The 57,671-nt window shown below is 36.8% G+C and carries 53 protein-coding genes, 3 pseudogenes and 2 other annotated features (1 of these 58 running past the window's edge); of the genes and pseudogenes, 9 read left to right on the top strand and 47 right to left on the bottom strand.

The window, feature by feature from the left end:
- The 14 genes from obgE to ACFCYJ_RS14920 form a co-directional block, all read right to left on the bottom strand.
- A protein-coding gene (obgE, locus tag ACFCYJ_RS14985) for a GTPase ObgE (protein WP_370041865.1) crosses the window boundary here: on the bottom strand, window positions 1-57 show its 5' portion. It extends 1,233 nt beyond the left edge of the window; the window shows 57 of its 1,290 coding nt (coding positions 1-57); it begins with the start codon at window positions 55-57; its stop codon lies beyond the left edge, outside the window.
- A gap of 5 nt (window positions 58-62) precedes the next feature.
- A complete protein-coding gene (locus ACFCYJ_RS14980) occupies window positions 63-590 on the bottom strand; it encodes a Spo0B domain-containing protein (RefSeq protein WP_376074731.1) in 528 nt (175 codons plus the stop codon).
- A 67-nt stretch (window positions 591-657) separates the two neighbouring features.
- Window positions 658-861 (bottom strand): hypothetical protein, encoded by a 204-nt coding sequence (locus tag ACFCYJ_RS14975; protein ID WP_376074730.1) that lies wholly within the window; start codon window positions 859-861, stop codon window positions 658-660.
- A gap of 114 nt (window positions 862-975) precedes the next feature.
- Window positions 976-1,275: a 50S ribosomal protein L27 gene (gene rpmA / locus ACFCYJ_RS14970; protein ID WP_079563575.1), complete on the bottom strand. Its 300-nt coding sequence runs from the start codon at window positions 1,273-1,275 to the stop codon at window positions 976-978.
- Window positions 1,272-1,628, bottom strand: a complete 357-nt coding sequence (locus tag ACFCYJ_RS14965; protein WP_376074729.1) for a ribosomal-processing cysteine protease Prp — start codon at window positions 1,626-1,628, stop codon at window positions 1,272-1,274. Before ACFCYJ_RS14965 ends, rpmA begins: the two co-directional genes overlap by 4 nt.
- Window positions 1,629-1,644: 16 nt before the next feature.
- Window positions 1,645-1,953 (bottom strand): 50S ribosomal protein L21, encoded by a 309-nt coding sequence (gene rplU / locus ACFCYJ_RS14960; RefSeq protein ID WP_370041859.1) that lies wholly within the window; start codon window positions 1,951-1,953, stop codon window positions 1,645-1,647.
- Between the two features lie 14 nt (window positions 1,954-1,967).
- Window positions 1,968-2,043: a sequence feature (ribosomal protein L21 leader region), on the bottom strand.
- A gap of 45 nt (window positions 2,044-2,088) precedes the next feature.
- Window positions 2,089-2,700: a zinc metalloprotease gene (locus ACFCYJ_RS14955; RefSeq protein WP_376074728.1), complete on the bottom strand. Its 612-nt coding sequence runs from the start codon at window positions 2,698-2,700 to the stop codon at window positions 2,089-2,091.
- Window positions 2,690-3,244, bottom strand: coding sequence for a peptidoglycan DD-metalloendopeptidase family protein (locus ACFCYJ_RS14950; RefSeq protein ID WP_376074727.1), 555 nt, complete (start codon window positions 3,242-3,244; stop codon window positions 2,690-2,692). The genes ACFCYJ_RS14955 and ACFCYJ_RS14950 overlap by 11 nt, the downstream gene beginning before the upstream one ends.
- A gap of 93 nt (window positions 3,245-3,337) precedes the next feature.
- Complete coding sequence (gene minD, locus ACFCYJ_RS14945; protein WP_376074726.1) at window positions 3,338-4,135, bottom strand: septum site-determining protein MinD; 798 nt, start codon at window positions 4,133-4,135, stop codon at window positions 3,338-3,340.
- A gap of 1 nt (window position 4,136) precedes the next feature.
- A complete protein-coding gene (gene minC / locus ACFCYJ_RS14940; RefSeq protein ID WP_376074725.1) occupies window positions 4,137-4,805 on the bottom strand; it encodes a septum site-determining protein MinC in 669 nt (222 codons plus the stop codon).
- Between the two features lie 27 nt (window positions 4,806-4,832).
- Entirely contained in the window at window positions 4,833-5,357 is a 525-nt protein-coding gene (gene mreD / locus ACFCYJ_RS14935) for a rod shape-determining protein MreD (protein ID WP_376074724.1), read from the bottom strand.
- Window positions 5,357-6,268, bottom strand: coding sequence for a rod shape-determining protein MreC (mreC, locus tag ACFCYJ_RS14930; RefSeq protein WP_376074723.1), 912 nt, complete (start codon window positions 6,266-6,268; stop codon window positions 5,357-5,359). The genes mreD and mreC overlap by 1 nt, the downstream gene beginning before the upstream one ends.
- Before the next feature lie 13 nt (window positions 6,269-6,281).
- A complete protein-coding gene (locus ACFCYJ_RS14925) occupies window positions 6,282-7,301 on the bottom strand; it encodes a rod shape-determining protein (protein WP_376074722.1) in 1,020 nt (339 codons plus the stop codon).
- 409 nt (window positions 7,302-7,710) lie between these two features.
- A complete protein-coding gene (locus tag ACFCYJ_RS14920) occupies window positions 7,711-8,001 on the bottom strand; it encodes a hypothetical protein (RefSeq protein ID WP_376074721.1) in 291 nt (96 codons plus the stop codon).
- Window positions 8,002-8,047: 46 nt separating this feature from the next.
- Between ACFCYJ_RS14920 and ACFCYJ_RS14915 the strand changes: the two genes are divergently transcribed.
- Window positions 8,048-8,404 carry a hypothetical protein gene (locus tag ACFCYJ_RS14915; protein ID WP_376074720.1) on the top strand — a complete coding sequence of 119 codons (357 nt, stop codon included), beginning with the start codon at window positions 8,048-8,050 and terminating at the stop codon, window positions 8,402-8,404.
- Here ACFCYJ_RS14915 and ACFCYJ_RS14910 read toward each other — a convergent pair.
- The 18 genes and pseudogenes from ACFCYJ_RS14910 to hemA form a co-directional block, all read right to left on the bottom strand.
- A pseudogene (locus ACFCYJ_RS14910) lies at window positions 8,339-8,485 on the bottom strand (JAB domain-containing protein); the annotation flags it as partial. The gene ACFCYJ_RS14915 and the pseudogene ACFCYJ_RS14910 overlap by 66 nt on opposite strands.
- Window positions 8,486-8,691: 206 nt before the next feature.
- On the bottom strand, window positions 8,692-9,150 hold the full coding sequence (locus tag ACFCYJ_RS14905; RefSeq protein WP_483869485.1) for a hypothetical protein: 459 nt from the start codon (window positions 9,148-9,150) through the stop codon (window positions 8,692-8,694).
- 986 nt (window positions 9,151-10,136) lie between these two features.
- Window positions 10,137-11,950: pseudogene (locus ACFCYJ_RS14900) on the bottom strand (reverse transcriptase/maturase family protein).
- A 556-nt stretch (window positions 11,951-12,506) separates the two neighbouring features.
- A pseudogene (radC, locus tag ACFCYJ_RS14895) lies at window positions 12,507-12,980 on the bottom strand (RadC family protein); the annotation flags it as partial.
- A 33-nt stretch (window positions 12,981-13,013) separates the two neighbouring features.
- The gene (locus tag ACFCYJ_RS14890) at window positions 13,014-13,607 is read right to left on the bottom strand and encodes a Maf family protein (RefSeq protein WP_376074719.1); all 594 of its coding nucleotides are present in this window, start codon (window positions 13,605-13,607) and stop codon (window positions 13,014-13,016) included.
- A gap of 99 nt (window positions 13,608-13,706) precedes the next feature.
- Window positions 13,707-14,351, bottom strand: coding sequence for a hypothetical protein (locus ACFCYJ_RS14885; RefSeq protein ID WP_376074718.1), 645 nt, complete (start codon window positions 14,349-14,351; stop codon window positions 13,707-13,709).
- A 582-nt stretch (window positions 14,352-14,933) separates the two neighbouring features.
- Window positions 14,934-16,187, bottom strand: a complete 1,254-nt coding sequence (locus tag ACFCYJ_RS14880) for a bifunctional folylpolyglutamate synthase/dihydrofolate synthase (protein WP_376074717.1) — start codon at window positions 16,185-16,187, stop codon at window positions 14,934-14,936.
- The gene (locus ACFCYJ_RS14875) at window positions 16,184-17,476 is read right to left on the bottom strand and encodes a bifunctional folylpolyglutamate synthase/dihydrofolate synthase (RefSeq protein WP_376074716.1); all 1,293 of its coding nucleotides are present in this window, start codon (window positions 17,474-17,476) and stop codon (window positions 16,184-16,186) included. Before ACFCYJ_RS14875 ends, ACFCYJ_RS14880 begins: the two co-directional genes overlap by 4 nt.
- A 104-nt stretch (window positions 17,477-17,580) precedes the next feature.
- Window positions 17,581-17,733 carry a hypothetical protein gene (locus tag ACFCYJ_RS14870; RefSeq protein ID WP_376074715.1) on the bottom strand — a complete coding sequence of 51 codons (153 nt, stop codon included), beginning with the start codon at window positions 17,731-17,733 and terminating at the stop codon, window positions 17,581-17,583.
- A gap of 1 nt (window position 17,734) precedes the next feature.
- On the bottom strand, window positions 17,735-20,380 hold the full coding sequence (locus tag ACFCYJ_RS14865) for a valine--tRNA ligase (protein WP_376074714.1): 2,646 nt from the start codon (window positions 20,378-20,380) through the stop codon (window positions 17,735-17,737).
- Window positions 20,381-20,507: 127 nt separating this feature from the next.
- Window positions 20,508-20,793: a binding site (T-box leader), on the bottom strand.
- A 269-nt stretch (window positions 20,794-21,062) separates the two neighbouring features.
- Window positions 21,063-21,869, bottom strand: a complete 807-nt coding sequence (locus ACFCYJ_RS14860; RefSeq protein ID WP_376074713.1) for a valyl-tRNA synthetase — start codon at window positions 21,867-21,869, stop codon at window positions 21,063-21,065.
- A gap of 293 nt (window positions 21,870-22,162) precedes the next feature.
- Entirely contained in the window at window positions 22,163-22,609 is a 447-nt protein-coding gene (locus ACFCYJ_RS14855) for an SRPBCC family protein (protein ID WP_376074712.1), read from the bottom strand.
- Between the two features lie 231 nt (window positions 22,610-22,840).
- Complete coding sequence (gene hemL, locus ACFCYJ_RS14850; protein WP_376074711.1) at window positions 22,841-24,133, bottom strand: glutamate-1-semialdehyde 2,1-aminomutase; 1,293 nt, start codon at window positions 24,131-24,133, stop codon at window positions 22,841-22,843.
- Window positions 24,134-25,114, bottom strand: coding sequence for a porphobilinogen synthase (hemB, locus tag ACFCYJ_RS14845; protein WP_376074710.1), 981 nt, complete (start codon window positions 25,112-25,114; stop codon window positions 24,134-24,136).
- Window positions 25,111-25,872, bottom strand: a complete 762-nt coding sequence (locus ACFCYJ_RS14840) for a uroporphyrinogen-III synthase (RefSeq protein ID WP_376074709.1) — start codon at window positions 25,870-25,872, stop codon at window positions 25,111-25,113. The genes hemB and ACFCYJ_RS14840 overlap by 4 nt, the downstream gene beginning before the upstream one ends.
- Window positions 25,862-26,794, bottom strand: a complete 933-nt coding sequence (hemC, locus tag ACFCYJ_RS14835; protein ID WP_376074708.1) for a hydroxymethylbilane synthase — start codon at window positions 26,792-26,794, stop codon at window positions 25,862-25,864. Before hemC ends, ACFCYJ_RS14840 begins: the two co-directional genes overlap by 11 nt.
- Before the next feature lie 18 nt (window positions 26,795-26,812).
- Complete coding sequence (locus ACFCYJ_RS14830) at window positions 26,813-27,640, bottom strand: cytochrome C assembly family protein (protein ID WP_370041722.1); 828 nt, start codon at window positions 27,638-27,640, stop codon at window positions 26,813-26,815.
- A 192-nt stretch (window positions 27,641-27,832) separates the two neighbouring features.
- A complete protein-coding gene (gene hemA, locus ACFCYJ_RS14825; RefSeq protein ID WP_376074707.1) occupies window positions 27,833-29,197 on the bottom strand; it encodes a glutamyl-tRNA reductase in 1,365 nt (454 codons plus the stop codon).
- 362 nt (window positions 29,198-29,559) lie between these two features.
- On the opposite strand from hemA, the gene ACFCYJ_RS14820 reads away from it, so the two are divergent.
- Window positions 29,560-29,802, top strand: a complete 243-nt coding sequence (locus ACFCYJ_RS14820; RefSeq protein WP_376074706.1) for a hypothetical protein — start codon at window positions 29,560-29,562, stop codon at window positions 29,800-29,802.
- Window positions 29,803-29,951: 149 nt separating this feature from the next.
- On the opposite strand, the gene ACFCYJ_RS14815 is transcribed toward ACFCYJ_RS14820, so the two are convergent.
- From ACFCYJ_RS14815 to ACFCYJ_RS14765, 11 genes are all read right to left on the bottom strand, one after another.
- A complete protein-coding gene (locus ACFCYJ_RS14815; RefSeq protein WP_376074705.1) occupies window positions 29,952-30,485 on the bottom strand; it encodes a hypothetical protein in 534 nt (177 codons plus the stop codon).
- A 120-nt stretch (window positions 30,486-30,605) separates the two neighbouring features.
- Window positions 30,606-31,364 (bottom strand): MBL fold metallo-hydrolase, encoded by a 759-nt coding sequence (locus ACFCYJ_RS14810; RefSeq protein ID WP_376074756.1) that lies wholly within the window; start codon window positions 31,362-31,364, stop codon window positions 30,606-30,608.
- A 313-nt stretch (window positions 31,365-31,677) separates the two neighbouring features.
- Entirely contained in the window at window positions 31,678-34,581 is a 2,904-nt protein-coding gene (locus tag ACFCYJ_RS14805; protein WP_376074704.1) for a vWA domain-containing protein, read from the bottom strand.
- A gap of 19 nt (window positions 34,582-34,600) precedes the next feature.
- On the bottom strand, window positions 34,601-36,052 hold the full coding sequence (locus tag ACFCYJ_RS14800) for an S-layer homology domain-containing protein (RefSeq protein WP_376074703.1): 1,452 nt from the start codon (window positions 36,050-36,052) through the stop codon (window positions 34,601-34,603).
- Between the two features lie 414 nt (window positions 36,053-36,466).
- Window positions 36,467-38,125 (bottom strand): hypothetical protein, encoded by a 1,659-nt coding sequence (locus tag ACFCYJ_RS14795; protein WP_376074702.1) that lies wholly within the window; start codon window positions 38,123-38,125, stop codon window positions 36,467-36,469.
- 163 nt (window positions 38,126-38,288) lie between these two features.
- The gene (locus tag ACFCYJ_RS14790) at window positions 38,289-38,462 is read right to left on the bottom strand and encodes a YjfB family protein (protein WP_080709112.1); all 174 of its coding nucleotides are present in this window, start codon (window positions 38,460-38,462) and stop codon (window positions 38,289-38,291) included.
- Between the two features lie 117 nt (window positions 38,463-38,579).
- Window positions 38,580-39,161 (bottom strand): ribosome biogenesis GTP-binding protein YihA/YsxC, encoded by a 582-nt coding sequence (gene yihA / locus ACFCYJ_RS14785; protein WP_249072773.1) that lies wholly within the window; start codon window positions 39,159-39,161, stop codon window positions 38,580-38,582.
- 4 nt (window positions 39,162-39,165) lie between these two features.
- Window positions 39,166-41,490, bottom strand: a complete 2,325-nt coding sequence (gene lon, locus ACFCYJ_RS14780; RefSeq protein WP_376074755.1) for an endopeptidase La — start codon at window positions 41,488-41,490, stop codon at window positions 39,166-39,168.
- A 230-nt stretch (window positions 41,491-41,720) separates the two neighbouring features.
- Window positions 41,721-42,992, bottom strand: coding sequence for an ATP-dependent protease ATP-binding subunit ClpX (clpX, locus tag ACFCYJ_RS14775; protein ID WP_376074701.1), 1,272 nt, complete (start codon window positions 42,990-42,992; stop codon window positions 41,721-41,723).
- A 798-nt stretch (window positions 42,993-43,790) separates the two neighbouring features.
- Window positions 43,791-45,080: a trigger factor gene (gene tig, locus ACFCYJ_RS14770; protein ID WP_376074700.1), complete on the bottom strand. Its 1,290-nt coding sequence runs from the start codon at window positions 45,078-45,080 to the stop codon at window positions 43,791-43,793.
- A gap of 111 nt (window positions 45,081-45,191) precedes the next feature.
- Window positions 45,192-46,181, bottom strand: coding sequence for a hypothetical protein (locus tag ACFCYJ_RS14765; RefSeq protein WP_376074699.1), 990 nt, complete (start codon window positions 46,179-46,181; stop codon window positions 45,192-45,194).
- A gap of 529 nt (window positions 46,182-46,710) precedes the next feature.
- On the opposite strand from ACFCYJ_RS14765, the gene ACFCYJ_RS14760 reads away from it, so the two are divergent.
- The 6 genes from ACFCYJ_RS14760 to qoxD all read left to right on the top strand — a co-directional run bounded on the left by ACFCYJ_RS14760 (window position 46,711) and on the right by qoxD (window position 52,954).
- Window positions 46,711-47,178: a hypothetical protein gene (locus ACFCYJ_RS14760; RefSeq protein WP_376074698.1), complete on the top strand. Its 468-nt coding sequence runs from the start codon at window positions 46,711-46,713 to the stop codon at window positions 47,176-47,178.
- A 322-nt stretch (window positions 47,179-47,500) separates the two neighbouring features.
- Window positions 47,501-48,343 carry a DUF2785 domain-containing protein gene (locus ACFCYJ_RS14755; RefSeq protein ID WP_376074697.1) on the top strand — a complete coding sequence of 281 codons (843 nt, stop codon included), beginning with the start codon at window positions 47,501-47,503 and terminating at the stop codon, window positions 48,341-48,343.
- A gap of 831 nt (window positions 48,344-49,174) precedes the next feature.
- Window positions 49,175-50,098, top strand: coding sequence for a cytochrome aa3 quinol oxidase subunit II (qoxA, locus tag ACFCYJ_RS14750; protein ID WP_376074696.1), 924 nt, complete (start codon window positions 49,175-49,177; stop codon window positions 50,096-50,098).
- Between the two features lie 27 nt (window positions 50,099-50,125).
- Window positions 50,126-52,069, top strand: coding sequence for a cytochrome aa3 quinol oxidase subunit I (gene qoxB / locus ACFCYJ_RS14745; protein WP_376074695.1), 1,944 nt, complete (start codon window positions 50,126-50,128; stop codon window positions 52,067-52,069).
- Between the two features lies 1 nt (window position 52,070).
- Entirely contained in the window at window positions 52,071-52,670 is a 600-nt protein-coding gene (qoxC, locus tag ACFCYJ_RS14740; RefSeq protein ID WP_370075462.1) for a cytochrome aa3 quinol oxidase subunit III, read from the top strand.
- Entirely contained in the window at window positions 52,670-52,954 is a 285-nt protein-coding gene (gene qoxD / locus ACFCYJ_RS14735) for a cytochrome aa3 quinol oxidase subunit IV (RefSeq protein ID WP_376074694.1), read from the top strand. The genes qoxC and qoxD overlap by 1 nt, the downstream gene beginning before the upstream one ends.
- A gap of 730 nt (window positions 52,955-53,684) precedes the next feature.
- On the opposite strand, the gene tsaA is transcribed toward qoxD, so the two are convergent.
- Entirely contained in the window at window positions 53,685-54,146 is a 462-nt protein-coding gene (gene tsaA / locus ACFCYJ_RS14730; protein ID WP_376074693.1) for a tRNA (N6-threonylcarbamoyladenosine(37)-N6)-methyltransferase TrmO, read from the bottom strand.
- A gap of 224 nt (window positions 54,147-54,370) precedes the next feature.
- Here tsaA and ACFCYJ_RS14725 point away from each other — a divergent pair, with 224 nt between their 5' ends.
- Window positions 54,371-55,375 (top strand): nucleoid-associated protein, encoded by a 1,005-nt coding sequence (locus ACFCYJ_RS14725; protein ID WP_376074692.1) that lies wholly within the window; start codon window positions 54,371-54,373, stop codon window positions 55,373-55,375.
- A gap of 264 nt (window positions 55,376-55,639) precedes the next feature.
- On the opposite strand, the gene ACFCYJ_RS14720 is transcribed toward ACFCYJ_RS14725, so the two are convergent.
- The 3 genes from ACFCYJ_RS14720 to ACFCYJ_RS14710 all read right to left on the bottom strand — a co-directional run bounded on the left by ACFCYJ_RS14720 (window position 55,640) and on the right by ACFCYJ_RS14710 (window position 56,991).
- Window positions 55,640-55,912 carry a DinB family protein gene (locus ACFCYJ_RS14720; RefSeq protein ID WP_376074691.1) on the bottom strand — a complete coding sequence of 91 codons (273 nt, stop codon included), beginning with the start codon at window positions 55,910-55,912 and terminating at the stop codon, window positions 55,640-55,642.
- Window positions 55,913-56,020: 108 nt separating this feature from the next.
- Window positions 56,021-56,563, bottom strand: a complete 543-nt coding sequence (locus tag ACFCYJ_RS14715; RefSeq protein WP_376074690.1) for a TlpA family protein disulfide reductase — start codon at window positions 56,561-56,563, stop codon at window positions 56,021-56,023.
- 50 nt (window positions 56,564-56,613) lie between these two features.
- Window positions 56,614-56,991, bottom strand: coding sequence for a hypothetical protein (locus ACFCYJ_RS14710; protein ID WP_376074689.1), 378 nt, complete (start codon window positions 56,989-56,991; stop codon window positions 56,614-56,616).
- Window positions 56,992-57,671: the final 680 nt, after the last annotated feature.

Genomic DNA, 57,671 nt, shown 5'->3' with positions numbered 1-57,671 from the left:
CATTCCATCCCCACCGTCGCCACCTTTTACATAAATCTTGACGTGATCGACAAACATTTAATTCACTCCCTGCTTGCACTCAATACATATATCCAAGACGCATTTGTCTCTTCCACTGTTTGAATGTCTAATTGTTTCAAACCTTTTTCGGTGAATGCATCAGCACTCCATAGCCCATTTAACGTGAATGTCACGGCAAATGTATGATCGTCAACACGTACATCGAGCACTAAGCTCTGCTCTGTAAATGGATCTAATGTATCATAAACATGCATAACTGTTTTGTTTAAGTAATCTACAACTTCCGAATCAACTGTATTTGTGACAGACATTTTTATGTCACCGCTAAGCTTCATTGGTAATGAAGGATAGCGCCAACCTGCTGTTTGCAGCCATTCGATTGTTTGCGGTAATTGTAGACGATTAAGGATAGAAAGTACTTGTAATTGTTCTGAATAATTTTGAATAAGCTTTTTTGATTCATCAATTCTACCTAAATCTAAATTCATGCGAATAATCTGAAGCTGATTCACATAATCATGATTTGCAAAACGTATTACTTCACTAATGGTTAGTGATTGATTGTTCATCCCATTCACTCCAATAAAGTTATCCTTACTAGTATAACAAGTTTTGCTGTATTTTTCCCTTAATTCTTCAATCAATTATGCCGAGGCATAATTGTAGCTGACGCTTTGCTTTCGCTACAGAAAACATGTGTTGCTGTCGCTTCGCTTTCGCACAGATAAAACCGTGTTGCTGTCGCTTCGCTTTCGCACAGATAAAACCGTGTTGCTGACGCTTTTCTTTCGCACAGATAAAACCGTGTTGCTGACGCTTTTCTTTCGCTACCAAAACCATTTGAACTGACGTTTCACTTACGTTACATAAAACATTGCTGAAAGAAATTGAAATTTAGCCAAAAAAAGGACTGCAATAAATGCAGTCCTCCGCTTTATGTTATCTTATAAAAGATTAAGCTTCTTGTGTTGCTGGGTATACAGATACTTGTTTGCGATCGCGACCTAAACGTTCGAATTTAACAACGCCGTCAACTTTAGCAAATAGTGTATCGTCACCACCACGACCTACGTTTGTACCTGGGTAAATTTTTGTACCGCGTTGACGGTAAAGAATTGAACCACCTGTTACGAATTGGCCATCAGCACGTTTAGCACCAAGTCGTTTAGACTCAGAGTCACGTCCGTTTTTAGTAGAACCTACACCTTTTTTAGATGCGAAAAATTGTAAGTCTAAAGTTAATAATAATTTCATCGTGTTCCACCTCCTACTTGGTTGTAGTTGATTTGGATATATTGTCCGTAATTTTGCACCATTGAATACACTTGGGCAGTCATTACTTGGACAATTAACTGTAGTTTTGCATCAATCTCAGGCTCTATATCTGATGGTAAATCTACCTTAAGATAGCCTCCACCTTCAGTAGCTTGTTCGATTTCTGGCTGTAATTGTAATAGTGCATAAATAGCATTCACCGTACCTATGGCAATGGTAGATGCTCCTGCACATACTAAATCTTTACCAGATTCATCGTATTCCGCATGTCCTGAAAATTCAAATGCTGACACATGTCTATTTTCATTGTGATAAATCGTAACTTGTATCATTCGCTACACCTCACAATTAAGCGTTGATAGTTTCAACAACTAATTTTGTGTAAGGTTGACGGTGACCTTGTTTACGACGGTAGTTCTTTTTAGCTTTCAATTTGAAAACAACGATTTTTTTCGCACGGCCTTCTTTCACAACTTTAGCTGTTACAGTAGCGCCTTCTACGAATGGAGCTCCAACTTTAACGTTTTCGCCACCTACGAATAAAACTTTATCGAAAGTTACAACCTCGTCAGCTTCTACACCTAATTTTTCAATATAGATTTCTTGACCAGCTTCTACTTTGATTTGTTTACCACCAGTTTCAATAATTGCGTACATTTTACTGCACCTCCTCTTAGACTCAGACTCGCCTGTTTATAAAGGTGATCATACGATACTTAAACCTTTCCAGTGCGGTTGTAGTAGCACAGGTGCTACAAACAATAACATTAAAATATTACCACACGATTTATTTTAAGTCAATCTATTCATTACATATTTCTCAAATGCTAAACGATATTTTCGATAATTCCATTCCTTTAACACTTGAAGCCATATAAATAAACATAAAATTGCTAAAAAAATAGATTGTGGGAGGTAACATAAAGTTATCATGAATAGTATAAAGGCAATTATAAGAGAAAACCAGTAGTAATATTCAAACGCACGAACATTTGGATTGAATAAAAATAAGCACGCTATAAATATTCTGCCACCGTCCAATGGAATAATCGGTAAAACATTGATTGCTAATAGCACAAGTTGCACATTAATAAGCTTAGTAGCAAGCAGTTCAGGCATAAAAAAAGCGAGGCCAATCCCTAGTATTGTAGCGATTGGTCCCCCTAAGGCAATCCAAAGGAGTGACGTTGCTGGCACAACCGCTGGATTTTCAAATTCTATTTCCCCTCCGTAAGGTGTAATAACGCATGATTTTACGTTAACGCCACAAAGCATCGCCATTAACAAATGACCTGCTTCATGCCATAATAACGAAGATAAAATAATAGCGTAATAAGCAATTTGACCGGTAAAAATCATTAAAAATACGAGAGGGATACATAGAAGATGCAGTTTAATTTTCATTGGACTCCGCTGCTTCAAGCCACTGTACAATCTGCTCTAAACTATATTGTGCCTTGTCTTTCTCAATCGAGATATAGAGTTGCCCCGTCTCTTTCATACCGATTAAATCGTTTGCCTGCACTGTTGTGTATGGAAGTTGTGCTAAACTATCCAGCATACCATAGGATACAGTTGTACCATCATCATAGCTTATCGTCATTGTTTTACCAGTATATTTTGTATGACCGGTGAAAACGACAAGACCATTCTTTCCAGCATATACCGGCAGGCCCATGTCATATTGCAATAAAAAGCCTTCCTTAAAAACTTGCGCATTGGCAAATGATAATAGTTCAGTTTGTCCAACATCACTCGATACTAAAATTGTTGTATCCTCTTTATTTAGCCAACTTTGTCCGAGCTCACTTAAATAGGTTAAATCCGCTGATGTTGTAACAAGTTTTCGCACCGGTGTTTCCAATACGCCTTGATCCTCTAAACGAATTACTAGCATAATTGCAGCCACAAGCAATATTGTGATCAACCATTTCCATTTTTTAAACAAGCCCTCATCCTTTTTTCACACTATATGAGCTTGCATGTCCATTCATGCACAAGAAAAAAACCTTCTCGTACAAATGCACGAAAAGGTTAATGTTTATCTTGAAAATAACGCTTTAAGTTTTGAAAATACACCTTTATGTTCATCTTCAATGGTCATAAGTGGTACAGATTCTCCAAGTATTCTCCGGGCAATATTACGGTAACCAAGAGATGCTTTATTAGCAGGATCCATTACTACTGGTTCACCTTTATTGGATGATGAAATAACCCCTTCGTTATCTACAATGATTCCTAATAAATCAATAGACAAATGTGTTGTAATTTCATTAACATCCAAAGTATCACCGCTTTTCATCATATGCTGGCGAATGCGGTTAATAATTAGTTTAGGTGCAGTAATTTCTTCCTGTTCGAGTAAGCCAATAATTCGGTCTGCATCACGCACAGCAGAGATTTCTGGCGTTGTTACTACAATGGCATGATCAGCACCAGCAACAGCATTGCGATAGCCTTGTTCAATGCCCGCTGGACAATCTATTAAAACATAATCATAGTCTCTTTTTAATTCTTCTACTAAGCTCTTCATCTGCTCAGGTTTAACTGCATTTTTATCTGTCGTTTGAGCAGCAGGTAATAAAAATAGTTTTTCATCTACACGTTTATCTTTTATTAGTGCTTGATGAATCTTACAGCGCCCTTCAACAACATCTACTAAATCATAGATAATTCGATTCTCCAGACCTAAAATCACGTCCAAATTACGCAATCCAATATCTGTATCTACTAAACATACTTTTTTACCTTGCAGCGCCAATGCAGTCCCAAGGTTAGCCGTTGTCGTCGTTTTTCCGACGCCACCTTTACCTGAAGTTATGACGATCGCTTCTCCCACACTAGCTTCCTCCCTTAGACACATTTAACAATGGTCGAATATTTTTTAACGCGTGAATTTGATCGTACGTAATGCGCCCATCATAGCCTATAAATGCACAAGCCATCTCTTCCTGATTAATCGTTTTCACATGTTCATCTGACATTGCCTGAACCTGATCAGCAATCATGATATGTGTAGCTTCAAAATAAGATGCCGCAATGATTGCTTCCTTATTACCATGAACACCAGCATGTGCAATTCCTTTAAGTTTGCCTAGGACATACACATTGCCAGCTGCTTCTACACGTCCGTTCGGATTGACATTCCCTACGATAATAATATCCCCAGGCGAGCGTAGAACTTGACCCGATCTGACCACACCTAAATATGTATCTTGTTGACTTTCAATCCTTTTCTGGTTGCTCTCATGGACAGTCAGTACTTCACTTTGCACCTTTGAAACGATTAGTTGCTCTGTTTCCTGAACAATTTTAATAAGCTCATTGATTTGTTCATCAGAACAGTATCGATAGCCCAAATATAATTGTACATCTACTTTACTATCGATACCGCTCTCTGAAACTTTCTTTTTAAGCTCTTCTACTAAATCGACATACGCACATTGATCGTCTAAATGAAGAACAAATCCATCCTTTGTCCCCTTCATATTAACTAACTGTTTTTTCATGAATGCCTCACCCCACGTTGCTCTTTGTTAAGAAACTTCACGTGCTCTCTGTAAGACACGCGCATTAATCAGATACTTGAAGGCCCAACCAAGAATCATTAAAAATAGTGCATTAGCAATGATCGTTGGCAGTAATCGTGAACGTAAGAAATCCGAAAATGGAATCGTTGTAAAGTCGATAAGATAGAAGAATTGATAGAGTATAAATTCTAAAATTGCTACTAAAACAACTGAAATCGTCGTTGTCACAACTAAGTGCTGATGAATAACTTTCACAATTGACCCTGCTAAAAAACAAATAAGCGGAAATAGTACTGAATATAATCCAATAATATCAATGTAAAACACATCATACAAGACACCAAAAAAAAGTCCATACATTACCGCTCGTTGACGGCTGTAATAGATGGATATAAATATTAAATATAAGATTAAAAATCTAGGAACTAAATAATAGATTTGCCCTTTCACTTCAATCGGTGAAAACATAGCAAACTCTGGTTCTAGTAAAAATAGTAAAACTGCCACAGAGGGGATGAGAAATCGAACCATTATTCCGCCTCCTCTTTACCCTTTTGTGGATGTGTTAAATCTCCGTTCGATGCATTACCATCAGATCCATCTATTACAGTAGAGGAACGTTTAGCAATAACAACATAGTCTAAAATTGAAAAATCAGCAGATGGTTTTACGTAAGCCATTTTTGTTAAGCCATGATCATCTGTACTTACTTCAGTTATTTCTCCGATTGGCACATTTTTTGGGAAAACACCGCCAAGCCCTGATGAAACTACTTGTTGGCCTTTTTTCACTGTTAAACTTGAATCGATTCGCTTCATAATGAGTTTATTACGCTCTTTATCATAGCCCTCGATTAAACCGTATGCTTGTTTATCTCCTTGAACCATCGCAGAAACACGATAGTTTGGATTATTTGTATATAAAAGCTCTACCTCAGAGGTGAAAGGCGTCACTAAAGTCACTTTACCGACTAATCCTTTCGCTGTCATAACTGCCATATTTTTTTCTACACCGTGTGAAGATCCTTTATCTAAAATAATTTTTTCTTCCCACTGGTCAGGATTTCTGGCAATAACTGTGGCATGAATCGGATCATATGCTTTTAAGCTTTCCGATTTGTCCATAAGCTCTTGAAACTTTTTAATATCAGATTTCAAGTCCGCTGCCTCAGCTTGTACAGCTACAAATTCATCTAAGCGTGCTTTTAAACGTTTATTTTCTTCGTACGTGTTTAAGAGGGAATCAATACTATCAAAAACACCAGTAATATAATTCGCCGGCTTCGCAACAATGGATTGTGCGACGCCGACAGTGTCTTTAATAATTTGCTCTGGTAAAGTTGCGTTCGTCCGTTCACGTAATGAGAAGCTAATCAATGCCACAAGAAAAACCATGCCCACGAGTAGCAAAATTAATTTCTTATTGAAAAAAAACTGTGGCATTGCCTAAACCTCCTTACCCTTTAACTTGTTGTTGACGAATTAAATCAATATGTTCTAGAGCCTTACCTGTACCAATAGCAACACAGTCCAGTGGATCTTCTGCGATAAATACTGGCATATTTGTTTCTTGGCTAATAACTTTGTCTAGATTCGTTAATAGCGCACCACCACCTGTTAGTACAATTCCGCGTTCCATTACGTCTGCAGATAATTCAGGAGGTGTTTGTTCAAGCGTTTTGCGAACACCATCAATAATAGATGCTACCGCTTCACGTAAAGATTCAGAAATTTCCTGTGAAGAAATTTCGATTGTTTTCGGTAAACCTGTTAAAAGGTCGCGTCCTCTAATGTCCATTTTTTCTTCTGGACCCTCAGCCAACGCTGTACCAATTTCCATTTTTACTGCTTCCGCAGTACGTTCACCAATTGTTAAATTATATGATTTACGAATATACGAAATGATGGATTGGTCCATTGCATCCCCGCCAACACGCACGGATTCACTTGTTACAATACCACCTAATGAAATAACTGCTACCTCTGTTGTACCACCACCGATATCAACGACCATTGACCCTGTTGGATCCCATACTGGTAAGTTCGAACCGATTGCTGCTGCAAATGGCTCTTCAATTGTAAATGCGTCTTTAGCACCTGCTTGGCGAGCAGCATCAATAACCGCACGTTGTTCAACCGATGTAATACCGTAAGGCACACAAATCATAACATTCGGCTTTTTCCAATTACCACCAGAATTTTTACAAGCTTCTTTTAAATAGTATTCTATCATTGCTGTAGTAATATCAAAATCAGCAATAACGCCATCTTTCATTGGACGAATTGCTACGATTGAGCCAGGTGTACGACCAATCATATTTTTCGCATCATTACCAACTGCAACGATGTCTCCAGTTTTTGTATTTTTTGCTACGACTGAAGGTTCGCGTAAAACGATTCCCTTCCCTTTAATAAACACTAATGTATTCGCTGTGCCAAGGTCAATCCCGACATCTTTACTTCCTAATCCAAACAAATTGTGTACTCCCTTTCTATTTAAGCCATACTTTCGTTGACATCAACTACGCCCAGGCGTGTTTACACCCGAAGCTCTATCTTCATTCACTCAGTGTTAGACACCTACTGAAAAAAACTACACCCTCAATTATCTCACACCTTTTGGAGTGAGAGTCTTTTTCTGAATAAAAATAAAATCATACCTTTCATTATAACGGAAAAACGCAAGAATTTGTAGTGCCACATACCTCTTCTCGCGGAAAAGATACTATTTTAATTCCCTCCTAAACAAAAACAGTACGTATAGATTAGCATATAATTTTTATTCTTGTAAGACAACGTGTAATAGGCTACCAATTTTTGTGAATATTATAGACATTTCTACGAATACAATAACGTTTTCTATAAAAAAAGGTTCGTTTTTATTTTTAGCTTTTCGCAAAAAAATACAAAATATTTATTTTTAAAATAATAAAGTGATTTGATTCTTCACTAAATTTTGGAAAAAAGAACACTGTAAGGCTTCCCGAAATGATTCGCAACTGCTTTACAATTCTAAATCGTATAGATACTTGGATCGTCACCAAAACGTGTGGTTGATTTCCGTTCCGACTGGGCGCTTTGTTGTTGCTGTCGCTTCGCTTTCGCGCAGAGCAGAGCTTTCTGGGGGGGCCGTCCGATGAGCCGCTTTTGTTGTTGCTGTCGCTACGCTTTCGCACAGAAAACATCCGCTTCGCTGCAGGGTCTCGGGCCAACAGATGTTTTTTGCGCGAAAGCGAAGCGGCAGCAAAAGGGTTTTATCTGCGCGAAAGCGAAGCGGCAGCGGCAACAGCACCGATGTTGGTCACGAAAGCGTTATCACAGGACGTGATGCTTTTAGCCTTCGTTCCTCTATTGCTAATCCCCAAGGAGTCGCCCAGTCTCCACTCCAATCAACCTATCTACATTATAGACGTTTTAACAAAATCATCCACAACAACTTTTGGTGATGAACCTGATACTTCAACAAACCCCAAAGATTTCCATCAAAAAAACTCTGCAAAATATATTGCAGAGTTAAAAGTATCCTTTTTCTTTCAAACTAATAAACTGATGATCACCGATGATGAGATGGTCTATTAAATCAATGCCAATAATATAACCAGCCTCTATAATCCTTCTCGTCACTTCAATATCCTCATCACTGGGTGTTGGTACGCCACTAGATAGCAATAGGTAAGGCTTTGAAGTAATCTCTACCTTTTCCCCTGCTCCACACCGTGCATGCAACTTTCATCGCACACGGCATTCCATCGTTTGCCTACTATTTCATTTACCTCAATCTACTAAATCTAATTTGCATCCCTATTTTATTGCTTCATTCCCAATTAACAACCTTAGTTTGTTTACTTTCTCAATTTGTTCCTTATTTAATTTGAGAAATTCAAGATATGTTTGGATAGTTTCTGTATTAGTGGTCGCCCCGCACATGCGGCTATCGCATTTTCTGCTGATTTTGTCGGTCTAAATCCAAAACTATATTTATAGAATTTAGCTTCACATATAGGTTCTAACACTTGCAAAATACATTGTTGTGCAATTCTATCCCACATTGATGGAATACCTAATGGTCTAGTTTTCCCATTAGGTTTTGGAATTTCCACACGTCTTACTTTTCGAGGTTTATAATGTGTAAATCTTTTCTTTACCATTTTAATGAACTCATGCATATCCAGCTTTTCAATATCGTTTATTGTTACTCCATCTACTCCAGCCGTGGCACTTCCATTGTTTCGTTTAATATTTCGATAGGCTAGTAGGATGTTATTGTCTGAAGTAATGATAGCCATAAGGTTATTAATTTTTTTGGTTATCCTTACTTTTTGCATAAAGTTCATCAAAGGTTTCAGTCATACCATAGTACTCTGCATGTCGTAACCTTGTGTTTTTCAGTCTAGGGATTTTCTTAAAGTTTTCGCTCAAGGTCTATCACGCTCAATCATGGCTCGTGACCTTTTTTAGTCTTACGAGAATCCTTGAAATGATTGAGTTGAAATAGTTTAGACGAAACGACTTGAGGCTATTGTTCCATTTCCATTACAGAAACTTCATTACTCCTGCCTCTACTCGCACTATCATAAAAGGAAGTTATAGATACATTCCTTTCCTTCCTAACACTTCATCGAGTGTGTACTCTTCATGTTGATAGCTTTCCACGTTCCCTTAACCCTATCAATACTTAACTTAGGTGCTAGCTCTTGCCTGGCGTCCTCTCCATCGCCTGTAACGATGCATGGAGCTTTCGAAACCACCATACTTACTCGCCCACGGAAACGCACTTGAATTTTCATCAAGTCTACTCATTTCTAAATAGTCACACTTACAGACATTTCGTTCGCTAGTTCGTCAGTGTTTTACCACATTCTCACCATATTAAGTTTTAACGACTCCCGACCTATCCGTTACACCAACTACCTCTAGTTAGCTTTCGGTTACCAATTAGATTGGCACTACGGTAACATTCAGCCGACTTCACCGAGCTTCACACCTTATTCTTATACACATTCGAATAACGCATGTCGGAGTATTAGAGTAGGCGTTTCAAGGCGTTACCCTATCATTCCACCTATCGAGTGAAGAGTTCACGACTCTCTTACTTGTCAACTTGACGTTCGGACAGCATGCGCAACCTTTTCAGTTACGAACGTGTCGCACGATGATTATGCGCACAAATAATAGAGGCCGCAGATCTTTTTACAGCCTCGCGAAAGTAGGGTGAGAACCCAGCGCCTTGATATATTTCTATATTAGGTTTCCAAGAACTCCCCTCCAAACCGTACGTACTCCTCTCAGAGTATACGGCTTTCCATTTACTTTAATCTAACTTGCCATTATGCAAATCGTGATGGCACGATATACATAATGCCATTGTTTTTCGTCTACGGGCTATCATTTTCTGTTCCCATTTTTTCTTACCTTGTAAATTCTTCAATTTATGAATATGATGCATTTCAAGAGATACACCTGATACACCACACCACTCACATTTTTCGGCAAGTAATCGGTCAATCAGACTTGTTCGCCCTGTATAAATTAGTGTATATTTTCAACTATATCAACTGTTGGCTGTTTAATCGCATCGTTCTTTTCCATTCGTTGCTCTGTAAAATAAGCAATTTTCAGACCTTCTTTTGTTTCATATCGAATGCCAAATTCCCCATTAATCTTATATTTAGTGATAATTTTGCTAACAGTACTCCTATATTTATTCGCATACGTTTTAATCATGCTGTATTTCATCGTTTGACGGAAAGACTGTAAAACATGTACATTACTTGCTAGGCGATAGTAATTGTAATAGCCTTCTATTTCTGCATTGTACGTACGAATAATTTCAAGGTCGTCATTATGCACTAAATACGGGCGATGAATAGGTTTCCAACCATTATTCGTTCCTATTATTAACGCGTTTAATTGTAAGAGCTTTTGAATATATTTTTCATGTGGAACGAAAAGCTTTGTTTGATAATTGAATTTACGCTTTTTAGTTCCGTTTGGCATTTTCATTCGTTGCCAATCTCTTACGACACGAATATCATACCCAAGAAAACGGGCATTCTTCTTGCTATGAGTAATCAATGTTTTCTCAGTACTTAATTCTAGCCTTAACCGTTCTTTTAAGAACATTGCCAAGTCTTGTTTAATTTGTTCAGCTTCCTTTTTACTACCGATGACGCCAAGTATAAAATCATCTGCATAACGAACATATTTTAGACGTCGGTAATTTGGGTCGAAAAGGTCTTTACTATCATGGCTTTGCAGTTCTTTATAAAGGAATTTTAATTCCTTTAAGCGTTCTTTCTTTTCCACTTCGGATAAGGTCGCCCAATCATGTTTATTCTTACTTTTGCGATGATTAATCTTTGAAGCAAGATTATGATATGTTAAATTGTGTATTCGTTTGTCACCTTTGTTATAGCTTTCAATATATTGCTCCACATAATTATCGAGTTCATTTAAATAAATATTCGATAACAAGGGGCTGATGACTCCTCCCTGTGGTGCACCACTATAAGTTTTATGAAACTCCCAATCTTCTACATAACCTGCTCGTAAAAATTTCCAGATTAAGTTGATGAATTTTTCATCATGAATCCGTCTTCTTAAAATGCTAATTAACACATGATGGTCTATATTATCGAAGAACCCTTTAATATCACCCTCAATAAACCATCTAGTTCCCGTAAAAGTATTACGGATTTCTTTTAATGCTGTATGACAGCTAAGATTTGGTCTAAATCCATGAGAGTGTACCGAAAACTGTGGCTCATTAATGCTTTCAAGTAATCGCCGAACAACTTCTTGGACTAGTTTATCCTCGAAAGTAGGGATGCCAAGTGGTCTTGTTTTCCCGTTCTTCTTTGGGATGTACGTCCGTCGTGCTAGATTTGGTTGATACGCTTGATTTTTTAATTTCTCAATGAGCTTTTCTATACGCTTTATGCTCATGCCATCAATTGTATTTTCATTGATTCCTTTTGTATTACTACCCTTGTTTTTATACAGTTTTACGTAAGCTTCAAAATAGAATTCTTTGTTGTACAAGTTACGATATAGTCGTTCAAATACATAGCTTTCATCTCTTGCTTTGGCAGTTAGACGATTTAATACTACTTTTGGAATTCTCATAGAGCCTCCGCTCCTTCCCAATTTGGTATTAACAGGGTAAACTGCTCCCCTTCGCCATGTACTAGGCTTTCCCTAGCTCGGACTACTACGAGAGCTCCGTTACCATATCAGATATTCAGTGTCTAAACACATAGCCCATAGGCATCCTGACTTAGGTAATCCCCATTTAGATTTATAAAGACTTATCGCATGTATAATGTCGGATATGACGTTTGCTCGTTACTTTTATATGAAAGTTGGGTGAAATGGTATCACATCATCATTCTCGAAATCTTTAAGAACAATGCACATTTCAAATAGCGTAAATCATGACCTCCCGCTAAAGGTCCGAGTAGTCCCCCTTGAGCTATCATTCAAGCAGTTTAGCCTTTATCCTTATTTATACAATTCATCTCGCCATTCAGTCGTACTTTGGTCATTAAGTAACTTCTGGCTTTTCCAACATGCTACACTCCCTGATTAGTTTCCCTTTCAGATAAGTTGGCTAATGATAGGGTACAGATAGTGATATTTCCCTACTGCTGTGCGAAAGCAGATTCCTTATAAACCCTTATGGGCGCACAATCTCCCTTGGATGGACGATCGAAGCATTTAGACTGCCTATAAAAATCGTCTGTCTATGAATAATTTGATTTTTCACATTCAAAAAAAGAACGACGAAATGTTCCTGGTTCAGTGAGGTCATATCAGGCATTAAATAGGCAGCGGCATCTTGAGGTGAACGAATCGTATATTTTTCATCGCTATGTTTCTGTGCGAGACGTCTACCGAGTTCAATTGCCGCTAATAACTGAATGGCTTTAACCTCACCAATCCCTCTAATAGCAACCATTTCTTCTATTGTTGCATGTTTCAAATGATGTAAACGCTCAAAAACACTTAGTACGCGATTGGCAAGTACAAGAACAGACTCTTCTTTAGTGCCTGTCCTTAGTAAAATAGCCAGTAGTTCCTGATTCGATAAACTCATAGCTCCTTGTCTACGCAGTCTTTCACGGGGGCGATCTTCTATATGAACATCTCGTATCATCGTCCTTGGTAAAACATCATTCGTCAAAAAGTCTCACTCCTTTGCAAATTGGATAATATTGAGTGCTACCAATTGCATAAACAACGCTGCAAGTGGTAAGCCGACAACATTGTTATAATCTCCTTCAATGCGTTTCACTAGAAGGGTTCCAGCAGTTTGAATGCCATAACCACCTGCTTTATCAAATGGATCTCCCGAATCTACGTATGCTTCGATGAGCTCCTGTGATAAATGATGAAAGACAACATTTGTCTCTTCAACAAATGTAGTTTCATTACCGTTAGGCTCAATAATGGCAACGGCTGTCATAACCGCATGACGCTTACCTGATAAGCGCAATAAGTGAGAAATTGCCTCCTCACGATTTTTTGGTTTATGGAGTAGCTCATCATCATAAACAACAATCGTATCCGCTCCAATAATCGTTGCATTTGGAGCTTTTTTTGCCACATCACGTGTTTTCAATAGAGCTACACCTTTTACATAATCTTGCATTGTAGTTGCCTGGACGCTTGTCTCTTCTACTTCACTAGTTATTATGTCGAATGGAAGGGATAGCATAGCAAGTAATTCCTTTCGTCGTGGTGAAGCAGAAGCAAGCACTAGCTTGTGAGTTGTTTTAAACATTGTCTGACCATTCCTCCTTATTAGTTATCATAACGGAGAATTTGGGATTTGAAAATTTTCTAAAAATCAAGATAATGCTTATTTCACTATCTTTTATGCTTAAAATTTCACTTGAAGACAAGCATTTTTCGATTTATAATGGGCCAAAACTTGCAAGCGAATGATGCTGATATCAGTTGATATAGACGAGGCCGCCGCTCCAATAGATTGCCAATCAGCAGGTAGCGTAGAATCTTTGGAATTATCCTTAAAATTTAATTTTGTTGCATTTTTGTCAGCTAGCACAGATGGAAGCTCTGCAATCGTCGCCTCCTTACAACTATCACCACTCAAAGTGAATGCTTTTTTAAATGTTGCAGGATCTTTTAAAAAGACAAGTTTACTTTCATCTGTTACCACACTTGTCCAAATGTGAAATTTTCCATCAACCTCGACAATGGCACTTTCTTTTAATGAAGGATGTTCAGATACAAATGCGCTTGCACTTTCATAATTTGAATAGACCCCTGCTTGACTTGCAAAAAACATGGGTCCATTCGTTGCTCCTCCCGCTGTCGGAACTGTTTCTCCGTTCGTATTATTATTACTTTTATTGGCTACCTCATTACTATCATTTTTTAAAGAAAATTGAGTGCTTGCTTGAAGAATACCTAAAAAAATGCCTACACCAAAAAGTCCAACTATTCCCCCAATAACCATCGCTCGAAATACTTGTTTTCTCATTACTTGACTGACAATTTTCATTCGACCATCACCTCTTTCTTTAACCTATCAAAGTAAATTTAGAAAAGACCAATTTGATATATAAGTATATGTATAAAAGGATGTGTAAATGCGAATTTACTACATTTTGATTGAATAGTTATTTGCGAAGTTTTACTGCAAAATTAACTATTTTTGCAATGAAAGTTTTACTATAAACAAAAAAGATCAAGCGTGTTTATTAACCATTTTTATCCACTTTAATTAATTAGAAGGCTCTGATTTCCGCTACGGGCTACTCGCTTTGTAGCTGCCGCTTTGCTTTCGCTACAGAAAACATTTGTTGCTGACGCTTCGCTTTCGCGCAGAGCAAGGCTTCCTGCGGGCGAGCGTCGAGTAGCCCTCGCTACAATCAGTTAAAATGGGCATACATTAGCAAAATATCAACAAAAAAATCCTTTTATCAGCCAATAAAAACCTATATTTCCCTAATCAACACGCCTGAAAAAAGATCAAAGAGCAATTTTACTCAAATAGTCCATCGTATAAATTATTTTTCACACTAAATAAAAAAAATCAGGACTCATTTTTATGAGTACCTGATCTTGTTCGTTCAACTAAATGCTAATTATTTTTTAATCTACTACGTACTTCCGTTAATAAATACAACGAACCCGATACAATAGTCCTCGATTTGTTTGCTGACTGTCGTTTTAAAAATTGCACATAATCTTCTAAAACCGCTTTATGAGAGGCGTTGGACAGCTCAAGCATGTTGTGAGCAGCCATCGCACGGGGGTTATCAAAATCAACAAAGTAAAAACAATCACTTACTTGCTCAAATTGTTGCAAAATCTCTTTTACAGCCTTATCTGCAAGAATTCCAATTACAAAAGTAATCTTCTCATCTGGGTACTCATGCTTAATCGTTTCTATTAACTTCTCAGCACTCGCTGGATTATGCGCACCGTCTAAAACAATATAAGGCATAATTTCTTCAAAACGTCCTAAAATGGTTGCGTTTTTTACAGCTTTTTGAATAGCTTCTTTACTAATTTGTAACGCTAATGCGGTCGCCACTTCGAAAAAAGCTGTAGTAGCAAGTGCCATATTATTCGCCTGATGCGCTCCCTTTATAGTGCGTGTAAGCTTTGTAACACGGAGGCCATTGTCATTATATACATATCTCTCTCCATCTTTCTCTTGTTCCACATAAAATTGATGATTTAGCTCAAGAACGGATGCATGTTTTTTGTTGGCTTCCTGGTAGACTATATTCTTTGCTTCTAACGGTAGATCGCCAATAATAACTGGATGATATGGCTTAATAATCCCTGCTTTATGGTAGGTGATACTTTCTATCGTATCTCCTAAAAAATTCGTATGCTCTAATGCGATACTAGGTATGATAGAGACAATTGGTGTGACCACATTCGTACTATCAAGTAAGCCCCCCATACCAGCTTCAATAAGGGCAATATCTACATTACTAGAAACAAAATGTAAAAATGTTGCAACTGTTAAAAGTTCAAAATCTGTTAGTTTCCCACTAAGTCCGGCTGCCTGCATTTGTTGGAATACATGATTCATTTCAGCTTCTGTAATAGCTTGACCTTCTACTTGAATTTGGTCATGCACGTCCAAAATACAAGGAGACATAAATTTACCAACACGTAAGCCATGTTCCTTGGCGATTGATTCTAGAAATGTAAGTGTCGAGCCTTTACCGTTAGTCCCTGCTAAATGCACAACTTGCAATTTGTTTTCTGGATTACCTACTAGTGCCAATGCTTCTTCAATCGCAGTTAGACCAGGTTTAATAACATCATCACTCTGAACATTCCATTTTTCCTTGTAGCTATTCAATTTAGGGATCATCGTTGTTCCCCCTGTAGCCATTGTCGAATTTCAGCTATAAAATACAAAGAGCCTGTAATGACGATAACATCCTCATTATTTCTTTGATGTAGCATCGTTTGAACCATTTCACACCAATGCGCATTATATATTTTGTTCGTATTTGTAGATAATGCAGCTAATTGATCAGCAGGCATAGCATTAGGGAGCTCAATTTGTGTAAATGCAATTGATGTAGCAATACTATCCATTAAAGCAATACTTTTCGCATGATCTTTATCCGATAGTGCTGCATATATAAATCGATAGTTTTGGTGTGGATAAACCGTTTTAAGTGTTTGAATTAGTGCAGTAGTACCTTCAGAATTATGTGCCCCATCTAATATAATATTGCCAGGTAATTGCTCAAAACGGCCTGCCCACTGAGCTTTTTCCAAAGCTTGACGGATTGATGTATCCGAAATATCAATGGCCCCATTCTCTCTTAACGTTAGGATCGCCGTAATCGCAAGGCTTGCATTATTTATTTGATGCGCGCCAGCCATTTTTAATGGGATAGCTTCCATCTCCACATTTGCTTTACGGTAATTAAAATGTTGCATATCAGTACCTTGTTCAATATTTTCAACCGTAAAATCCTTCCCTAAAACAAGGCATGGAGCATGGCGCTCATTTGCTACCTCACTGATAACCGAAAGTGCCTCCTCACTTTTAACACCCACTATAACAGGTACACTTTCTTTAATAATTCCCGCTTTCTCAAACGCTACTTTTGCTAATGTATCTCCTAAAAACGCAGTATGTTCTAATGAAATTGTTGTAATAATTGAAATTAGAGGCGTAACGACATTCGTAGCATCTAAACGCCCACCAAGACCCGTTTCAATTAGCGCAAAATCCACTTCTTCATCCGCAAAATATTGGTACATAATAAGTGTTACAACTTCAAAAAAGCTCGGAAAGTCACCTTCATAGTGTGTCTCAATAATATCAGCAACTTTGTTCATATAGTGTAAAAATTGTGCTTCAGAAATTTGAATCCCATTAATAGTCATACGTTCATTAACACGCTCTAAATGAGGTGAAGTAAAGGCGCCTACTTTGTAACCAGTAAGTTGTAACATTTCTCTTAGCGCATTCACTGTTGACCCCTTTCCATTTGAGCCTGCTAAATGGATAACACGTAGCCTGTCCTGTGGGTTATTAAGAAATGCTAATACCTCTCGCATCAATACGAGCGGTGCACGTTTATGATCAACTGCCTTTAACGTAAAAATAAAATCTGTACATTCTTTCATCGTTTTAAACAAAAGAAACACTCCCTCTTACTACAATATCTCTATTTTAGTACAAGTAGCGCCCAATACACATACTTTTCGTAAAAAACTCTTGTTTACTTACACTTATATGAAAGCTAAAAAAACACTTTAGAAAGTGCGAATCCGTGTGTTTTAAGTTTAATTTCATCCGCCAGAGGCTTTAGTATCTTACCACCTTCAGAGGTGAGGGTCTTCTTCTGAATGAAGATAAAAAACAGCAGATGACTATTGCCATCCGCTGTCTCCATCTTACATATTTTTCAGTTCTTCTAAACGTTTTAATACAACCGCATGTTTACTTTCATAATCTGCTAATTTTTCACGTTCTGCATTCACTAATGCTTCTGGCGCTTTGGACACGAATTTCTCATTCGATAACTTACCAGTTACAAGTTTGACTTCTTTTGCCCATTTCTCTAATTCTTTTTCAAGACGAGCAATTTCTTCTTCTAGATTAATTAGTCCAACAAGCGGTAGGAATAGCTCAGCTCCAGTAACTACTGCTGTCATTGACTGACCAGGAGCTTCTAAACTTTCTCCAATTGTTAGCGTTTCTGGATTACAGAATTTTTCTAAATATGCTTTATTGGCTTCAAGTACTGTAGCCGTTGCAGCATCCTTCGCTGAAATATATAGTGGCACTTTTTTGCTCATAGGTGTATTTACTTCCGCACGAATATTACGTACTGAACGTATAATATCCATTAGGAGCTTCATATTGTCCGCTTCTTCTGCAAAATGAAGATCCGTACGTACAGTTGGCCATGCTGCCACTGTGATTGATTCGCCTTCATGAGGTAAGTGCTGCCAGATTTCTTCTGTAATGAATGGCATGAATGGATGTAATAGACGCATAGTTTGATCTAAAACGTAAGCTAAAATAGAGCGAGTCGTTTTCTTAGCTGCTTCGTCATCACCATATAACGGTAATTTAGCCATTTCAATATACCAAGAACAGAAATCATCCCAAATGAAGTTATACAGCTCACGACCAACTTCACCAAACTCATAACGTTCTGCAAGAGATGTTACACGTTCAATTGTTTCATTTAAGCGAGTAAGAATCCATTTATCGGCAACTGATTTTTCACCAGTTAAGTTGATTTCATCATATGTCATACCTTCCATGTTCATTAAAGCAAAACGAGAGGCATTCCAAATCTTATTTGCAAAGTTCCATACTGATTCTACTTTTTCAGTTGTATAGCGTAAATCTTGACCAGGAGAAGAACCAGTAGCTAAGAAGTAACGTAATGAATCGGCACCATACTGATCAATAACATCCATAGGATCTACACCATTGCCAAGTGATTTACTCATCTTGCGTCCTTCACCATCACGTACTAAACCGTGAATTAATACATCTTTGAATGGGCGCTGACCTGTAAATTCAAGACCTTGGAAGATCATTCGAGAAACCCAGAAGAAAATAATATCATAACCAGTTACAAGTGTGCTTGTTGGATAGTAACGTTTATATTCTTCATTTGTCTCATCTGGCCAACCCATTGTAGAAAATGGCCATAGTGCTGACGAGAACCATGTATCTAATACGTCTTCATCTTGCGTCCAATTTTCTGCATCTGCTGGTGCTTCTTTTCCTACGTAAATTTCACCTGTTTCATTGTGATACCAAGCAGGAATTTGATGACCCCACCATAATTGACGAGAGATACACCAGTCGCGAATGTTTTCCATCCAGCGAGAATATGTGTTTTCAAAACGAGATGGTACGAAGTTTACTTGCCCTTCTTCATCTTTTTGAAGAGTAAGTGAAGCATCAGCAAGTGGTTGCATATTTACGAACCATTGTGCAGAAAGATATGGCTCTACAACAGCACCCGAACGTTCGGAGTGACCTACTGAATGTGTATGCTCTTCAATACGGATAAGCACGCCTGCTTCTTGTAAATCAGCTACGATTTGCTTACGGCATTCAAAGCGATCCATACCGTTATACTTGCCAGCAAGTTCGTTCATTGTACCATCTTCATTCATGACAAGAATGCGTTCTAGGTTGTGGCGGTTACCAACCTCAAAGTCGTTAGGATCGTGTGCTGGTGTCATTTTTACAACCCCAGTACCAAATTCCATCTCTACGTAGTCATCTGCTACGATAGGAATTTCACGGCCTACGATTGGTAAAATAACTGTTTTACCGATTAAGTGTTGATAGCGCTCATCTTTCGGGTGAACGGCTACCCCAGAGTCTCCTAGCATTGTTTCAGGACGTGTAGTCGCAACTTCCACATATCCTGAGCCATCAGCTAATGGGTACTTCATATGATAGAATGCACCTTGAACATCTTGATAAATAACTTCAATATCTGATAATGCAGTTTTTGCAGCAGGGTCCCAGTTAATAATGCGTTCGCCACGATAGATTAAGCCTTTTTCATATAATTGAACGAAAACAGTTTTAACTGCATCAGAAAGACCTTCATCAAGTGTGAAACGCTCACGAGAATAATCTAATCCAAGACCAAGCTTCGCCCATTGATCACGAATATGCCCAGCGTACTCTTCTTTCCATTCCCATGTTTTTTCGAGGAATTTTTCACGACCTAAATCATAACGTGTAATATTATCTTCTCGTAGTTTGGCTTCTACTTTTGCTTGTGTCGCAATACCTGCATGGTCCATACCTGGTAACCAAAGTGCATCATAACCTTGCATGCGCTTCATACGAATTAAAATATCTTGTAATGTTGTATCCCAAGCATGGCCAAGATGTAGTCTACCTGTTACATTCGGTGGTGGAATAACAATAGAATAAGGCTCCTTTTCACTTGTAGGCTGCGCCTCAAAAAATTTCCCTTGTAACCACCATTCATAACGACCTGCTTCAATGGACTGTGGATCATATTTTGTAGGCATTGAAATGTTTTCTGTCATTTTGACTCCTCCTGTTGACTTATTAATTTTACCGGTGTGAGATAGTACCAATCATTCTGTTTTTATGTCTCATGCTGAGGCACATTTACCAGAAGATTTAAAGAAAATAAAAAAAACTCCTAACGTCTAAAAGGACGAAGGAGTTTAAATTCGCGGTACCACCTTTAATTCCAGCAGAGGCGAGTTAAGCGGTCACTATACACATTTCATCAAGAAATAGAATACACTACTTGCTTAAGCCTTTTACTACTGGCTCTCAATTCGGTAACGGTGTTTAACCGGCTTTAACTACTGTTAGTTCACTAAAGCTGCTCGAGGGCTACATTCAATTAGGTACATATAGAAACTTTTCAGCTACCGTTTCCTCTCTTAAAATGCACTACTAATTTACTCTTCCCTGTCATAGCATCTATATTCGACTTTTTCACATTGTACCGCAGAATCGTGCAATTTTTCAAGTGATTTAGTCATTTTTTAGGAAGCACTACTAGAAAAGGAAGTGAAAATTCAAATGCGACGACGTAAGTATAATCCTTGGCTTTTACCACCATGGCTACGACAATTTCGTTTTTATTGCAAAACGATAATTGTACCAATTTGTGTTTTTCAGTTTATACGTGTCATCATCATTCCAACATCTGGAGATTTCATCATCTTATTGCTCCTGTTACTTCTATGCTATTTACTTTTGAATGAAGTCATTTGAAACACGAACCTTTAGCGGTGTATAGTCTTCGGTTAAATCCCAGATCATCGATGGAACTTCATGCCAGGAGCTAGATTCACGGACTACAATATGACTTGAGGATTCCCTCAACATTGTTTTTTGCTCAACTGGTGCAGGCTTTTCTTTTTTGTCTGAAGCTACTATTGCTTCAGACTTTTCCTTTTGAGCTGCAAATGTAACAATCTTTGATTTTTCCTCTTGTGTCGAAGCTACTACTGCTGTAGACTTCTCTTCTTGTACCGAAGCCGTTACAGCTACAGTTTTTTCTTCTTGATTCGAAGCTACTACAGTTGCAGGTTGTTTTACCTGTGCCGTTTCTTTTGCAAGGTCCACCTCTATTTGAGCTGAGGCATTAGCAGTTTCTAAAACGTGAGCTTTTTCTAATGCTAGCTCAGGCTCATTAAAAACACTTGTAACCGTCCATTCGAGCTGACACATCTGATTCGTCAAAATAGGTCGAATATCCTTTACCATTAAATCTTCAATAGCTGCATCCATTGGTAAATCTACATTTAAAGGAACTGCATACTCAAAATAACCAGTATCCCCTTGAATATCCAGGTTATCGATTTGTACTAATTCTTCATCATCCATGAAAGCTCGCATGTCTTGAAAATCAAAGCGAACATGTGCTGTGATATGATAAATACCCATTAATCGTAGAGAATCTTCTAGCTGCGTTGTCTGCCACCGTGGCTTAATTTGTACAGCTGCTATTTCTGTTGGGCAGCCGTAACCAGGAAAACAAAAAGTTTCACTCATATTCCAAGTTTTGTGTTCGATAATAATCCCTCCTCTTGCATCATATGAAGCTTTGAAGGATAGTATGCTATAGGATGATTAATCAATTTCGACTTGGCATAATTGTATAGCTGACTCTTTGCGTTCGCGCAGATAAACAATGCGTTCGGATTTTGTATTGCACTCACGGGAAGCGGCTCATCGAAACGCCCCTAGGAAAGAGCCCAGTCGTAACAACCCAAATAATGAGCCTAAAAAAGGCATACTAGAAAACTTCTTCTAGCATGCCTTTTTACTGTTGGTTCAACAACTTATTATACATTCACCAATTTAATTTTATTTGCTACACGATCTGTTAACATTTGTGTTGCTTTTGGTACGATCGGCTTAAAGATTGGATTTAAAACAGGACCAGCTAATCCTCCTGCTATTACTTCTAAGAAGCCTGTCATTTTTGTATTTTCTGCATCAATACTCTCTGCTAGGAAATAACCGTTTCCTGAAAAGTTATCAGAAATTCCTTTTAATTCGAATGTTACTTTAGAAGGCGCTGCCCATTCTAAAATAGTAATCTCTACTTGTACTGTTTTTTTCAGTACACCAACATTGCCTTTAAACGTCCAATTTGAATGTTTTTCATCAATCATTTCATGTGCATTATAACCTGGGACAAGCTTTGCCCATTTTTCCATATCACTGACGAAATCCCATACATTTTCAATTCCTACGGGTACTTCGACCATATGTGTGCCAGTTGCCATATCAATTCACTACTTTCTTTTATGAATAGCTATATTATATACGATTTCGCCCACGATTTGGCTATGCTGAAAGTTATAATTTTAATAAAATTTTTTCAAGCGGTAACGATTTTTCCATTCATTGATAATCCAATGAACTTTTTAACGGGCAAAAATAAAAAACATATTACTAAACAACAAAAAAATAGCATGCAAGAAAATACTCCTAGCATGCTATTTTGTAACTACCTATTATCTTGCTAATTGTGCAAATACTTTATGGAAAGCATCAACTGTTTTTGCGATATGCTCTTCCGTATGTGCAGTAGAAATAAATAAACCTTCAAATTGAGATGGCGGTAAGAAAATACCTTCTTCTGCCATTAGACGGAAGTATTCAGCAAATAATTGTAAATCAGACGTTTTTGCTGAATCAAAATCAATAACATCTTCGTTCGTAAAGAAGAAACCTATCATTGAACCAGCACGATTTACAGTATGTGGAATATTGTATTTCGTTGCGGCTTCACGGAAACCAGCCTCTAATTGATCTCCTAGCTTTTTGAAGTATTCATAAGAATTATGATCAAGGCGAGTTAATGTTTCATAGCCAGCTGTCATCGCTAATGGATTCCCTGACAATGTCCCAGCTTGATAGATTGGACCAGCTGGTGCCACTTGCTCCATAATTTCCTTTTTCCCTGCAAATGCACCAACAGGAAGTCCACCGCCAATTACTTTTCCTAATGTTGTCATATCTGGTGTTACATCAAAATAACCTTGTGCACAGCCATAGTCAACACGGAAGCCTGTCATAACTTCATCAAAAATCAACAATGATCCATGTTCCTTTGTTAATTCACTTAAGCCTTGTAGGAAGCCTGGTTGTGGAGGGACAACGCCCATATTTCCTGCAACTGGCTCAACAATCACTGCCGCAAGCTCTGAACCAAACTTTTCGAAAATTAGTTTTGCCCCTTCTAAGTCATTGTACGCTACTGTTAACGTATTACGCGCAATATCCGCTGGGACACCAGGACTGTCAGGTAAGCCTAATGTAGCTACCCCTGAGCCTGCTTTAATAAGTAAGGAATCTCCATGACCATGATAAGAACCCTCAAATTTCAAAATTTTATCGCGTCCTGTAACACCACGAGCTACGCGTAAAGCAGACATCGTAGCCTCTGTCCCAGAAGACACGAAGCGAATCATTTCCATACCAGGAAGACGATCTAATACTAATTTAGCTAATCGATTTTCTGTATAGCTCGGTGCTCCAAACGAAGAGCCTTTCGCTGCTGTTTCTGCAATTGCTTGTACAACTTCAGGATGTGTATGACCTAAAATAAGAGGTCCCCATGATAATACATAATCAATATATTCATTGCCATCAATGTCTTTAATAATAGCACCTTGACCAGATTCCATGAATATTGGATCCATATTTACGGATTTGAATGCACGTACTGGGCTACTAACGCCACCTGGCATTAAGTTAATTGCTTCAGCATAAGCTTGTTTTGATTTTTCGTAAGAACGCGTCATTTATTTCTCCTCCAACCAACGTGCGACATCTTTAGCATGATACGTAATGATTAAATCTGAGCCTGCACGTTTCATGCTAAGTAACGTTTCAAGCACTACTTTTTTCTCTTCAATCCAGCCATTAATAGCCGCTGCTTTAATCATTGCATATTCACCAGAAACGTTGTATGCAACAATCGGTAATGTAAAGTTATTTTTTACATCACGAATAATATCTAAATAACTTAGAGCTGGCTTAACGATTAAGAAATCTGCACCTTCTGCAATATCCGACTCCGCTTCACGGAATGCCTCCATACGATTCGATGGATCCATTTGGTATGATTTACGATCACCAAATTGAGGCGCACCATCAGCTGCTTCTCGGAATGGACCATAGTAGCTAGATGCATATTTTACGGCATATGACATAATCGGAACATTTTCAAAGCCTGCTTCATCTAGACCTGCACGAATCGCTGCCACAAAACCATCCATCATATTGGAAGGAGCGATGATATCCGCACCGGCTTTTGCTTGTGATACTGCTGTACGTGCTAAAACTTCTAATGAAGGATCATTTAAAATTTGATCGCCTTCAATTAAGCCACAATGACCATGATCTGTAAATTCACATAAGCATGTATCTGCAATAACTAAAAGCTCTGGGTAGCGAGCTTTAATAAGTCGTGTTGCTTCTTGCACAATACCATGATCATGGAATGCACCAGTTCCGACTGCATCTTTTTCTGCAGGTAAGCCAAATAAAATAACCGCAGGAATACCTAAAGCAACAACTTCATCAATCTCAGCTTCAAGTTTATCTAATGAAAATTGAAAAACTCCCGGCATAGAAGATACTTCGTTTTTAATATTTTCGCCTTCCATAACGAAAATTGGATAAATTAAGTCCTCTTTGTGTAAGTATGTTTCTTTTACCATTGATCGTATAGCAGCGTTTGCACGCAAACGACGATGTCTCTGAAATTGTAATTTTGTCATTTTCTTTCTCCTACTTTCGTTATTTCCTCGATAACTGCTTGCATTGTATATACGCTCGGCATAACATCTACAATAGCACCGTGATTTAAAATAGCTGCTTCTGTAATATGACCGATTACTGCTACACGCACTGCCCTCCAACCAACTACCGAAGCTACATCCTTGGCGTAGGCATCAACCGCGGAAGGGCTAGCAAAAATCACTGTGACATCACTATTCGCACAGATACATTCAATCATTAATTGTATTTGATCATGTCGCTCAATCGTTTCATAAACTGTCCATTCCTTCAATTTAAAGGGTAGCCCTTCCTTTAATGTCTTTTTCGCTTTTTCTCCACGAATAAATAGACACGTAGGATTGCTACCTGCTACATTAGGAAATTCTTGAACAAATACATCTGCACTAAATATAGAAGGCATAAAGCTCACATGGAATCCTAGCTTTTCTAAAGCTGCAGTAGTTTTAGTACCAATAGAAGCAATTTTTCCTTGAAAATGCGCAGCACTTACATTAAAGCGTTGCATCTTGTTAGCAAAAGCTTCTACCGCATTTTGACTCGTAAAAATGAGCCATTCAAATTGATGTGCAAACTCTAACTGCACATCGTCGTTACTATCAATCAGCTCGCAAGTTTCAATCAATGGGGCAATTACTGCATGGCCACCTAAAGCTGTAATGTCATCTATTATTGTTGTCGTCTTAGATGTACCTGTCAAAATAATAGTTTTACCTTCTAAAGGTAAATTATTTTGCATCTTGCTCTGCCTTTACTCGTTGAATTAAATCAAAGGCTCCTTGCTTTGTTAAAATCTCAGCAAGCTCTTTCCCAACTGCTTCCGCATTAGTGCCCACAACCGTTTCCTTATAAACAACTGAAGCATCTGGTGCAGCAACAAGACCAGTTAATGTAATTTCTTCCCCGTTAGACTTTGCGTATCCTGCGATAGGTACTTGGCAGCCGCCATCCATAGCCGCTAGGAAAGCACGTTCTGCATGTGCTTCTTGCCATGTAATGCTATCTGTTAACTTGCCTAATTCCGTTAATAGTTCTGTATCGTCTCCACGGCATTCAATACCTAGAGAGCCCTGTGCTACTGCTGGTAGACAATCCTCAACAGGTAAAAACTCAGTAACTACATCATCGCTCCAGCCTAGGCGTTTTAGTCCAGCTGCCGCTAAAATAATAGCATCGTATTCATCAGTTTCAAGTTTAGCTAAGCGTGTATCTACATTTCCACGAATCCATTTAATTTCTATATCTGGACGGACTGTTAAAAGTTGAGCACTGCGACGAAGAGAACTTGTCCCAACTACAGCTCCTGCTGGAAGATCTGCAAATTTCACATGTCCTTTTGAAATAAATGCATCACGCGCATCTTCACGTGGTGGAATACAGCCAATGACTAATCCTTCAGGCAGTAATGCAGGCATATCCTTCATAGAATGAACAGCAAAATCAATTTCTTTGTCGTAAAGTGCTTGTTCAATTTCTTTTACGAAAAGCCCTTTACCACCAACCTTAGATAGCTGCACATCTAAAATTTGATCACCTTTCGTGACAATTTCTTTCACTTCAAATTCAAATGGAACACCAGCAGCTTTTAACTCATTGATAAACCAATTTGTTTGTGTTAAAGCTAGCTTACTTCTTCTAGAACCTACAATAATTTTTCTCAACAGTCTTCAACCTCTCTTCTAATACCATAAATGGAATCGTGATAAACTGCTTCCTAAAAAGAAGTTAACAACAACTAATAGGTAAGCGTATATATGTACCCACGCATAAGTTGTCCCTGTCAGTTTACCTTTACGATTCACATACAATATAAAGCAATACAAAATTAAAATAATAAAGGACCCAATAATCTTCGCATCAAAAATTGAAAAACTCTCTAGCGTTAGTAGTGCCCATTCAAACCCTAAAACTAAACTTACAGATAACACTGGAATACCAATGTAAAATGAAACATTCATCCAGTTACTCGTCTGCTGTAGTGATGGCAACCTTGTCCATAAATGTGACCATTTTTTCTTTTTCAGCAAACGATATAATACTAAATACAATATCGCAAAAACAAATGTTAAAGAAAACGCTGCGTAAGATAAAATGGCAAATGATATATGAATAAAAAGCAATTCCGAAATTAAAGTATCACTAACTACTCCTGTCGGCCGTTTCGGCATAAAAGTAAAGATACTAGCGAATAAAAATCCTAGTATATTAATAATAAATACCGGTAGATCAACTCGTGCAATACAGTGCAAAATAATAGACAATGTCACGAGCAGCCAGGAATAAAAGAGAATCCCTTCTGACAAGGATAAAATCGGAAAACGCTTCGTTTCCACAAAAGTTAATAAAATAATGGCACTTTGAATTATCCATACGAATGAAACAAGCCAAAAAGCAACTCGCCTTGCTCGTATTTGCTTATAAAAGTAATCAGTAAAGTAAAATACTAGACTGATCGCATACAAGACGATCATTACTTCATAGAGCCTTGTCATTGTCAAATCAGCCAATAGACATCCCTTCTTTATATTGAAAGTGCTAAAGTAGTGTACTTTAGCCTAGAAAAAAAAACGTTTTCGTATCCTTAGTTTACCATACAGATACGAAAACGCCTCATTTAAAAATCAGTAGAAAATCTCGTTCGCGGAAAAAAGCTCGAAGGGCAACTTTTCTAAAGTTGCACCGCGAACACATAGACATCTTTAGAAAGAATACTTTGGTTCAGTAGAAGATTGTGACGACTGTAAGCGCTCTTTGCGTTCAAGCTCTTGTTCTGTCATCGCAGTAACTTCAGCTTCCACAGCATCCTCAATACCGAAAATTTGTTGGAATAAACGTAACTGTTCATTTGCTTTTGGTGAATTTGCCATTTCCTTAGCTTGTAAAATTGGTTCTTTTAACAATTGATTAATAATAGACTTTGTATGCTTACTTAAAATTTTACGTTCTCGATCCGTTAAATCCGGCATTTTATTTTCGATACTAATCATTGTCTCTTCTTGAATATGATTCGCTTTTTTACGTAAAGCCGAGATGACAGGGACAACGCCAAGAGTCGCAACCCAATCTTTAAATTGCACAACCTCTTTGCCAATCATCGAAGAAATATCAGCAGCAGCACGTTCACGTTCTGCTAAGTTTGCTTCGACGATGCCTTGTAAATCATCTATATCATATAAGAAAACATTTGGTAAATCTCCAACACGTGGATCAATATCACGTGGAACTGCAATATCTACCATAAATAATGGTTTACCTTTACGTAAACGTTCGACAAATTGCATCAATTCATAGTCAATCACATAATCTGTTGCACCTGTAGACGTAATTAAAATATCCGCTTCAAGTAACGAACATTGTAGTTCCTTCATAGATTTTGCTTCACCGTCAAATTTAGCTGCTAAACTTTCTGCTTTTTCGAACGTACGGTTAATTACGGTTACTTTTCCTACACCGCTACCGTAAAGGTTCTCAATAGCAAGTTCCCCCATTTTTCCTGCACCTAAAATTGCTACATGTTTACGTTGTAAAGATCCGAATATTTTCTTCGCTAGTTCAACTGCTGCATAAGAGACAGATACCGCGTTCTCACCGATAGCCGTTTCATTATGTGCACGTTTCGCAAATGTCACTGCTTGTTTAAATAGCTGATTGTATACCGTTCCTGTAGTTCCAATCTCTTGTCCACTTAAGAAGCTTTTTCTTACTTGTCCTAAAATTTGAGTTTCGCCAAGTACCATCGAATCAATTCCAGCTGTCACTTGGAATAAATGCTCGATTGCCTCATCTTCTTCTCGAATTGTTAAATACGAAGAAAATGTCTCCACAGGTAGGTCGAACCAATTTGCTAAAAACTGTTTAACAAAATGACGTCCGGTATGCAATTGATCAACCACTGCATAAATTTCTGTGCGGTTACATGTCGAAACAATAACATTTTCTAATATACTTTTTTGTTGTTGTAGCGCTTCCATTGCCTGTGGTAGTTCACTCTCTATGAATGATAACTTTTCACGAATTTCAACAGGCGCTGTTTTATAATTCAAGCCTACTACGATGGTATGCATGAATAACACCTCTCACGTTCTAATTGACAAATCTCATTATAGCACAGTTCGACAAGAGTTCATCAATAATTTGTGAACATGTCATGAAGAACTGAAATTCATCATCTACATTAGAATTATTATAAACTAAGTGTAACAAATTATACGTTCTGTTTCAAATTTAATGTTTGTCCAGAACATTGTTTTAAAAGGACAGAATTAAATGGCTCTTAACCAAAACGTGTGGTTGATTTCCGTTCCGGCTTGGCGCTTTGTAGCTGCCGCTTTGCTTTCGCTACAGAAAACATTTGTTTTTGCTGTCGCTTCGCTTTCGCACAGAAAACATCCGCTACGCTGCAGGGTCTCGGGCCAACAGATGTTTTTTGCGCGAAAGCGTAGTGCTAACGCAGCGTCAGCAAAAGGGTTTCATTCTGTGCGAAAGCGTAGTGCAACGAAGCGACAGCAACAGCACCGATGTTGGTCACGAAGGCGTTATCACAGGACGTGATGTTCTTAGCCTTCGTTCCTCTATTGCTGATCCCCAAGGAGTCGCCAAGCCTCCACTACAATCAACTTATCCACATGACATACGTTTTAAAAAGATCATCCTAATAGAGTCGAACTAAATTTGAACGTCTCTATTATTAATTTGAACAGTTTAAATGAAATTTATTTTAAGATATAAAAAATAGCCTTTGTTTAATTATCTTTAACAAGGCTATTTTTACTTTTCTATACTATTGTTCTCGAGTCACATCAAAATTTTCTGTTCCATTTAATAATCAATAGAATTGGCTATGTCCACTAAAGTTTCAGGAGTTACTTTATTTGAAACTCGTTTATCTATACTTAGCATATACTGCAAATTTTCTCTCTCGAAAACAAGCACATTAAAACCTGAAATGGTCATATATGTGGCCACAACCCCATTTTTTAATTCATAAGTTTTTACTACATATTTCTCTCTTAGAGGCAATTTGTACTTAAGTGGACGAATATCAATTTTATAGTGATTTTCGGATAATTGATCATTTATAAATGTCACTTCAAATGTATCATTGCCTACATATTTTGAATCGGAGAATCGTCCAAAATGATGTGTAAAGCTTATTGGGGGAACTCTAAGCGGTAGCTTTAGTTTTTGGTTAAAATGTTGTTCAAAATCATTCCTTGCTTCTTCAACCGATTTATATCCTATTTCAGGATATATTTCTTCATAAGGACTTGGTTTATCCTTTGCAGATGCATGTAATGTTATTAAAAAAAATGTACAAAATGAAACTAAGAAAAGATAAAGCGTTCTATTCATTTGTTTCCACCTCAAAATATCTTTAGGTGTAACATTCCCAAATTCATTAAATTTATATAATGAATAATCAACCCTCTTCTAAGGAGTGCAAGTGAGCTTATATCTCCGTTCAAGAAAAAATTAAAACTGTACACTAAACCCTTTAAATTTATGAATCCCTGTTCCAAACTTTACTAGATCCTTTTCTTTAAGTTCCTTAACTGCGTTTACGAGTTCTTGTAGGATACTTGGTTCAAGACCTAATGTATTCTGTGAACCATAAATTTTTGTGACATATGGGATCTTTGATATCTTTTCCCAGGAATCAACTAAATCAAGAGGGTTAGTCGAAGGGTAAAAAGCATAAATAGGTGTTTCATCATAAAGTAAATCACCAGTAAACAAATAACCGTTTGTTTTGTCAAAAATACATATATGACCTGGAGAATGCCCAGGAGTATGATGAATAATTAATTCTCTATTCCCTATATCAAACATATCAGCATCCTGTAATAAGCCAGTTGGTGTTCCTTGATATGGTTTATATGTTTCTGGATTAAACGTTTTTGGAGTTGGAATTGTTATATCTCTACTAATATCTCTTCTTATTTGTTCTATGGTCAATCCTTTAATACCATTAGTTAACCAATCTGAGTCAGCTTCATGAACATAAACATTTTCAAATTCTCCATGGCTTCCAATATGATCAACATGCACATGAGTTGTTAAAACAACAATCGGCAAATCAGTCAATTGATCCGTTATGCGTTTGATATTATCAATTCCAAGACCCGTATCAATAAGAACTGCTTTTTCATTGCCGACTAATAGAAATGAATGCACCTTTTCCCAATGTCCATATTCACTAATTGCGAATGTTTTATTATCGATTTCTTGAATCGTAAATCACGAGTCCTTAACCATAATAATCCCCCCCAAAATACGAGTATGACTTTCAATATTTCTTTATGTATTGAAAATATTTGTGACACCATTAAAGTAATTTATCCATTTCTCAAGCAAACTATGGAGCTATTGACGTTTTGTATATTACACATGCCCTTTACACGTTTTTCCATGAGACCTTTGCAGATGCATGTGCCAGTCGGAACGGAAATCAACCACACGATATGGTAAATGCTATATAAATATTTCATAAAAAAAGCTGAACTAATTGTTAGAATTAGTTCAGCTTTTAAAAAACTTTTATCTTTTAATTTGTGATTGTCACAGTTTTAGTAGCTATGATTTTACCGTCTTTATCATATGCTACAAATTCAATCTCATTATTAACTTTGAAGTCCTGCATTGTTTGCACTGTTTTTGTTAGCATGTAGACATTATCACTACGCTTTTTCAATTCAAATTGCGCATCTCCACTTAAAGAAGGGAAACGTACATTAATCTTTTCAACATTTGAGCAATTACCATCGATTCTTGCATTCATTGTAATATTGCCTTTGCGTAGAGTTACTGTCGCTTCTTCAAATAAATCTTCAGGATTCACGCAACTTGAAGGCGTAGTTTTACATAAAATTGCATCAATAATTTTTTGGAAAACTTGATGTAATTGTAAGTTATCGATCGCGTGGTAATAAATACCGCCAGTATCAGCAGCCAATTGCGTTAACATTGCATCATTGACTTGTGATTTCTTACCCATGCTTACAGTGTAAACCTTAACCCCTTTATTTTTGGCATCGTTCAACACTTTTGTCATCTTAGATTTACTTGTTTTACCATCTGATACGACGATGATCGCTTTTGACGTTTTTGAGTCATTTGAGAATTTAGACAGTGCGATTTCAATACCTGCAAAAATATCTGTGGCACCTTTCTCTTTCGATGCTTTATACAGATCTTTTTTCAATACATTGTCTGTACTGCCCTCTCCAAGAACAGTAGCTTTTGTATTTGTTTCAATCACAATATTATTTTTTGCCTTAATTTGATTGATGACTTCCATCATTTTCTTACCACGGTAATTGGTTTGGTCAGAAGCTTTCATGGAAGCAGAGTAATCAACTACATAAGCGACTTCTGTTGCTAAAGAACAAGAATTTTTACTAAAGTAAGGGTTTGTAAATATTTCTTTTGTAATTGTTTTATCTTTTAAATCCTTCAATATTGTTGCATAACGAGGATCTATTTTATTTACTAATGTTGCTTCAGCTTTTGATTTCCCATAAATAACCGAGTCAAAGTACGCTACAGCGGTCCCTGGGCTTCCTGTATTATTTAAATAATCCGAAGTATTTGTAACAAATGAAGCTGTTTTCTCAACACCATCAAATTTAATTTTTACTGTTCCTTGATAGTCAGTAATAATTTCTCCACCTGGTCTCACTAATGTAACCATTACTTTTGTGTAACGATCTTTACCAGATGGTCTTGATGCCGCTTCTTCACTTTCCTTTAATGCTTCCACTCGTTTTTTATAGGCTTCTACTTGACCGAGTAATTTACCACCTTGGTATTTTAATAATACTGTTCGATCATAGTTACTCAAGCTTGTTAAAATAGCATAAATTTTCATGACACTATCATAATGCTCGAGCGTCAGTTTTTTTTCATCTGGCATATAGCCCATAAGTTGAATAATAGCACCGACTGGGTTAATGTTCTCAACCTGCGAGGCAATCGAATCATCAATTCCTTGAATACGATAAATTGGTCGCCCATCATCTGAAATCATATACATAATTTCAACCGTATCATTAATCGAATCTATCAAGCGTTTTTCAATAATTTCTTCGAACAGCCAAACTGAAATATTATAGTTTTCAAACTGTAAAATGGCATTTTCATAGCCTAATGCAGGGTATTTTTTATCGCTGCCACCATATTGTAAATATATATTTTCAACATTTCCTAGAGCATTTGTTACATTTGTTTGCTGCCCAATACTAAATAGCTTTTCTTCTCTATCCATCCAATGAACGTTCACAATATTTTCTGTAAAGAACTCTGGTAATTTTTCATACGGTACATATGGAGGTGTTACATTTCCATTTTCGTCATCCGTATTTGCTGGATCATACACTTGATAATCAATGCGCATTTCCGGCTGTGGTGAGTAACGGACATGTGCATTCAGTTTTTCACCTACAAGACATTTCATACCAGGATCTGTGTTGTTAATAAGCTCAAATGAAATTGTATCACGTACAGATTTCGTTAATTTTGGTGCTATAACAATCGCAGAGACAGTAGAGCCATCTGATTGTACATTTCGAACAGCTTCACCAGATGTGTCAACGATTTTTGCACCATATGATGAAGTTACACGGAATGTATAAGATTTATCATCGGGTATTGGATCACCATTACAAGCTTTTAAAGATACAGTAATGAGCGTTGAATCTTGGTCATTTGCGATTAAATCTGGTTTTTCAACATCAATACTTTGTAAAGCATTATTAACATACTCTGGTCCAGTAAAATCGTTGTTATTATCCTTTGGCTCTTCAAATTCTGTGTTGCTTGAGCCCATGAAGCCCGGAGGTAATGTAATTTTATCGTTATCACGGCCTGCAGCAGTACGTTTTAATCCTAGTACAGCAAAGTTGCCGTTTTGTACACTGCGGTATAATAATTCAGCACTATCTCCACGAGTTAGCTTTGTAGAAGGTTGGAAATCGGCAAATGTCTTTTTACCAGTGCTTCCTGTTGAAATATCATTCGTGTATAAATATTGAACCGCCTGAGGCTCATCTAAATCTAAACCTCTAAAGGCAGCATATATGCGTGCAAATTGTCCACGTGTAACAGCTTTTGAACGATTGGCTGTTGTATAGGTACCATTGAACGGCAAATAAAAATCACTATAGAAGTTATAAGCTACACTATCGTCATATGTTAATGCATAGTTTCGATCAAGCTTTGCAAACATGACAACAAGCTCTCGCTCAGTTAGCTGTTCATTAGGTAAAAAGTTATTAGCGCTATTCAATGAGAGTAAATCATTATCGACTGCCCATGAAATAGCTTTGAATTTACTATTATTAGTTGGTACATCCTTAATTGTCGTAGCTGCCTGAGTTACAGCAGGAGTTGCTGTCATCAGAACTAGTACGAAACATAGCAGGGATAGGAATGCTTTTTTAGCATACGTCATTTATTGCTCAGTCCTTTCTTTAATTGAAGAACAATATGTCATCTCGATAGTTTTGTTTTAAGTCACCTTCCAAATAATTCAAAAAACGTTCTAACACTACTGATGCTTCCGCACGCGTTAATGGTTGATTTGGATTAAATCGACCTACAGTGTCACCAGTCATTAAGCCTAACTCATTTACAATGTAAATACCGTCTCTTGCGTATGCTGGAATTTGCGCATCATCCTTAAACTTTGTTATATAACCCGGATCTGGCGCCTTATTCTCAAGCCCTAAGGCACGCACATAAATCGTAGCGGCTTGTGCTCGAGTAATTGGATTATCAGGCTTGAAATACTCTGGTGATACACCTTTAATAATTCCTTTATGAACCGCAGACTCAATATAAGCATAATCTTTTACTGTATGCTTGATATCTTTAAAAATACTTGTAGTAGTTTTCGATTTTTTCGTTTTCGGTTCTGCCATAACACGTAAGTCAACTGCCTTACCAATCGCCGTTGAAAAGTCAATACGCTTCATAGGGGTATTTGGTGAAAAGAAGTTACTTGCATCAGAGTAAATACCTAAAGAGTATAATTTTTCAATAGCTTGTTTCGCATAATGATTTGATAAATCACGGAACTTAGGAATGATTAAACGTTCAATTGTCGGCATGTATTGTGTATCTAAGTCAAGAGTACCTTTTTGTCCAGAGGCTAAATCATACGTATATTCAGAAATAACATCCTTTTCACTTACTACCGCATATCCACCATCAAAGCTCCCTAAACTCCCTAGGTTTTCTTCATAGTTTAGTACACGTGATTTACTTGTAGATAAACGATTTTTCACATGGCTTGTCTTACCATCGCTATAATTATAAACAGCTTCTGTAATTTGTGTTTCTGTTGCTCCCCAGAAGTTTTCATAGCCAGCATGACGACTATCAGTATCAATTGTTACAGTATTTTGGACTGCATTTTTTCCAGTCCCGGTTTGATAGGAATACGTTTTTCTCGAAATCACATTACCTGAAAAATAATCAGAGGCTACACGATTGTCCGTTACAGTCCCTTGTGAAAATTGGTAATCAACCAATGTATAGGTTGTTTTCCCAGCAACAATTTTCTCTGTATACTTTTTCACAACACCATTTGATGTTTTTTGACCAATCGTAGCATAATCTACTACATCTGATTCATAGGCAATATTACGTGTCAATGTAGCACCGTTACTTGCTGTTAGCTTTAAACTATATGCTTCAGTTAATTTTCCTTTAGATTCTTTTTGTGTAATTTTAATGTCTCTACTAGTGCCTTTAAATATAATAGGTGTTCCTGAAATGAAAACAGCTTCCTCATATGTATATTCATTTTTTACAGCACCTGTTGTTTCTAATGAAGACGCCGATGCATTATCTGGGATAGTAGCTCCAATAATTAATACAGCAAGAACCACTAACATTATTTTAGATAAATGTTTTCGCATTCTTTTTCTGTTCCTCTCTTTCATTCCATGCATATCCGCACCTGGAGCTGTCAATTATTTCTTTAAGATTACAAAATAATAGGTGTGTCGATGAAAGCAAAGTGATAGGAACACTCGAACTCTTCACTACAATCAGCCCAAAAATAAGCTTACATATGCAAAAAATTCTTATATGAATAAACTTATTTTTTCCTAATCAACACACCTAAAAATTTCATGGTTAATATCCGCTCGCCATCCACTCATATAAGGGACAAAGTTTCTCACCATAAGCAAGCGCAAAAGAAAACACTTGTAGCTGACGCTTCTCTTTCGCTACAAAAACACTGTGTAACTGCCGTTTTCACTTTCGTTACATAAGACATTTGTAACTGCCGTTTCACTTTCGTTACATAAAACATTTGCTGAAAGAAGTTAATCAACTAATATTAAATGAGCTTTGACAAAACGATCTGATAATACTACTAAACGATCAGAAGGTTTTAAATCAGATGCTTGAATAACTTTACCAGCTTTAATAATTGTTGCTTGGTCAATATTCATATCAATCATTTCACCAGCTTCATACCAACGACCATTTTGCCATTGACTAACGCTCTTCACATTAATTACAGCTGGGAATTTCGATTTAACTGACTGTAATTTACCTGTTAACATTAATGGTGCAACAGGCTTCGCTTTATTAAGAATATGAAGGGCCTGTACATGTCCATCTTTCACATAGAAGTATCCGTATTGACCTTCATATAAATGAAGTTCAATATCAGGAACGACACTGTATGTTTTGTTACCATCATCTACTATTGCTTTTGTTGAATTACTAACAGATAGTACAGTACGACTTGTTTTCTTGAAGACATTTGACTCGATCTTCATCGCATCATCAATTTCGATTACATAGCCATCTGCTTGCGATAAGCGTCCATAATATAACTCATGACCTGCTAAGTTTGGTGACATAAAACTATCACTTGTTACTTGCACAACTTGGGCATAATGATCACGTGCAGCACCGTCCGAAATAACAAAAGCTGTTCCATAAGCTAATAGTCCAGTAGGTTCGATTAAACGATCATTTCGAATTAGAATCGTTCCATCATGGAAGTATATTGTACCTGCAGATTTAAGTTTTAATAATTGATATTTAGTATCCACAGAAAGCATAGGCTCATAGTAAGTTCGCTCGTTGTTTTTCAATACAACAATCTTTTCAATGACTTCTTTGCCAAATTGTTTAACTGTTGCATAATAGGCTTCACTGCCAACGTAATTTTTCAACTGATCTTTATTAATTTTTGTGTTTCCAACATATACCGGAACTTTCGATGAAAAACTCATCGTTGATAAAGCCTTTGTTGTATCAGAACCAAATTGCCAATTGATAAAAGCATGCTGGTTTTTGACAGTTAATTTATTTGCATTGGCATTAACCGTTTGTATCTCACCTTTATATAGGTTTTCAACTAATGTACCTGTGTCACTAATTTCGATTTTCGTGACAATGGATGTGTTTCGATTTTTAAGGCTAAGCTTAACACGATCCCCTACATATAATGCGCTAATATCGACTGCAGAGGAGTTTTTTTGGTAGCTTGTATCTTTATTTATATAGTAGGTTGTTTCTTTTCCAAAATCCGACTTCAGCATAATGTATAGTCCGTTTGGATCGATACTTGTTACTACCCCGGCAAGTGTTTTAGTATTTTGTGAAACTGTTGGAGATTCTGTTTCTTTTGTAGAATTAGAAGTACCTCGAAGCTCAACAACACTTCGAAGGGAAATGTCCGCTTCTACTTTCATCCCCATCTTAAAACCTTCGATCGTTGTCTCTGTATTATTAATATACAGGCGGGCATTGTTATTTATATTGTATGTAACTTGACGACCGCTATCATTTTGCAAAGTAATATTACTAAGCTTTTTTTCTATTACTCCATTTGTATTTTCATATTCTGAAAATGTTACATCTACAAAAGTTCCAGTCACCATTTGGGCAGCATGTGCTGTTTGATTTGATGAAAACCCGAGAACCGCTAGTAACAAAATCATTAGTATGTATGGAATCTTCTTCAACAAATCCCACCTCCTAGAAAAATGTTATTAATAAATAGTATATCGTATTATTGGTAGTTTTTCCTATTCAAAAAGATACATTTTAGTGCTTTTAATTCCTTTTTAAATCTACCATTAGACACAAAGATAGAGGTAGCTTCCAATTTCAAGCTACCTTCCTTCATCAAACTTGAACGTCAATTGTATGTCCAGCTGTTGGATGTGGAGCATCTAACATTTCAACTAATTGTTCTGTATTTTGCTGTTGCATATCCATTGCTTGTTTCGTTACAGCTAGAGATACATTTTGCATTAAAGTTGCTTGATTCATTGCCATTGATAAAGCTGCGATATCCATTTAGTCCACCTCCTATTTAATTTATCGGTCAGTTGTTTCATTCATCAAGTAATTCTATCCATTTTAATAAAAAAACATCTACTGTCCTAAATAATAGACTCAATAGATGTTTTCTTATTACATTTTATTTTCGATAGTACGCCAAGCTTCTTCAAAGCCAATTCCTTTTTCTGAAGAAAAGACAATAAGAGGATCATTTTTTTCCATGTCTAACGTTTCTTTCACGACTTTTTTATGCTTATCCCATTTACCTTTTGGAATTTTATCTGCTTTTGTGGCAATGACGATACAAGGAATATTGTAATGCTTTAAAAAATCATACATCATGCGATCATCAGCTGTAGGGGGATGACGTAAATCAACAATTTGTACGACTGCCTTTAATTCATTGCGCCCTGTAATGTAACGCTCAATCATTTTCCCCCATGCTTCACGCTCAGTCTTTGAAACCTTTGCATAACCATAACCCGGAACATCTACAAAAAACAATTGCTCTTCAATTTTGTAAAAATTAAGCGTTTGTGTTTTTCCGGGCTTCGAAGAAATACGTGCTAAAGCTTTACGACCGATCATTCGGTTAATAAATGAGGATTTCCCCACATTTGAACGACCGGCTAGTGCAAATTCTGGCAGTCCATCTTCTGGATATTGGTCTGGTCTTACAGCACTTATGACCATTTCGACGTTATGGACTTTCATTTTCTTAAATACCTCCGTCCAGTGCAATGGCTAATACTTCATCAGCCGATGACACTAGTTTAAATGTTAGTTGTTCGCGTACACTTTCAGGAATATCCTCAATATCTCGCTCATTATCTTTCGGACAAATTATTGTCGTTAAGCCCGCTCGATGCGCACTGAGTGTTTTTTCCTTTAAACCACCGATTGGCAGTACACGTCCACGTAATGTAATTTCACCTGTCATTCCGACCTCACGGCGTATTGGACGGTGTAAAATTGCAGAAACAATTGCAGTTGCCATTGTAATACCTGCGGAAGGTCCATCTTTCGGCACTGCTCCTTCAGGAACGTGAATATGAATATCATGTGTTTCAAAATATTCTGCATCTATTTTTAGCTCTTCCATTTTTGAACGTACATACGATAAAGCCGTTTGAGCAGATTCCTTCATGACATCGCCAAGCTTCCCAGTTAGCTGCAATTTTCCTTTACCAGGTGTTAATGATACCTCAATTTGTAACGTATCACCACCCACAGTTGTATAAGCAAGCCCAGTAGCTACACCAATTTGATTTTCCTCTTCGGCTTGTCCATATCGGAAACGATGTTTACCGAGTAATTCTTCTAACGATTTCGAGTTTACTGTTACTCGTTTTTTCTCACCAGAAACGATGATCTTCGCGATTTTACGGCATAGAGTTGCAATTTGACGCTCTAGTCCGCGAACACCTGCTTCACGGGTATAATAACGAATGATATCCACTACTGCTTCGTCTTTAATAATAATTTGTGTTTTTTTCAAGCCATGCTCTTTTAACTGTTTTGGTATCAAATGATTTTTCGTAATTTGCTCTTTTTCAATTTCTGTATAACCAGCAATTGAGATTACTTCCATACGATCTAGTAACGGACCAGGAATTGTACTTAAATCATTGGCAGTTGCTATAAATAATACATTTGATAAATCATAAGGTTCTTCGATGTAATGATCACTAAATGTATTATTTTGAGCCGGATCTAAAACTTCAAGCATTGCTGCTGAAGGATCTCCCCTGAAATCATTAGACATTTTATCAATTTCATCTAGAAGGAACACAGGATTAATCGTCCCCGCCTTTTTCATCCCTTGGATAATACGCCCTGGCATTGCCCCAACATACGTACGACGATGGCCACGAATTTCTGATTCGTCACGTACCCCACCTAATGAAATACGGATAAACTTGCGATCCAAACTTTCTGCAATTGATCGTGCTAATGATGTTTTACCTACACCCGGAGGGCCGGCCAAACATAATATGGGTCCACGTAACGATTCTTTCAATTGACGTACAGCTAAATATTCTAATATACGTTCTTTTACTTTTTCTAATCCATCATGATCACGGTTTAAAATATCCTCTGCATGTGCGATATTCATGCGATCTTCAGTCGCCTTTGTCCATGGCAATGCCACAATCCAATCAATATAGTTTCGGATTACGCCACTCTCTGCACTAGCTGCTGGTAGCTTTTCATAGCGATCCAACTCTTTAAGCACTGCTTCTTTCGTGGATTCAGGCATTCCTGTTTCGTCAATACGTTTACGTAATTCAGCGACTTCGCCAGTTTTCCCCTCACGGTCTCCTAGCTCAGTTTGAATAGCTTTCATTTGTTCACGTAAATAATATTCTTTTTGCGTACGTTCCATGGATTGCTTAACTTTTGTATTAATTTTTTTCTCAAGATCAAGTACTTCTTGTTCGTCATGTAAACGAATAATTAAATGATCTAAACGCTTTTTTACACTGAGCATTTCTAATACTTCTTGTTTATCTGCAATCTTGAATGGCAAGTGTGAAGCAATGATGTCTGCTAAACGACTTGGCTCTTCGATGTCTGCTACAGTACTGATGGTTTCAGAAGTAATCTTATTGGAGGCTTTCGCGTATCTTTCAAAATGCGATAACAGCGTGCGCATTAAAGCCTGTGTTTCAATATCCTTATCGACTGTTTCTTCTTTAACATCGATGTCAACAACCGTATATTTTTCTAACGCCCGATAGTTAGACCATGTCGCACGCTCTACACCTTCTACTAAAACACGCAGTGTTCCATTTGGTAATTTAAGCATCTGTTTGACATATGCCATCGTACCAATTGCATAGAGATCTTGCTCATCAGGCTGTTCATCATGCATTTCTTTTTGTGTTACCAATAATATCAATTGGTCCTCTAACATTGCTTGTTCTAGCGCCGCTACAGAACGATTTCTACCCACATCAATATGTAACACCATCGACGGGTATACTAAAAGTCCACGTAAAGGCAATAGTGGTACATTTGTTGTTTTTTGTATTGTCACCATGCGGGTATTCACCTCCGTCAAAATTTTCTTATTCACTCCCACGCTACTAGTATGTGTCTAAAAAGCTGATTCACACTTGTTAATCAATTGAGCCAAAAATTTCATCTAATTACAGTTGGCTTTATGTATGAATGAATAAAAAGCTGACTGTCGATATGTGCGAATATTGCACAATCGAAGTCAGCTAAATTACTCTTTATCTCATAACAATAGACAGCCACGTCTGTTCGTTATGCTGAAGTTTTTGTGTCGCTACCTTCATCGAGTTCAGTGCCATCTTCAAGAAGCAATTTCGGTTTTTCTTTATCCGTAATTGTTTTTGCCGTAATGATACATTTTTTCACGTCTTCACGTGAAGGTAGTTCGTACATTACATCAAGCATCGTTGACTCAATAATTGAACGAAGACCACGTGCACCTGTTTTTCGTTCAATTGCTTCTTTTGCAATTTCAGAAAGGGCACCTTCATCAAACTCAAGCTCAACACCATCTAGTTCGAGCATTTTTTGATATTGCTTAGCTAGTGCATTTTTGGGCTCCGTTAAAATTTGTACAAGCGCAGCCTCGTTTAATTGCTCTAGACTTGCAAGTACTGGTAATCGACCGATGAATTCTGGAATTAAGCCAAATTTCAATAAATCCTCTGGAATCAGCTTCGCCATAATTGAGCCTTCATCCACATCAATTTTGTTAGGATCTGAACCGAAACCAATTACTTTTTCACCTTGACGGCGCTTAATAATGGATTCTATTCCATCAAACGCTCCACCTACAATAAATAAGATGTTTGTAGTATCAATTTGTAAGAACTCTTGGTGAGGATGTTTACGGCCACCTTGTGGTGGGACACTTGCAACTGTACCTTCTAAAATTTTAAGAAGTGCTTGTTGTACACCTTCACCAGATACATCACGTGTAATAGATGGATTTTCAGATTTACGTGCAACTTTATCGATTTCATCAATATAGATGATCCCTTTTTCAGCACGTTCGATATCGTAATCTGCCGATTGAATTAATTTTAATAAGATATTTTCAACGTCCTCACCAACATAGCCAGCTTCAGTGAGTGAAGTTGCATCTGCAATAGCAAAAGGAACGTTTAATATACGCGCCAATGTTTGGGCCAATAAAGTTTTACCGCTACCAGTTGGGCCGATTAACACAATGTTCGATTTCGCTAATTCTACATCATCAATTTTACTATTTGTATTAATGCGTTTGTAGTGATTGTAAACCGCAACAGCTAAAGCTTTTTTAGCACGATCTTGTCCTATTACATACTCGTCTAAAATCGTTAAGATTTCTTTTGGTTTCGGAATATCTTGGAATTCGATTTCTTCTTCAACGCCCAGTTCCTCTACAACGATTTCTGAACAAAGTTCGATACATTCATCACAAATATAAACACCAGGACCCGCAACTAGTTTACGTACCTGTTCTTGTGGCTTCCCACAGAATGAGCATTTTAAATTGCCTTTTTCATCATTAAATTTGAACAATATGTTTCACCCCTATTCAAGCAACAATCTTACAAGATTATTGAATCATTATCAAATAAATTGTCTGCATCCATTTACACCACGGCGTTTATGGTTCAAGATTTTTGACATTCATTGTACAAAAAACATGAATATTTACCGCAAAATCCGATAAATTCCAGCTTATCACCTAGCGTGTCGTTGATTTACGTTTAGACTTATACTAATGGCATACGTTTAACAAATGTAATCCACAACTTTTGGGATAAGCCTGAATCCCGCTAATCATACCTGTTATCTCCACATATGTGTAACTAACTGATTCTTCTGAAAGCTCCAGCGACCAGAGACCTTACGTTTAGTTAAGCTCCCTGCCCCTCGTCAGTTGGTATTGACTCGTGACTTTACTTTTTATATTCAGTAGTACAAGTTACAAATCCTTTTAAAATCTATTACATTCGCCAGAGGCTTAACTTCATTCAGAAGAGGATGTATTTCGTTGTTCCTCATTTGGAAGAATTGAGACTTCAATCAATTGACATCCGCCGGAAGCCTTATCTCTGCTGAATAAAGTCAAATTTTAGCATCGTGTGAAAAGTCAAACAATACTATGTATTAGAGAAATGTAAAGGCTTTGTCTATCCCCTCTTCAAAAAAGTTCTTCCTTTTGGAGGACCCTTTTACGGTGAAAGCAGTCGTAATTAACTAAACTAACCAACAGGGAATCCAGCTACACCTAAACACAAAATATGTGATAAAACAAGGCACGGTTTAATGCCGTACCTTGTTTTCATTTTTCTATCCAGTTACAAAAAAATCTTATTCAGTAATTTTAGCGTTTTCTACTAAAAATTCAACTGTTTTTTGAATTTTAATGTCGTTTTCAAGAACTGTTGTGCCACCTAAAGCACCAGTAATTTGCTCTTTTGTCATGTTAAATTGAGCAGCCATTTTTTCTAATTCAGCTTCGATATCAGCTTCAGTTGCTTCAACTTTTTCAGCTTCAGCAATTGCTTCAAGTGTTAAAGATACACGTACACGGCTTTCTGCTTCTTCTTTCATTTGTCCACGTAAATCTTCTTCTGATTGACCTGAGAATTGATAGTAAAGGTCTAAGTTCATACCTTGTGTTTGTAAACGTTGACCAAATTCTTGTAACATACGATCAGTTTCAGAGTTAATCATACCAGCAGGTACTTCAAATTCTGCACTCTCAGCAGCTTTTTCTACTAATTCATCACGAAGTGCTGCATCTGATTCTGCTTGTTTTTGTTCAGCAGTTTGCTCTTTGATTTTAGCGCGTAAAGCTTCAACACCCTCAACTTCTGGGTCTAATTCTTTAGCGAATTCGTCGTTTAATTCTGGAAGAACTTTTGTTTTAACTTCTTTTACAGTTACTTTGAAAGTAGCTTCTTTACCAGCTAATTCAGCTGCATGGTATTCTTCTGGGAAAGTAACAACTACGTCTTTAGATTCACCATTTTTAATACCTACAATTTGCTCTTCAAAGCCAGGGATGAATGAGCCTGAACCGATTTCTAGTGGATAGTCTTCACCTTTACCACCTTCAAATGCTTCTTCACCTACGAAACCTTCAAAGTCGATAACAGCTGTATCACCTTCTACGATTGCTTCGTCTTCTTTAATTTCAAGCTCTGCTTTACGAGCTAATTGGTCTTGAATTTGTGTTTCTACTTCTTCATCAGTAACTTCTACTGGAAGTTTCGTAACTTCTAAACCTTTGTACTCACCAAGTTTTGGCTCTGGTTTCACTGTTACTTGAGCAGTAAATGTGAAATCTTTACCATGTGTGAAGTTTTCTGTACCAGAAATTTCTGGGTAATCAACTGGCATAATACCAGCTTCATCGATCGCTTTCGAATAAGATTCAGGAACGATGATTTCTAATGCATCTTGGTATAAAGATTCGATACCAAAGCGTTGTTCAAACATATTACGAGGCATTTTTCCTTTACGGAAACCTGGTACGTTAATTTGTTTTACAACTTTTTTGAACGCTTGGTCCATTGCTGCGTCTACTTCTGCAGCAGGTACTTCGATTGTAAGAGTACCGATATTACCTTCTTGTTTTTCCCATTTTGCTGACATGTATAAATACCTCCAAATAAATGATCAAGTTTATTGTTAGACAATTCATTCGTAACTACGATTTTGACAACCATTTTAGTATAACATAGATGCGTATAGTTTCAACTTATTTCACACTTCATGTAGTTCCGTTAGTTTTTCTAACATTTGTAAAAAGTCAATGATTTCATAGTCCATTTCCTGTACTTTTCCGAGCATAGATTGTACAAAGTCTATATAACTATAAGCAATATCATCGGCTTCATACGGGCGCCATTCAAACGGATACGTCACAATGGCATGCTTCGCCATTAAATATTGTACCATTTCTAACGTCGATGGGTCTTGCTCTAATTTATTTTCGATTATATTTTTTACTTCCCTATACTGAGGCAACTGATTTGGTAAGACTAAATTGTTAGGGTTAATAATTTTTGTTCCATTAAATTTTGAAACAGTAATCTCAATTGACACTTCTTGTTCCACTAAAAGGATTAATGCTAAGCTCTGAACAAATGGATGAATTGTTGGACATTCAATAATAGCTTTCAATGCTGTCTTTAATTGTCTTACATTCGTATCCATTAAGCGATGCAGCCGAATTGATTGTTCGTTTGGCGTTAATGCACTAAATTTCGAAAGTTCATATTCTTGCTCTTCTAACAATCGTTTTGCATCCTCTTTTTTTTGGAGATTCCTAGAAACCTCTTGATTCAAGCTTCTTAAGCGTTCAAATTTCTCAAGCTGATCTTCCGGAAGTACGTTTTCTTCAATTAATGTCGAAATTAACGACTCTACTTGATGATATTCCTTTAACTGCATACACACAGTAACATACAGTTCCATTACTTCCACATACAATGTCGTACCCATAGCAAACAATTGCTCACAAACATTTTTAACTTTATCGTATGTTTTTAATTCATATAAAGCATACGCGTAGGTACTTAATGCAATTTCATCTCCATCCTCATATAAAAATGCTTTTTCAAAGCTGGCCACAGCCTCTTCATATTGATAATTTTCCGCATACATATGTCCTTCACGTATTAATGTCTGAACAGCACCAGGAAAAACAACAATATTGTCATGTTTTATAACATGTCGTTTTCGCTTTGTCATTTTTCTCACCTCAACTTTTTTACTTATTAGTTCCTATATGAATTATCACCCTATCATGTGGTTGATTTTTGTATTTGACCGAGGGCTATACCAGGAATTTCGATAGGTTACTGGCGGTTGGCCACAAAAGTGTTATCACAGAACTCGGTGCGTTCCTCTACTGACTCTCACCAGGATCTTATCTATAACGCTCCCCCTCATTTACTCCAATCAACCTCATTTGATGGTATTCGGTTTTAACAAATGTCATTTTAACTTTCAACAATGACAAGATAAATTTCTCCCTGATTATTTTTCGCTTTAGCATTTCATATTTTGTAATAAATTGTATTATAATTAATAATATCTTTCATTTATTACTGTTTACAGGCATTCAGCTAACGGCTAACTTACTTGCATCGGTAAAAACCCCACGTCATGTGGCATTACCGAAATGACCGACATTCAAGCCTAAGCACAAAGCTGATTCCGGACGCAATTATGCCGTGGCATAATTGATGGAAAAAGTTCTTCACAAGGAGTGGAATACATGCAATTAATAAATACAGTTAGTGAATTTGGTAGTAGCATCTCTCCTATGTTTGAGGCACTATCAATTAAAGTTGTTTCGTTTTCTACAGCGGACAATCCCCATCACAAGGATTACCCGATTGAATTTGAAATACTCACACGGACAAAGATTGATTTATACACGCAAGAAGCAATTACACATATTATAAGTATCCAAGGTTACATTCCTGGCTCCATTTCAATTGGACACCAACATGAGTCACTTTTTATTATTCCCCAAAGTGTACACATTGAATGCAACTATAAACTTCTAAGTATCGACAAAAAAGATATGCAACGAATCTTACAGCACTCTCAACCGAATCTTCATTATAGTGAATGGCTAATCGACGCCATTAAAAATGCAAATATTCTTGTAGAATTAAAAACCAATCAAAATACCTTTACTGAATGGCCGCTCGGTATAAAATCAGCTCTAATATCATAACTAAGACGAGACATACTTAAATAGGTATGTCTTTTATTGTGTGCTCCTTTTAAGTCTTTCCCATTTTTGTTGCTTGTCTATCATATCAACTTTCTCTTGATTCTGGAATTCCCATTGCGAATATACTTCTATATCACTAGAAAACTTCACTAATCAACAAATTTACCGTTGAAGCATTATAATAAAAAGACCTAGTTCCTATAAGCATCTTTACTATGTCTCTGCATTGTAATTAAAGTAATATCAAAGCTAGTGATCCTCAAGGAACACTTTAAAAAGAATGCTCTTATAGAGAATTAACTTAACATCGGGGGAATTATATATGAATATCAAAAATACATTACAATCATTTTCAACCATGACACCTTCAGCACGACAAGATTTTATGTTACAAAAGGGTGATTGGTTGTTACAAGAAATGTTAACGCACATTGGTTCACCAGATGCCGAATTACGAGATAAATTAGTTTATCGAACTTTTATTGATATACTTAGCGACAATTTATTGAGCACTGAACAGCTACAATATTTATTTGATACTGCAATTAGTGACGATTTTTTATATTTAAACATAGGTGAAGAAATGACAGATAGTGTCTTCACACGTTCGTTTTCTGCTTTACTTGTAGCAAGTATTCTTGCAAAAGATGCTGAACAACTGATTTTAAATGAAGATCATCTACAAATTTTCTTTCAAAAAATCGGTCGCTTTTTATTATTGGAAAAAGATACAAGAGGTTATGTTCAAGATAAAGGTTGGGCGCATAGCATTGCACATGGTGCAGATCTAGCAGCAATGACGATTAAACATCCTAAATTTGATTTACAGCATGCGCCTTTAATCTTGCACGCATTGAAACTTGTTACTTGGAAAGATATTGTCTTTGTCAACGATGAGGAGGAACGCTTAGTTAACATAATTGAAGCGTTACTAGCTCGTGACTACTCCGAGGAAGCATTAATAGAATTTGTCGAACAGGTATTTGATAAATTTGAAATGCATTTAGTGACACAAGGCTATAACGAAGCCTTTTTTAGCGGACGTACATGTACATTAAATTTAATGAAAACATTGTATTTTGCCTTAAAGATGCATAACCTAGCCCCAAAACTTCAAAATACTATCTATGGACAAGTCGCAAAATGGCTAAAACTAGGCGCATAAAATGTCTGGCGTAATCCGCCGAATAAAGATAAATTCCACTTTCTCTCTGCTTCGAACATTTATTTTCGTCCACATACCAAATTTAGCAAACTAAGGATTCCCTTAGTTTGCATTTTTTACTTTCCTGGTAAAACATCGAGAATGAAATAAATGGAAGTTAATAATTATATTAACATAATTTATATTCGTTTCCGAAATACTTCTTTCCAATCATCCCTGACATTGAGAGTTTATCCTGATATATCCACAATTCTACTTTTCGTGTAGTCATCTTTTTTTAAAACGCAACAAAAAAGCATTCAACACCTTAACACAACGGCGATTTTATTACAAAATGACGTCTAAAATGTGAAATGACATTTTCACACAAAAAACAGTTTACATAGTTAAAGATGAGAAACTCAGTGTTTTCAACGTTCTAACAGTGTTTATTTTATTAAACACAAAAATACTAATATTGAAATAACGATTTTTGTTCAAAAAATGTTCATATTCTCCCCCAGTTTACTATTAAAAATATAAAAAAATAATTTTTTTCTTTAAAACAGGGCGTATAATCCTATATGCAAACAATGACATTTGTGTCGATCGATTATGACACATTGTTTAAAAATCGATTACACAGATTAATAATTTTGCGAACGCTTGCACTAGACCAGTCAAATACTAGATTCAATGTTTCATAATGAACCATGTCATTGTAAGTATTTCTGATCATTTGATTGGTACAACAATTAAAAGAGGTGACCGTATTACCCACTATTTATAATTTCGAATCTATGTAAAACAAATGAAATTTATGAATAGCCGTTTTATAGAAAGGAGTCAAACATGAAGAAAAAGTTAAGTTTAATGTTTATTGCATTTGGTGCGCTTGCAGTTCTTTCTGGCTGTGAACCCCTAACAATCTTTGATCCAAAAGGGCCGAATGCCAAAACATTATCAGACACAATTATTTTATCCATTATTACAATGGCCTTTATATTACTAGTCGTGTACGTGCTTTTAGCATTTATGTTAACAAAATACCGTGCTTCAAAAACACCTGCCGATTATGAGCCTCCTCACGAAGAGGGTAGTCATCTACTTGAAATTACGTGGACAGTTATCCCTATTATCATAGTGGCATTCTTAGCAATTGTTACTGTAAGAACAACAAGTACAGTAGAGGCAACACCAGAAGGTTATGACAATAAAGAGCCACTTGTTATTTACGCATCATCTTCTAACTGGAAATGGCATTTTAGCTATCCAGAGCAAGGTATTGAAACTGTAAACTATGTAAATATTCCAACTGACCGTCCAATCGAGTTCAAACTTTACTCTTTCGGACCAATCACAAGTTTCTGGATTCCGCAATTAGCTGGTCAAAAATACGCGATGAGTGACATGTTAACAACTATTCACCTTGCCGCAGATGAGGTTGGTTCATTCATGGGCCGTAACTCTAACTTTAGCGGTCGCGGATTTGCTGAAATGGAATTTGAAGCGCAATCTATGACACAAGAAGACTTCGACAAATGGGCTACTGATGTAAAAACAAAAGAAAAACCATTAACAGAAGAAAAATTTGATGAACTATTAAAAGCAGAACACGTTGGTCGTTCAAGCTATTCATCTACACACTTAGAATTTAGTCCAGCTCCAATGGAACACAGTGAACACATGAAAATGGGAGACATGGATCATAGTGATATGGACCATGGGGATCATTCTGATTCACAAGAAAATTCTGAAGCAACACATTCACATTAATTTTTAAACCCGAAAGGAGCGCATCCAATGAGTATGGAAGAAGTATTCCATCCTATGCAAGAACCGATGATTTTAGCGGCAGCTATTAGTATCGTAGTTGGAGCAGTGGTAATTGTAGCTGGCCTTACGTATTTCAAAAAATGGGGCTATTTCTACAAAAACTGGCTATCAACTGTTGACCATAAAAAAATCGGTATTATGTATATCGCTACAGCACTTTTGATGCTATTCCGCGGCGGTATCGATGCATTGTTAATGCGTGCACAAACGGCAGTTCCTGATAACGGACTTCTTGATGCACAACACTATAATGAGATTTTCACAACACACGGTTTATTAATGATTTTATTCATGGCTATGCCATTCGTAATTGGTTTAATGAACATCGTTATCCCACTGCAAATTGGTGCACGTGACGTTGCCTTCCCACGTCTAAATGCAGTCAGCTTCTGGTTATTTGCAGCTGGTTGTGGTTTATTAAACCTATCATTTATCATCGGTGGTTCACCTGATGCTGGTTGGACAGCTTACTTCCCACTATCTGGGACAGAATTTAGTCCAACTGTTGGGAACAACTACTATTCTTTAGCTTTACAATTATCAGGGATTGGTACGTTAATGACTGGTGTTAACTTCATCGCAACAATCATTAAAATGCGTGCACCTGGTATGACATTAATGAAAATGCCAATGTTCACTTGGTCAATTTTAATTACAAACATTATTATCGTATTTGCATTCCCAGTTTTAACTGTAGCACTTGCATTAATGATGTTAGACCGTCAATTCGGTACACAATTCTTTGCCATGCAAAATGGCGGTATGGATATGCTTTGGGCCAACCTATTCTGGGTTTGGGGACATCCTGAGGTTTATATCGTTATCCTACCTGCTTTCGGTATTTTCTCTGAAATCATTGCGACATTTGCACGTAAAAACTTATACGGCTATAAATCAATGGTTATGAGTATGGTCGTTATTTCGTTACTATCATTCTTAGTATGGGCCCACCACTTCTATACAATGGGTCACGGTGTAATGGTAAACAGCGTATTCTCTATTACAACAATGGCAATCGCTGTTCCGACAGGGGTTAAAATATTTAACTGGTTGCTCACAATGAGACACGGTAAAATTCAATTTACAACTCCTATGCTTTATGCTCTTGGCTTTATTCCTATCTTCACAATTGGTGGGGTTACAGGGGTAATGCTTGCAATGGCAAGTGCTGACTATCAATATCATAATACGATGTTCTTAGTTGCCCACTTCCACTATGTATTAATTCCAGGTACAGTATTTGGTGTACTTGCAGGTTACCACTACTGGTGGCCAAAAATGTTCGGTTTCCGTTTAAATGAAAAACTAGGTAAAACTGCTTTCTGGTTTATCGCAATTTGCTTTAACGTAACATTCTTCCCTCTATTCATTTTAGGTTTAGATGGTTACGCTCGTCGTATGTACACTTACTCTGAGTCTACTGGCTACGGTCCATTGAACATGCTATCGTTCATCGGTGGTCTTGGTCTTGCTGTCGGCTTTGCGTTAATCGTATATAACATTTATTACAGCTGGAAACATATGCCTCGTAATGAAAAAGCAGATGTTTGGGATGGCCGTACATTAGAATGGGCTACTCATTCTCCAGTACCAGAATATAACTTTGCAGTAGTTCCAACTGTTACACGTTTAGATGAATTCTGGTTCGCGAAAAAAGAAGGTCGCGATATTACAGCAGGTAAAATTGAAAAAATTCACATGCCTAACAACACTGGCACACCATTCTGGATGAGTGGATTCTTCTTCCTTGCAGCATTCTTCGCTGTATTTAATCTATGGATTCCAGCCATCATTAGTATGATTGGTGTATTCGGCTTTATGATTCACCGTTCATTTGAAAAAGATCATGGTCGATACATTTCAGTTGAAGAAGTTATGGCAACTGAGAAAAGCTTGAGAGGTGATAAATAATATGAAAATCGATTCTTCACTTCCATTAGAATATAGTACAGAAGAAAATCGCCTGAAAATTTTCGGTTTCTGGATTTTCCTTGGCGCCGAAATCGTATTATTCGCCACACTATTTACAGTGTATTTCACACTTCAAACACGTACTGGTAGTGGCCCAAATGGCGCTGAGATTTTCGAATTAACACCAGTATTATGGGAAACATTCTTATTATTAACAAGTAGTTTCACAATTGGTCTTGGTGTTCATGCAATGCGTATTGGCAATAAAAAAGCGATGATGGCATTTTTCATCATCACACTTCTATTAGGTCTTGGCTTCTTAGGCATTGAGATTGATGAATTTATCACATATGTTGATGAAGGTGCAACAATTACAACAAGTGCATTCTTATCGGCATTAATGACTTTACTTGGTACGCACGGTGCCCACGTAACATTCGGTTTCTTCTGGGGCGTTGCAATTTTAATCCAAGTAGCTAGCCGTGGTTTAAACCCACAAACGGCTAACAAAGCGTTTATCTTCTCACTGTACTGGCACTTCCTAGACGTTGTTTGGATTTTCATCTTCAGCTTCGTCTACTTGAAAGGACTGATTAGCTGATGAAGGAATTATTCCCAAAACAACATGTGATGGGCTTCGGCTTCTCACTATTACTAACAGTTGTAGCTTTATCTGTCGTAAAATTTGATATGTCACTTAACATGGCATTTGGTGTTTTACTAGTGACTGCTCTTGCACAAGCAACTGTACAATTAGTATTATTCATGCACATCGGTGAATCTGAAGATAAGAAAACGTTATATACAACGATTTTATATTCAGTATTCGTAGGTGTTGTCACAATCATTGGTACATTATTCGCAATGATCTGGGGCTATAATTGATAAACAGAGCCGAGAAAATGATATCATTTTCTCGGCTCTTTCTTTTTGTCATACTTTTTTTCAACGCCAAAAGCACATCCAAAAATACCACCCCTTCTAATGTCTTGCCCCCCCACGTACTTATTTACAAACATAGCACGCACTGAACTGTTAAAAGTTTGATAGCTATCTCATTTTTTGAAGACCGCCAATTTACAAAAGGCTTTTTAGGTTCAGCATGTTCACCTATAACAAACTACTAGCTAATATAGTCCCTTGCTACAACACAAAACCATTAGAATCCTCTATTCAATACACTAATGATCTCTTATTGTTTTAGCACCATTGCGATTTTATTTCGGAATAACTAAAAAAAGGAATATATGGGCGTAATTCAACTTTTTATATCATGAATAAAATGAAATTGCTTACCCTTCAATTATTATTCAAGAACCACTTTTCTTGCGACTTAGGATAAGTAGGAAGGCTTATAAACAGAGGCATAGGTTGGGCATTTACTATTATTTTAATATTGAACTAGTATTATTTTAAAAATAACGAAACTTTTCCTTTTATAGTAATGTATACTAATAGATATTGTTTTTACCAAGAATAGGAGATGAAAGAATGAACAAGTTTTTTAAAGTTTTAAGTGTTGGAGCACTAGCATTGACACTAGCAGCTTGTATATGTAGATTTAAAAACATAATGATTACTCCTTCGTGAATTAAAATTCTTTTGTGTACATAGACTAGTCCCAATAATTCTTCATTAAATCAGTTGCCCAAATTGGCTGTTTTATTTCGTCTTTTGGTAAAAACTCTTTCATGACAGGTTTTATATCAATGATTGGTGTTCCATCAATAGCATCTAAGCCTTTGACGATTAATGTTCTATCCTTTAATTCTAGTAATTCTACAACAGTTACCCCTATTTTATTAGGTCTATTTTTACCTCTCTGTGCAAAAATACCGACTTCCGGATAGTCCGTATTATTTCTTGGATGTCTCGCTTCATATTGGATTTTTTCAACTGCAACTTTGTCAAAATAAAAAATGATTTCTAAATGAGAAAAATCATCAATCCCCTTTAAAGATGATTCATACATATCTTTTGTCAATTCAATAGTAGAAATGACGCCACCCCAATTGTCGTCTTCAATCATTTTTCGACTGTTGCTCACTACAGCTATTGGTTTAATGTTATAGATCATATTAACGCCTCTTCCCCTCGTGAAATTCTTCATGTACATTTCCGTTTAATTCCAGTATGCTTCAGCTACCGCCGATGATATAGCAAATATGCCAAGGAAAATTAAAACACATGCTTTCACTGTTCCTTTTTGTTTTATAATTCCTAAAAATTAAATACATGAAAATGTTGTGAGGATTATGATATGGTATATTATCTACAATGCTATTTTAGAAGGTGAAAAACATGCTAGAAGTAAGTGAAAGTAAATTAACGCAATACGTTATACATTTTATTGACGATACACTCGTGTTAGGTGAGGAATCATTATCACAGCCAGAGGTCATGTTAGAGGCAGCTTTTACACAGCTAGCGTTTAGCAAAATTGATTTGGAGCAGCAATTCGAATTTTTTCATGAAACAGATATTGGGTTAAATGAAGTGCACACATATGTGAGGGCAATTTTTGATCAGGAGAATAGTTTCCTTGAACAATCAACCAACATTGCTAAACACTTACATAGTGTATCTCAACATCCTAACATTAAAAGTGGCGAATTGTTTATTGGATTATTTGACAATTGTTTTTTATCTACAGAAGCTAAAAAAATAATCGCCATCGTTAAAATTGATGAGAAAGAAATGTTTTTAGATGTAAAAAACGACCAAAACAAAATGGTTATTAACGGAATCGATGGCATTAATGTAAAGAAAGTCAATAACATGGCCATTATCGTAGATATGGGAACGGAACAGGCACCTGCTGTCTTTATGAAAACGAAAAGGAAAGAAGATATTATCTACTGGCAAGAACGATTTTTAAAGATTAAAGCTGCAGATGAACATTATTATAAAACGAATTTAGCGTTAACAGAATGCAAAAAATATATTTTAAAAGAAGAAAGCTATACAAATACTGAAAAGCTAGGTCTTTTAAATAGAACGCTTGATTATTTTAGAAATGAAGATGAATTTCAAGTAAATGATTATATTGATACGGTATTTGAAAATGCGGAGCCAACACAAAAAGATATTATTATCAATTCGGTAAAACCTTATGAAACCGTTATTTCTGAGAGCGCACTTGAAAAGGCTGAGAAAAAATATAAACGTAAAATCAAACTCGATTCCAATATTGAGATCCAGGTAAACGTACAGGATATCGAGCAAGTAGATGAACTAATTGAAGTAGGTTACGATGAATCTACAAATCGAAAGTTTTATAAGATTTATTTCCAGGAAGAACTATAATTAAATGTATGGGAATGAGACTCTCCTAGTTTAGGGGAAGTCTCTTTTTTTCCACATCACCATAACGTGTGGTTGATTTCAGTTGAGCGGGGCAACAGGTGTGTTTGTGCGAAAGCGGAGTGCTAACAGAGCAGACAGAGACAGGGTGTTAGTCACGAGGACGTTGTTGCTTTTATCCTTCGTTCTCTTCCCTCGCTTCGTTACAGGGTCTCCCAGTCTCCAATCCTATCAATTTATATGGCATACAAACAAATGTCATCCAAATCATTTGGTGATGTCCCTTTTTTTGTAATTTATTTCTTTATACAACCGAGTTGGAACAGAATAATCTTTAGTTGGCGCATCAAATGTTAAACTTGTATTCGAAGTAATAATGCGAATTGCAGTAACCATATGCCAAGCAACACGTCCTAAAGTCCAATTTTCAGACGTTATTTCCTGCTTAAGTGATTCATCAGTTAGAGTATTCAATAACTTCTGTGTACAATTGGCTTCGAACTCCCAAGACTTAAAAAAACCATTTAAAGTCTGATACATAATAATATCCCCTCTTTTCTTGCATAGTTATTTAATAATTCCACCTATCAAATTATGCCTCGGCATAATCGCGTCCGGAATCGGAAAGGGAGCTGTGCGTTTACAGATTTAGTAGAGTTTATCAATATAATCATTTAATTCTTTTTGATTGATCGATCCCTTTATCGTGTACTTTAATATACCTTTAGAATCAAAAATAAAAGTTGTTGGATAAGCCATTATTCCAAATGATTTTTGAAGTGTACCATCTAAATCAAGAAATATAGGGAAATTCAAATTGTATGTATCTTGAAATTCCATAGCATTTTCACTACTATCATGAGAAGTCGCATTAATCGCTAACAGCTCAACATTTTCAGATTTATTATTATAAAAATCCCTTAATTCCGAAGCTTCTTCTTGACAAGGCCCACACCAAGATGCCCAAAAGTTAACGATTAGGACTTTTCCATTGTATTCTTTAAATGTTGTTGTTGATTCGTCTAATCGTGTTAACTTTGCATCAAAAACTAGCTGTTTTGTTCCATCTTCATTTTCTACTATTGGGTTAACTGTTGCTTCTTTTAGGAATACATTTTTCACAACAATTCCAGCAAGTAATATGATTAACAAAGCTGAGAAACATAAACCTAAACGCTTCTTAATCTGCATAAACGATCACCTAAATTACCCCTTTAAAAATCAATTTTTCTCAAACGTTCCTAGATTGAATTTTGATAAGCTATTATTAATTTTTCTTTGGCTTTCTGACCAGCTAATCCTGTTTTTAATAATTCATCCGATAATTGATGATCTAAAGTTTTTGTAAATTGTTTTAATAGGTTATCTACTAAAATATCGGGCATCTCGCCTGTGCTTTGATCTGTATCGGGTCCTTTTGGTAATTTGGTTTCTTTTATCATTACTCTTTCACCATTCAATTTGGTTACATAATGGCGAATATAACCATCTTCTTTTTTAATTTCATATTTTGCTTTGCTCTGTTTATTTTTATCTAAAAATAAATCTGGAGATAGTCTATTTAGTTCATCTTTTTTAATTGTATTTACGTAATTATTATTTGTAGATTGGATTATCATTCTATTGACCTCTTTCATTCGCTTTTTAATTTTCCATTATATAAGATTGGATCATCACCATAACATGTGGTTGATTTCTGTTCCGACTGTGCACTTTCCTAGGGGGCGCCCGATGAGCACTTGAGCCAACAAATGTTTTTTGCGCGAAAGCGAAGCGGCAGCGGCAAGTGTTTTCTGCGCGAAAGCGAAGCGGCTCCGATTTTGATCACGAAGGAGCGTTATCACAGGACCTGATGCTTTTAGCCTTCGTTCTCCTATGCGCTCGCTTCAGGGTCTCGGGCCTTGCGCGAAAGCGTTGTGCTAACGTAGCGGCAGCAGCACGATGTTGGAAGGCGTTATCACAGGATGTGATAGTTTTAGCCTTCGTTCCTCTATTACTGATCCCCAAGGAGTCGCCCGGTCTCCACTCCAATCAACAAATAGCACCCACAACTTTTAGTGACTAACCAGTTAATTACCATTTTAGCCAATTTTATTAATTCAGTCTACTCTCTATAGAACGTAGTATCTATCCCCCTTTTATTCAATACAATCTGGCAAGATGACATTTTTTCAGCTGTGAAAAATTTTTCTAACAAATCAGTACTGACTACTCCCACAGCTAAAGCAGTGGGGTTCTTATGTACTTAAGAGAAGCGTTACAAAGCTCTCCACAGATGGTGTTGCCATGTCCTGTGTAC

This window comes from Lysinibacillus sp. NPDC056232 (genome assembly GCF_042267565.1).
In the GTDB taxonomy this organism is placed as follows: domain Bacteria; phylum Bacillota; class Bacilli; order Bacillales_A; family Planococcaceae; genus Lysinibacillus.
This window is presented reverse-complemented; position numbering and strand designations above follow the sequence as displayed.

Excerpts from the sequence above, each read along its gene's own strand:
- ACFCYJ_RS14980 (WP_376074731.1), bottom strand. The coding sequence starts at position 590 with ATGAACAATCAATCACTAACCATTAGTGAAGTAATACGTTTTGCAAAT.
- ACFCYJ_RS14975 (WP_376074730.1), bottom strand. The coding sequence starts at position 861 with ATGGTTTTGGTAGCGAAAGAAAAGCGTCAGCAACACGGTTTTATCTGT.
- rpmA (WP_079563575.1), bottom strand. The coding sequence starts at position 1,275 with ATGAAATTATTATTAACTTTAGACTTACAATTTTTCGCATCTAAAAAA.
- ACFCYJ_RS14965 (WP_376074729.1), bottom strand. The coding sequence starts at position 1,628 with ATGATACAAGTTACGATTTATCACAATGAAAATAGACATGTGTCAGCA.
- rplU (WP_370041859.1), bottom strand. The coding sequence starts at position 1,953 with ATGTACGCAATTATTGAAACTGGTGGTAAACAAATCAAAGTAGAAGCT.
- ACFCYJ_RS14955 (WP_376074728.1), bottom strand. The coding sequence starts at position 2,700 with ATGAAAATTAAACTGCATCTTCTATGTATCCCTCTCGTATTTTTAATG.
- minC (WP_376074725.1), bottom strand. The coding sequence starts at position 4,805 with ATGAAAAAACAGTTAGTTAATATGAAGGGGACAAAGGATGGATTTGTT.
- mreD (WP_376074724.1), bottom strand. The coding sequence starts at position 5,357 with ATGGTTCGATTTCTCATCCCCTCTGTGGCAGTTTTACTATTTTTACTA.
- mreC (WP_376074723.1), bottom strand. The coding sequence starts at position 6,268 with ATGCCACAGTTTTTTTTCAATAAGAAATTAATTTTGCTACTCGTGGGC.
- ACFCYJ_RS14905 (WP_483869485.1), bottom strand. The coding sequence starts at position 9,150 with ATGCAAAAAGTAAGGATAACCAAAAAAATTAATAACCTTATGGCTATC.
- ACFCYJ_RS14890 (WP_376074719.1), bottom strand. The coding sequence starts at position 13,607 with ATGTTTAAAACAACTCACAAGCTAGTGCTTGCTTCTGCTTCACCACGA.
- ACFCYJ_RS14885 (WP_376074718.1), bottom strand. The coding sequence starts at position 14,351 with ATGAAAATTGTCAGTCAAGTAATGAGAAAACAAGTATTTCGAGCGATG.
- ACFCYJ_RS14880 (WP_376074717.1), bottom strand. The coding sequence starts at position 16,187 with ATGATCCCTAAATTGAATAGCTACAAGGAAAAATGGAATGTTCAGAGT.
- ACFCYJ_RS14870 (WP_376074715.1), bottom strand. The coding sequence starts at position 17,733 with ATGGAGACAGCGGATGGCAATAGTCATCTGCTGTTTTTTATCTTCATT.
- ACFCYJ_RS14865 (WP_376074714.1), bottom strand. The coding sequence starts at position 20,380 with ATGACAGAAAACATTTCAATGCCTACAAAATATGATCCACAGTCCATT.
- ACFCYJ_RS14860 (WP_376074713.1), bottom strand. The coding sequence starts at position 21,869 with ATGAGTGAAACTTTTTGTTTTCCTGGTTACGGCTGCCCAACAGAAATA.
- ACFCYJ_RS14855 (WP_376074712.1), bottom strand. The coding sequence starts at position 22,609 with ATGGCAACTGGCACACATATGGTCGAAGTACCCGTAGGAATTGAAAAT.
- hemL (WP_376074711.1), bottom strand. The coding sequence starts at position 24,133 with ATGACGCGTTCTTACGAAAAATCAAAACAAGCTTATGCTGAAGCAATT.
- hemB (WP_376074710.1), bottom strand. The coding sequence starts at position 25,114 with ATGACAAAATTACAATTTCAGAGACATCGTCGTTTGCGTGCAAACGCT.
- ACFCYJ_RS14840 (WP_376074709.1), bottom strand. The coding sequence starts at position 25,872 with ATGCAAAATAATTTACCTTTAGAAGGTAAAACTATTATTTTGACAGGT.
- hemA (WP_376074707.1), bottom strand. The coding sequence starts at position 29,197 with ATGCATACCATCGTAGTAGGCTTGAATTATAAAACAGCGCCTGTTGAA.
- ACFCYJ_RS14815 (WP_376074705.1), bottom strand. The coding sequence starts at position 30,485 with ATGAATAGAACGCTTTATCTTTTCTTAGTTTCATTTTGTACATTTTTT.
- ACFCYJ_RS14805 (WP_376074704.1), bottom strand. The coding sequence starts at position 34,581 with ATGACGTATGCTAAAAAAGCATTCCTATCCCTGCTATGTTTCGTACTA.
- ACFCYJ_RS14800 (WP_376074703.1), bottom strand. The coding sequence starts at position 36,052 with ATGCGAAAACATTTATCTAAAATAATGTTAGTGGTTCTTGCTGTATTA.
- ACFCYJ_RS14790 (WP_080709112.1), bottom strand. The coding sequence starts at position 38,462 with ATGGATATCGCAGCTTTATCAATGGCAATGAATCAAGCAACTTTAATG.
- yihA (WP_249072773.1), bottom strand. The coding sequence starts at position 39,161 with ATGAAAGTCCATAACGTCGAAATGGTCATAAGTGCTGTAAGACCAGAC.
- lon (WP_376074755.1), bottom strand. The coding sequence starts at position 41,490 with ATGGTGACAATACAAAAAACAACAAATGTACCACTATTGCCTTTACGT.
- tig (WP_376074700.1), bottom strand. The coding sequence starts at position 45,080 with ATGTCAGCAAAATGGGAAAAACAAGAAGGTAATATCGGTACTCTTACA.
- ACFCYJ_RS14765 (WP_376074699.1), bottom strand. The coding sequence starts at position 46,181 with ATGACAAAGCGAAAACGACATGTTATAAAACATGACAATATTGTTGTT.
- ACFCYJ_RS14760 (WP_376074698.1), top strand. The coding sequence starts at position 46,711 with ATGCAATTAATAAATACAGTTAGTGAATTTGGTAGTAGCATCTCTCCT.
- ACFCYJ_RS14755 (WP_376074697.1), top strand. The coding sequence starts at position 47,501 with ATGAATATCAAAAATACATTACAATCATTTTCAACCATGACACCTTCA.
- qoxA (WP_376074696.1), top strand. The coding sequence starts at position 49,175 with ATGAAGAAAAAGTTAAGTTTAATGTTTATTGCATTTGGTGCGCTTGCA.
- qoxB (WP_376074695.1), top strand. The coding sequence starts at position 50,126 with ATGAGTATGGAAGAAGTATTCCATCCTATGCAAGAACCGATGATTTTA.
- qoxC (WP_370075462.1), top strand. The coding sequence starts at position 52,071 with ATGAAAATCGATTCTTCACTTCCATTAGAATATAGTACAGAAGAAAAT.
- qoxD (WP_376074694.1), top strand. The coding sequence starts at position 52,670 with ATGAAGGAATTATTCCCAAAACAACATGTGATGGGCTTCGGCTTCTCA.
- tsaA (WP_376074693.1), bottom strand. The coding sequence starts at position 54,146 with ATGATCTATAACATTAAACCAATAGCTGTAGTGAGCAACAGTCGAAAA.
- ACFCYJ_RS14725 (WP_376074692.1), top strand. The coding sequence starts at position 54,371 with ATGCTAGAAGTAAGTGAAAGTAAATTAACGCAATACGTTATACATTTT.
- ACFCYJ_RS14720 (WP_376074691.1), bottom strand. The coding sequence starts at position 55,912 with ATGTATCAGACTTTAAATGGTTTTTTTAAGTCTTGGGAGTTCGAAGCC.
- ACFCYJ_RS14715 (WP_376074690.1), bottom strand. The coding sequence starts at position 56,563 with ATGCAGATTAAGAAGCGTTTAGGTTTATGTTTCTCAGCTTTGTTAATC.
- ACFCYJ_RS14710 (WP_376074689.1), bottom strand. The coding sequence starts at position 56,991 with ATGATAATCCAATCTACAAATAATAATTACGTAAATACAATTAAAAAA.